This window comes from Paracoccus sp. MA, from assembly GCF_020990385.1.
Taxonomy (GTDB): domain Bacteria; phylum Pseudomonadota; class Alphaproteobacteria; order Rhodobacterales; family Rhodobacteraceae; genus Paracoccus.
In genome coordinates this window covers 113300-168336 of sequence record NZ_CP087599.1, presented here as the reverse complement: position 1 = coordinate 168336, position 55037 = coordinate 113300, and the positions used below count along the sequence as shown (strand labels likewise).

Below are 55037 nucleotides of genomic sequence, written 5' to 3'. Positions count from 1 at the left end.
CCGCTGCCGGACCCGGGACTGGTCGCGGGCGGTGATGCCGCCCAGCTCCAGATTGTGGAACACCGATAGCTGCGGCACCACGTTGCGGCCCTGCGGCACATAGGTGACGCCGCGGGCGATCATCTCGGCCGGGCGCTTGCGGGTCACGTCCTCGCTCTCCAGCAGGATCTGGCCGGCATGGATGTTCAGCAGCCCGAAGATCGCCTTGAACACGGTGGATTTCCCGGCGCCGTTCGGCCCGATCACCGTGGTGATCGAGGCCTTGGGAATGCTGAACGAGGTGCCGTTCAGGATGGTGATGCGGCCATAGCCGCCGGTGACGTCCTTGAGTTCCAGCATGTCAGCCCCCCAGATAGGCGTCGATGACCATCTGGTTCGCCCGGATCTCCTCGGGCGAGCCTTCGGCGATGATCTCGCCCTGCGCCAGCACGATGATGCGGGTGCAAAGCGACATGACGAATTCCATGTTGTGCTCGATCACCACGAAGGTGGTGCCGTGCTCGCGGTTATAGGTCATCAGCCGCTCTTTCAGATGCGCCAGCATGGTCAGGTTCACCCCGCCCGCCGGCTCGTCCAGCAGCACGATGCCGGGCCCGGCCATGAAGGCCATCGCGGCATCGACCAGCTTCTGCTGGCCGTAGGAAAGCGAGCCCGCCTCGGTGTCGCGATAGGGGGTCAGGTTGAAGAACTCGATCAGCTGTTCGGCCTTTTCGGTCAGGCCGGCGTCGGACTTGCCGAAAAGCCGGCTCAGCATCGAGCCCTCGTGCTCCTGCCCGGCCAGGATGACGTTGTCGAGCACCTTCATGCGCGGAAAGACCGACAGCTGCTGGAAGGTGCGTCCGACGCCCATCAGCGACAGGTCGGCCGGCCGCACGCCGTCGGTCGAGCGGCCGTTGATCTCGCAATGGCCGGCGCTGGGGCGCAACTGGCCCAGGATGCAGTTGAACAGCGTCGACTTGCCCGAGCCGTTCGGGCCGATCAGGCCCAGGATCTCGCCCTTCTGCACGTCGAAGCTGACGTCGTTCACGGCGCGGATGCCGCCGAACTGCTTCGAGATGTTGCGGACGGAAAGGACGGGGGCGGTCATAGCTGGAATCCCTTCTTCATATCGCGGCGCGTCTCGTGCCGGGGGCGGAACTGGTTCCAGATCTTCTGGCCCAGCCCGATCAGCCCCTGGGGCGAGAACACCATCAGCACGATCACCAGCGCCGAATAGATGATGAGGTAATAGCCCTCGGTGAAGCGCAGGAGTTCCGGCAGCAGGATCACCACCGCCGCGCCCAGCATCGGGCCGAAGAAGAAGCCCGCGCCGCCCACCACCACCATCAGAAGCAGCTTCAGCGAATGGATCAGCGCGAAGCTGCCCGGCTCGATGAACTGCACCAGCGGCGATTGCAGCGCCCCGGCCAGCCCCCCGAAGGCCGAGCCGATGGCGAAGGCCAGAAGCGTCTGGCGGCGGATCTTCAGCCCCAGGCTCTCGGCGCGGATCGGGTTCTCGCGCAGCGCCTTGAAGGCCCGGCCCCAAGGCGAGCGCAGGATCCACCACATCACGAAGGCCGAGACCAGGAAGCAGGCCAGCGCGAAATAGTAGAAATTCAGGTTGCTGTCGGTCGCGATGCCAAGGACCGAGGGCCGCGGCATGCCGACCAGCCCGAAGGAACCGCCGGTGATCTCTTCCTCGTTGCGCAGCACCAGGAACAGCAGCGTGTTGAAGGCCAGCGTCACGAAGGCCAGGAAATGGTGCTGCACGCGCAGCGCCGGCCAGCCAAGCAGCAGTCCGACCGCGAAGCAGGAGGTGATCGAGATCAGCGCCGCCGCGATCCAGGGCACGCCCGCCAGGGTCAAGAGCGCGGTGACATAGGCGCCGATGCCCATGAAGCCCGCCTGCGCCAGGCTGACCTGCCCGGCATAGCCCAGCGTCAGGTTCAGCCCCATGGCCGAGATCGAGAACAGCAGCCAGGAGGTCAGCGTATAGATGATGTAATTGCCCTGGCCGATGGGCGCGGCGACCAGCGCCGCGATGCCCAGGGCGATCAGGATGATGCGGGTGCGGGTCATACGGCGCGTCCCTCCTTGGTGCCAAGCAGCCCCTGCGGGCGCAGCAGGATGATGGCGATGAGCAGGATCAGCGGCATGGCCGAGCGGTATTCGGCCGAGACATAGACCGCCGAGAGGTTGTCGATGACGCCGATCAGCAGCCCGCCGACCAGCGCGCCGCGGATCTGGTTGAAGCCGCCGACGATGGCGGCGATGAAGGCCACCAGGCCCAGCGTCTCGCCATTCGAGAACTTGGCCAGGTAGATCGGCGAGATCAGCACCGAGGCGATGGTGGCCAGCGCCGCGTTGATCAGGAAGGTATACATCACCATCCGCTTCACATCGACGCCCAGGATCTCGGCCACGGCGGGGTTCTGGGCGCTGGCCTGCATGCAGCGCCCGGTGCGGGTGCGGTTCAAGAACAGCTGCAACCCGCCGATGGCCAGCATCGAGACGATCAGGTTGCCGATATCCTGCGCCGAGACGCTGGCGCCGGCGAAGTGATAGACCTTCTGCGGGAAGATCGCCGGGAAGGGCTGGGCGGTGGCGCCATAGAATTCCTTGACGCTTTCCTTCATCAGCAGGCCAAGCGCGATGGTGGCGATGACCAGCGGCAGGGTGCCATGCGGCAGCATCGGTTCGACCACCAGCTTCTTGAAGGCGACGCCCAGGATGAGAAGCGACAGCAGCAGCGAAAAGCCGATGGCGGGCCACATCGGCAGGCCCACCCCCATGCCGACCAGCACGAAGAAGGCCGGCAGCATGACGAATTCGCCCTGCGCGAAGTTGATGGTCTGCGATGCCTGCCACAGCAGGGTGAAACCCACCGCGGCAAGGGCGTAGATGGAACCGGCGGCAAGGCCGGAGATCAGGATCTGGATTAACTCGGCCATGAGAGCCTCACGTCAGGTTGACGGATACGGGGGCAGGCCGGCGGAATGCCGGTGCCAGCCTGCCTCGCGCGCTGTGTGGGCCGATCAGTTCGGCGGCAGGATGGCCTTGACCACCTGCTTGCCGTCCTGGACCTCGACGAAGAAGCTTTCGCGCGACATCTCGCCGGTCTCGTCCCAGCTGACGTCCATCAGCACGCCGGGGCATTCGGCCACCGTCAGCGTCAGGCCGTGCATCTTGTCGGCAATGGCCTGGCTGTCCGCCTCGCCCACCATCTCGGCCACGCATTTGAGGGTATAGGCGGCCGTGTAGCCCTTGATGGCGTTGTGGTCGGGCGTGTAGTTGAACTTGGCCTTGAACTTCTCGACCATCTCGGTCATCGCCGGGATATTGGCGTCGGGGGTCAGGCCGACATGGCCCATGGCGCCGTTGGCGGCGTCGCCGGCCAGCTCGATGACCTTGTGGCCGATCAGCGTCGTCTCGCCCACCAGCGGCAGGGTCACGCCCTGCTTGCGGGCCTCGCGCAGGAAGCGGGCGCTTTCCTCCTCGGTCAGGTAGACGAAGGCGGCGTCGGCCTGGATGCCCTTCAGCTTGACGACATCGGCCGAGAAATCGGTCTGCGCCTGTTCGGTGGGCAGGTCGGCGACGATCTCGAAGCCATGGGCCTCGGCCTCCTTCAGGAAGGATTCGTGCCCGCCCTTGCCGAATTCGGTATTGGCCCAGACCACGGCGACCTTCTTCACCCCCATTTCCTCGGCCATGTATTTGGCCATCTTGGGCACGCCCTTCTGCGAGCCGAAGGCGGTGCGGAAGATGTAGGGGTTGCCCATCCCGGTGATCGAGGGCGCCTCGGAGCCGGTGAATTGCGGGATGCCGGCCTGTTTCGCCACCAGCATGTTCACCACCGTCGAGGACGAGAACACCGTGCCGGTGATCGCCACCACCCCGTCGTCGATGGCCTTCTGCACCATGGCGCGGCTGACCTGCGGGTCGGTCTGGCTGTCATATTCGGTGATGGCGACCGGTTCGCCCAGCACGCCCCCGGCCGCGTTGATCTCCTCGAAGCCCATCCGCACGCCGTCGCGGAAATTAGTGCCGGCGGCGGCGCCGGGGCCCGAGAGCTCGACGATCGAGCCGATCTTCAGCTCGGCCAGCGCCGGCACGGCGGCCAGCACCAGCGCGGCGGCGGCGGTCAGTGTCCTGATCATTGCGTTTCCTTCCTCCCTGGTTCGGATCCTGTTTTGCATGGGATCTCCTCTTCCTCTCCATAATCTGCCATGTCGCGTTCCACGCGAACATTGCAAAACGCGCAAAGATACATAATCGGGCGGTTATGCAGCGCCCCTGTGCCGTTTAGTCCAGCGCGATCTGCCTGACCCCCATCAGCAGTTCGGCCAGCAGCACCGCCTGCGCCTCGAACATGCCCGAGCCCGGCATCGTGCCGCAGCCTCTGGCGCGCGCGGCGGCGATCAGCGGCGGGATGGCCGGGCGGGTGACCACGTCGGCGACGAATTGCGCGGCGGTCAGCAGCCCGGCCTCGACCGGCAGCGGGTCGCCTTCGCGCATGCCCAGCGGCGTCGCATTCGCCACCAGCGCAAAGCCGCGCGGATCGGTGCCGCCGATGCGGACCCGGCCGGGAAAGGCGGCGTCCAGCCGCGCAATCAGCGCGTCGCGCCGCGCCGCGTCGATGTCGTGCAGCGCCAGTTCCGAGGCGCCGCGCGCCAGGATCTCGTAGGCGATGGCCGAGCCGGCGCCGCCGGTCCCGACCAGCAGCGCCGGCTTGCCGGCGACGTCGAAGCCCTGCGCGGCGATGCCGTCCATGTAGCCCTGCCCGTCGGTCGCGTCGCCGATCCAGCCCTCGTCCCGGCGCAGCATGATGTTCACCGCGCCCGCGGCCCGCGCCCGCGCGGTAACGCGGCTGCAGAAGGCCAGGCAGGGCGCCTTGTGCGGCACCGTCACCACGATGCCCGGACAGTTCTGGACCGCCGCGGCCTGCGCCAGCCAGCCGGGCAGGTCCTCGGGCAGGACGTGGATCGGCACCACCATGCCGTTATGGCCGCGATCCGCCATGATCTGGCTGAGCGATGCCGGCGATTTCACCTGCCCGATCGGATGGCCGATGATCGGGAAGAATGCCGTCTCTCCGTCGATGCGCAGCGGTTGGGCCATGCTGGTTCCTCTTTCCCTCTTGCGGACAGCGCCCCCGGGCTGGCCGCGCCTTGAAACAATCACGCGCCCCGCCGTCAGGAAATGGACGATAGGGGCGGAACATTGGATTTTCGCGCCTCTGCGCCGCGGGGGGCGATTCCGGCGCCTCATCCGGTTCGAAGCGGAAGATCGCAGAAAGTGGAATATCATTCAATAATAAAATTGACTTCCGATATTCCTTCTGGCTTGATGCCCAAGAAGGTCGGAAGGAGGGATGTCCATGGATCGGATCGCGGTCGCCGTCATTGGTGCGGGAGTCATCGGGCGCACGCATATCGACACGCTGGCGCGCCTATCGGGGCTGCGGCTGTCGGCGCTGGTCGATCCCGCCCCCTCGGGCCGGGCGCTGGCCGAATCGCTGGGCGTGCCCTGCCTGCCGGACGTGGCGGCGGTGATCGATTCGGGGCTGGCGCAGGCCGCCATCGTGGCGACGCCGAACGAAACGCATCTGCCGGTCTCGGCCGCGTTGCTGCGCGCCGGCATCCCGGTGCTGCTGGAAAAGCCGGTGGCCGAAAGCCTCGATTCGGCGCGGCAGCTGATCGCGGTGGCGGATGAGACCGGGGTGCCGCTGCTGGTCGGCCATCACCGCCGGCACAATCCGATCATCCGCGCCGCGCATGAGGCGATCCGCGGCGGCCTGCTGGGCGATCTGGTCATGGCGACCGTGACCTGTTCGCTGGCCAAGCCCGACGATTATTTCCAGGCGCCCTGGCGGCGCAGCAAGGGTGCGGGCGGGCCGCTGCTGATCAACCTGGTGCATGAGATCGACCTGCTGCGGCATTTCTTCGGCGAGATCGCCGAGGTGCAGGCCATCGCCAGCCATGCCCGCCGCGGCTTCCCGGTCGAGGACACGGCGGCGGTCTGCCTGCGCTTTGCGGGGGGCGGGCTGGCGACGCTGTGCATCTCGGACGCGGCGGTCGGGCCCTGGGCCTGGGACCTGACGGCGGGCGAGAACATGGCGCGGTTTCCGGCGCATCGCGTCCCGGCGCATCATTATGCCGGCAGCCGGGCGGGGCTGTCGCTGCCGGACCTGCTGCTGTGGCAACCGCCCGGCGCGCCGGACTGGACGCAGGAACTGCAACCCCGGCCGCTGCCCGTCAGCCACGGCGATCCCTATGAGGCGCAGCTGGCGCATTTCGCCGATCTGGCGCGCCATGGCGGGACGCCGCGCGTCTCGGCCCGCGACGCCACCGCCAACCTGATCGTGCTGGACGCCATCCGCGCGGCGGCCGAGACGGGGCAACGCGTCGCGGTTGACCTTTCGGCGCTGAACCGCGAACCTGAAACCGCCTTCAACAGCGGAAGCGGATCATGAGCAGCGTTCTGGAAAAAGCCCTCGCCATCGTCGAACTTCTGGTCGATCACCCGATGGGCCTGCCGGTCACCACCATCGCGGCGGTGACCGAACAGCCGGCTAGCGGCGTGCACCGCACCCTGCAGGAACTGGCGCGGCTGGGCTATGTCCGGCAGTTGCAGGCAGGCGGCGATTACGCGCTGACCATCAAGCTGCCGGCCCTGGGCCTGGGCTTCATGGGCCGCGCCGGCATCACCGATGTCGCCCAGCCGGTGCTGGACCAGCTGGCCGCCGACAGCGGCGAGCTGATCCGGCTGTCGGTGATCGACGGCGAGCGGCTGATCTGGGTGGCGGTGGCGCAGGGCGCGACGCGCGGCTTGCGCTATGACCCGGGGCAGGAGCAGGGCGTGGTCGTGCACCTTGCCAGCTCGGCCGGCGGCAAGGCCTGGCTGGCCAGCATGAGCGACGACGAGGCGCTGGCCCGCGTCGGCGCGCAGGGCCTGCTGCGCCAGGCCGAGGGCATGGGGCCGAACGCGCCGACCAGCATCACCCTGCTGCTGCAGCAGCTGGCCGAGGCGCGGGCGCGCGGCTATGCCACGGCGGTGGACAGCTATATCGCCGGCATGGCAGCCATGGCGGTGCCGGTGCGCTATCACGGCGACGGGCCCGTGCTGGGCTGCCTGTCCATCGCCGGTCCGGCGGTGCGCATGACGCCCGAGCGGATGGCGGAACTGGCGCCGCGCCTTCAGGCCGCGGCCGGGGAACTGGGCGCCGCCGCCGCGGGAACCAAGTATTTTCAGGCAAATGTCAGGGCGATCGACGCCGATGCCGAGGACGGGCGGAAAAGCGCATAGGCTTTTTCCCGGCTCGCGCCCCTGACGGGCAGGAGTGAATGGACGTTTCATCCGAACGCAGGCTGGCCTGCGATGTGCTGGTCATTGGCTCGGGGGCCTCGGGGCTGGCGGCGGCGGTCACGGCGGCGCATTTCGGCCTGCGCGTGGTGCTGGCCGAGAAGGCGCCGGTCTTTGGCGGCACCTCGGCCTGGTCCGGGGGCTGGCTGTGGATCCCGCGCAATCCCTTGGCCCGCGCCGCCGGCATCGACGAGCCGCCGGAAACGCCCCGCGAATACCTGCGCAGCGAACTCGGCCACCGCGCCAGCGACCCGCGGCTGGAGGCGTTTCTGGAGAACGGCCCCGAGATGGTGGCCTTCTTTCAGGACCATACGGCGCTGCGCTGGATCGACGGCAATGCGGTCCCGGATTTCCACGAGACTCCGGGCGCCGCGAAAGGCGGGCGTTCGGTCACGGCCCTGCCCTATGACGGGCGCGAGCTGGGCGACTGGATCGGCAAGCTGCGCCCGCCGCTGGACGTGGCGAGCCTTTGGGGCATGGGCATCGCCAGCGGCGCCGACATGCGGCATTTCTTCCGCGCCAGCCGCAGCCCGCGCTCGGCGCTATATGCGGCGGGGCGAATCGCGCGGCATCTGCGCGACCTGGCGCTGCACCGGCGCGGCATGCAGCTGGTCAACGGCAATGCGCTGGTGGCGCGGCTGCTGCGCTCGGCGCTGGACAAGGGCGTGGTGCTGCTCGACAGCGCGCCGGTCTTGGCGCTGGAACGGCAGGGCGGCCGCGTCGCGGGCGCGCGGCTTTCGACGCCGCAGGGCGAATTGCTGGTCGAGGCGGCGCGCGGCGTGGTGCTGGCGACCGGCGGCTTCCCGCATGATCCGGCGCGGCTGGAGGCGTTGGCCCCGCGGGCAGGCGGCGGGGCGGGGCATTTCTCGGCCGCGCCGCGCGCCAATACCGGCGACGGGCTGCGGCTGGCCGAGGGGGTGGGGGCTGCCGTCGATGGCGAGCTGGCCTCGAACGTCGCGCTGGCGCCGGTGTCGCTGGTGCCGCGCCGGGACGGCCCGCCCGCGCATTTCCCGCATCTGGTCGAGCGCGCCAAGCCCGGCATCATCGCCGTGACGCCGCAAGGCCGGCGCTTCGTCAGCGAGGCCGACAGCTATCACGATTTCATGCGGGCGCTGATCGCCGCCACGCCGCCGGGCAAGCCGCCGCATTGCTGGCTGATCGCCGATCACAAGTCGCAGCGCCGCTGGGGGCTGGGCTGGTCCAAGCCCTTCCCCTTCCCCCTGGGGCCGGCGCTGCGCAGCGGCTATCTGAAGCGCGGCCGCACGCTGGAGGAACTGGCCCGCGCCTGCGCCATCCCCGGCGTGGCGCTGGCCGAGACCGTGGCCCGCTTCAATGCCCATGCCCAACGCGGCGAGGATCCCGACTTCCAGCGCGGCGAAAGCCTCTACAACCGCGTGCAGGGCGATGCGGAACAGGGGCCGAACCCCTCGCTGGGGCCGCTGCTGCAAGGACCGTTCTATGCGGTCAGGATCGTGCCCGGCTCGCTCGGCACCTTTGCCGGGGTCAGGACCGATGCGGCGGCGCGGGTGCTGGACCGGGACGGCCAGCCGATCCCCGGCCTTTACGCCGTGGGCAACGACATGGCCTCGGTCATGGGCGGGCATTACCCGTCGGGCGGCATCACGCTGGGGCCCGGCATGACATTCGGCTATATCGCCGGCCGCGTTCTGGCCGGCCTGCCCGTGATCGGGCTTTCACAGGAGGAAACGCCATGAGCTATTACGAACTCGCCACCCTCGACACGGTGATCTTCGGCGCCGGCAAGGCCGCGCCGGGCATCGAGGCCTGGGCGGCGCAAGGGCAGGGCCGGCTGTGCGGCGCCTGGGGCACCGATATCGGCACGCTGAACCGGGTCTTTGTGCTGCGCGCCTTCGACAGCCTCGCGCTGCTTCATGAGGAGCGCGAGCGCGCGCTGCGCTCGGACAACCCCTTCGGCTGCGCCGATGAGCTGGTGCGGTTGTCGATGGAGAGCTATCGGGCGCTGGATTTCCTGCCGCCGGTCCAGCCCGGCAGCTTCGGCCCGGTCTACGAGTTCCGGACCTACAGGACCAGGGTGAACGGCATCCTGCCCACCATGGAGAAATGGCGCGCGGCGGTGCCGGAGCGCGAGGCCTATTCGAAGCTGACCGTCGCCATGTACGGGCTGGACGGCGAACCGCGCCTGACCCAGATCTGGCCCTATGAAAGCCTGGCCGCGCGCAGCGAGGCGCGGGCGAAATCGGTCGCGGACGGCAAATGGCCGCCCAAGGGCGGGCCGGACTGGCTGTCGCCCGACATGACCAGCCAGATCGCGCTGCCGCTCGGCTTCTCCCCGCTCAAGTGAGGCTGTGATGACGCATCCGCTTTCGCTGGCCTTTCTGACCACTTTCGAGGTCGGCCCCGCCGAGGCCGTCCGCATCGCCGCCGCCACCGGCTACCAGATGGTCGGGCTGCGCATCCTGCCCGCCGCGCCGGGGGCCGAGCCGGACTATCCGCTGCTGACCGACGACCGGCTGCTGGCCGAGGTGCGCGCGGCGCTGGCCGATACCGGCATCCGGGTCGGCGATGTCGAGATCGTGCGCCTGAAGCCGGAAAACGACTGGGATCTTTTCGCCCGGTTCTGCGCCCGCTGCGAGGCGCTGGAGGCGCGCCACGTGCTTGTCGCCGGCGATGACGCGGACCTTGGCCGGCTGACCGACAGCTTCGCGCGCTTCTGCGCGCTGGCCGCGCTGCACGGGCTGACGGCGGACCTGGAATTCATGCCCTGGACCGCCGTGCCCGACCTGACCGCCGCGTTGCGGATCGTCGAGGCGGCCGGCCGGCCGAACGGCGGCGTGCTGGTCGATGCGCTGCATTACGACCGCTCGGCCACCACGCCGGCGCAGATCGCGGCGCTGCCGCGCCATCGGGTGAACTATGTGCAGTTCTGCGACGGCGCCGTGCCCTATGACCCCAGCAACGAGGGCCTGATCCGGGTGGCGCGGGGCGAGCGGCTGTTTCCGGGGCAGGGCGGCATCGACCTGATCGGTCTGGCGCGGGCGATCCCGGAGGGCGTCACCGTCAGCGTCGAGGTGCCGCATCGCGCCTTGGCCGCCAAGGTCGATGCGCTTGGCCGCGCCGCCATGGCCCATGCCGCGACCATGGCGATCCTGCGTGCGGCGGGCCGGGCCTGAACCGCATCGGCGCGGCGAATTTCCGCAAGAAATCCGCCGCGTTCCCGGCTAGGATCGGCGCATGAAGGAACTGACTCTCCGCCAGGTCGAGGTGATCCGCGCCGTGATGATGGCCGGCACCATCCAGGGCGCGGCCAAGCTGTTGAACGTCTCGGCCCCCGGCATTTCCCGGCTGGTCAAGCATACCGAGGAATCGCTGGGCATCCGGCTGTTCGAGCGCAAGGCGGGGCTGTTCGTGCCCTCGACCGAGGCGGCGGCGATCTTCGAGATGGTGCATCAGGTCCACCGCCAGATGGAGAACCTGAACACCGCCGTCGCATCATTGCGCAAGGGCGAGGACGTGCGGCTGTCCTTCGCCTCGGCGCCCTCGATCGCGCAATTCATCGCGGCGCGGGCGATCCGCGGCATCCGCACGCGCTTTCCCGACCTGTTCATCGACCTGAACATCCTGAAGATCGAGGAGACCTCGGACTACCTGCTGCTGGAACGCGGCGAATTCGTGCTGATGAGCTCGGCCATCGACAATTCGGCGCTGTCGAGCGCGCCGCTGGCGCATGGCCGGCTGGTCGCCATCGTCCCCGAGGGGCATCCGCTGGCGGAAAAGCCGGCGATCTCGGTGCATGATCTGGCGCGCGAGCCCTTTGTCGGCGTCGATCCCGCCGATCCCTATGGCGAGATCCTGGCCCAGCCGTTCCGCGACGCGGGGATCGAGCCGCGCTATTCCATGCGCGGCCGCTTCGCGCAGACCGTGGTCAGCCTGGTGCGCCACCGGCTGGGGGTGGCGATCATCGATGAATTCTCGGTGGCCGAGGTCTATATGCCCGGGGTGGTGCGCCGCCCGCTGGCCGAAAGCGCCGGCATCACCGCCTGGGTGGTGACGAAAAAGGACCGGCAGCTGTCAAGCTTTGCCGAATATGCCATCGGCCGGTTCCGCCGCGAGCTGGCGGTTGCCGTGGCGCGGGAAAGCTGGGACGCGCCCGCGCCCTGAAGGCGCGGCGGGGCGGGCAGGGCGGCCGGGTCGGGTCATCCGTCCGGCGGCCGGTGAACGGCCCCGCTTGCGCCATCCCGTAGCCGGATGAGCCTTGACCGGGCGGCCGGAATGGGCGCGCTCGTCATTGAGCCGCGCCGATAGCCCGGATCTCGATCCGCTGCCTTGGGCAGGTTGGCTGCGGGCGTCGATGCGCCCTCGGATTGGGCGATCCGGGGGGATCAGCCGTGAAGGAGGCGATTGGCGGCCTCGCGAAGCACGCTCGCCACCTCGGGATGAGAATCGGCGGCCTTGTCCTGATAGGACCGGGCCGTCTCGTGCTCGCGTCCGGGCCGCAGCAGCGGCGAACTCAGAAGCAAGTCCATCAAGAATGCCCGGAGCGCCTCGCCGCGCTTGTCATCGCCTTTCATCGTCGGATTCCTCTTCCTGTCCGCTTTGCCCGATCCTGCCGCGTGGGCGCGGCGATGTGCAGGCACCGCGACGATGAGACAATTTCAAGGGATCGGAGGAAATCCCGGGCCGGGCGCGGAATGGCGTGTCATGCCGAAGCCCCGCCCGCACCGGCCGCAGGCTGAAAGCGCAGGCCGGCCGGCTTCCGGCGCTTGCGGGTCCAGGACGGGGCGGCGGGCCGGGCCATGGCTCCCGGCGCCGAAAGCGCCCGGCCGCTGCCTTCCGCCGCTCAGGTCAGGGCTTCGCAGGCCCGGGCGATGGCGGCACAGGCCTCTTCGATGACCTCCATCGAGGTCGCGGTCGAGATGCGGAAATAGGGTTCGAGCCCATATGCGCCGCCATGGACCGAGGCGACGCCTGCCGCTTCCAGAAGATACAGGCTGAAATCCAGGTCGTTCCTGATCGTCCTGCCGTCCGGCGTCTTCTTGCCGATCAGCCCCGCGCAGCTGGGATAGAGGTAGAAGGCGCCGTCCGGCAGGCGGCAGGAAAGGCCGGGGATGGCATTGATCAGCGCGTGGGCGCGGTCGCGCCGCTGGCGATAGACCGCCACGGCCTCCTCGACCGAATGCTGGTCCGAGGTCAGGGCCGCGGCGGCGGCTGCCTGGCTGATCGAGGAGGGGCAGGACGACATCTGCGACTGCAGCTTGTTGATCGCATCGATCAGCGCCACCGGCCCGACGCCGTAGCCGATCCGCCAGCCGGTCATGGCGTAGGACTTGGAGACGCCGTTTACGACCAGGGCCTGCGGCTTCAGTTCGGGCAGGACGGTCAGGATGCTGCAGGGTTCGAAATCGGCGAACCAGATCCGGTCGTAGATCTCGTCGCAGAGCACCATCACATGCGGATGGCGCAGCAGCACCTGCCCCAGCGCCCGCAACTCGTCGGCGCTGTAGGCGGCGCCGGTGGGGTTCGAGGGCGAGTTCAGGATCACCCAGCGGGTGTTGGCGGTGATCGCGGCCTCCAGCACCTCGGGGGTCAGCTTGAAGCCGACCTCCTCGCCGCAGGGAACGACGACCGGGGTGCCGCCATTGGCGATGACCATGTCGGGATAGGACACCCAATAGGGCGCCGGGACGATGACCTCGTCCCCGGGCTCGACGGTGGCCATCAGCGCCACGAACAGCACCTGCTTGGCGCCGCCGCCGACGCAGATCTCGTTCAGTTCGCAGTCGATGCCCAGCCGCGTCGCGAAGTCGTGCTGGATGGCCTTGCGCAGCGCGACCGTGCCGTTGACCGAGGTGTATTTCGTCTCGCCCCCTTCCATCGCCCGGATGGCGGCGGCCTTGATGTGGTCGGGCGTGTCGAAATCGGGCTCGCCCACGGTGAGGTTGAGGATCCTGCGTCCCTCGGCCTGCAGGTCGCGGACCTTCTGCGCGGCGGCGGTGCTGGGCGAGACGCGGATGCTGGTGACGCGCGAGGCCAGTTTGATGTTGCTCAAGGCAAACTCCATCGGTGCGGATTGTTCGGATGCCGGCGGGGCGGCGCGTTACTTGTTGCCGGTCAGGATCACGTCGTCGCCCACGCGCTTTGCGGTGCGCAGGCCGCCGGGGACCTGCAGCGTCGGCAGCAGCTCGATCAGGTTGATGTTGACATATTGCGGCGTCCCGACCGCATATTCCACGGCATCGGCGATGTCCGAGACCTGCGGCATCTCGAAGCCTTCGTAATATTTGCGTTTCGCCTCGGCGGGGTCGATCTTCTCGACCTTGGCGAAGATGTCGGTCTCGACCCGGCCGGGGCTGATCTCGGTCACCCGGACGCGGCGGCCGAAGGCATCGACCCGCAACTGGCGCGAGACGGTATGCATCGCCGCCTTGGTGGCGTGATAGGCGATATGGCCGCCGAACTCGTAATGCCCGGCCATCGAGGTGATGTTGACGATATGGCCGCGGTCGCGTTCCATCATGCCGGGCAGCAGCAGCCGGGCCAGATGCAGGGCGGCGCGCAGGTTGACGTCGATCTGCTCGTCGATGTCGAAGGCGCTGGAGGTAAGGATGCTGCCCGGCCGCGACACGCCGGCATTGTTCACCAGCACGTCGATTTCCAGATCCTTGACCAGCGCGGTCACGGCCTCGGTGTCGGAAACGTCCACCGCATGCGGGATGACGCCGCATCGATCCGCCAGTTCCTGCAGCTTTTCGGCGTTGCGGGCCAGGGCGTGGACGGTCAGCCCCTTGGCGCGCAGCCGCTCGGCGATCGCCCAGCCCATTCCGCCCGAGGCGCCCGTCACCAATGCCGTCTTGTAATCCGAAAATGCCATGGTTCTGTCTTTCTTCTTAATGAATGCCCGGGGGTCAGATGTGGCGGGTCAGCGGCGCGATGGTCGCGCCGCCCGCCGTGATGCCTTCGCGCAGCCGCCGCGCCAGTTCGACCGCGCCCGCGGTGTCGGAATGGACCAGGATGGACTGCACCGGCATCGGGATGATCTGGCCGTCCACCGTGTCGACCTGCCGGTCGCGGATGACCCGCATGACGCGGGCCACGACCTGCTCGGCGTCGTGGATGACCGCCCCCGGCTGGCTGCGGGGGGCAAGCTGGCCGTTGGCCAGATAGCCGCGGTCGGCCAGGAACAGGCGGACGACGTTGCCGCCCATCTCCAGCGCGGCCTTTTCCAGGGCGCTGCCCGGCAGGACCAGGAAGGCGATCTCGGGGTCGAAGGCCATGGTCGCGCGCGCCACCGCCGCCGCGATGGCGGGATCGGAGCTGGCGAGATTGCCAAGCGCGCCATGCGGATTCATGTGGGTGATGCGATGCCCGGCGCGGCCCGCCAGCCCGGCCAGCGCGCCCAGCTGATAAAGCACATGGCATTCCAGCTCGGGCAGGTCCATGTCCATCCGGCGGCGTCCGAAACCCATGCGGTCGGGAAAGCTGACATGCGCGCCCAGATCGACGCCATGCTCCCTAGCCAGCCGGATGGTGCGGTCCATGATGACCGGATCGCCGGCGTGATAGCCGCAGGCCACGTTGGCCGAGCTGATCTGCGTCATCAGCGCCTCGTCATCGGCGATGCGATAGGGGCCGAAGCCCTCTCCCATGTCCGAGTTGATGTCGATGATCATGGCTTGGTCTCCAGTGTCAGGACGGTGTCGCCGTGGCCGAACAGGGTGCCGGGTTCCGGGATCTGCGACGCGATGGTGCCATCCGCCGGGGCGGTGAGGGCGGCGCGGACGGCGCCTTGCGCGACATAGCCCAGAAGCTCGCCGGTGCGGACGGCGTCGCCGGGCGCAAGGACGGGCAGGCCGTCGTCGCTGCCGCGCGGCAGGAAGCGGCCGATGTCGGGGCTGCGCGCGGCGGCGGTCGCCGTCGCGGGTTGCGCCTGGGCCGCGGCGGCCGGTGCGGGTCCGGCTGGCAGGACCAGGCGCAGGAACATGTCCCCGCCCTCGATCTCCAGCGTGCCGACGCCATGCGCGCGCATCGCGTCCAGAAGCCGGGTAAGGTCTTGCTTGTCGAACATCACTGCCATCTCCCCTGCCGGACGCGGAACGCTTCCAGCTCGGCGCGGAGTCCGGCCAGGTTTTCCTGCTGCGCCCTTTCGGCCTCGGCCGCCTCGGCCAGCGTCACCCGGCGAAAGCGCAGGCGGTCGCCCGGCCGGGCCTGCGCGATGCGCCACAGGTCGGGCTCGATGACCGCCGCGATCTTGGGATAGCCGCCCATGGTCGCGGAATCGGCCAGCTGGATGATCGGCTGCCCGCCGCCCGGCACCTGAACGATCCCCGGCGCGATCCCGTGCGAGCGCAATTCGCCCGACGCGGCATAGGCCAGCGGCTCGCCCTCCAGCCGATAGCCCTGGCGGTTGCTTTGCTGGCTGACCGCGTAGGGCGTGGTCCAGAACGCCTCGCGCGAGGCCGGGGCGAAATCCTCGTATTCGGCCGAGGGCAGGGCGCGCAATTCGATCTCTGCGACCCCCGGGGCACGCAGCGCGGGCATGGTCAGGCTGAACCCCGCAAGCGGCAGCGGCGCGGCATCCGCCGCGGCGCGCAGCAGGTCGCCGGCGGCAAGGACGCGGCCTTCCAGCCCGCCGAAGCCTTCGCGCAGCTGCGTGCTGCGCGAGCCCAGCACCGCCGGCACGTCGATCCCGCCGGGCAGGGCCAGATAGGTGCGGGCGCCCGAGGCCATCGGGCCAAGCTCCAGCACCTCGCCCTCGTCCGCCATGCCCGCCCAGACCCGGGGCAGGGGGCGGCCGGCCAGCGTCGCGCCGCAGGCCGCGCCCGCCAGCGCAAAGGCGCCGGCCTGCCGGAACCGGAACCGTGCCGGGGTCAGCGGGATTTCCAGCGTCGCGGCATCCTCGCCATTGCCCAGCAGCATGTTGGCGATGCCATGCGACAGGGCGTCCATGACCCCGGCGCGGCCAAGGCCCTGCGACCAGTAGCCGTCGCGTCCCAGGTCCTGCACCGTCGCGCCCGGCGGAATGAAAAGAACCTCGATCATGCCTTGACCTCGGCGGGGTTGAAGCGGATCCGGTCGCCGGGCCGCAGCAGCGCGGCGGGGCTGCGGCCGGGGTCGAAGAAGGACAGGCCGGTGCTGCCGATGGTGTTCCAGCCGCTGGGGCCCGCCGAGGCCGAGACCCCGGTCTGCAACCCCGCCAGCGACAGCGACCCGCCCGGCAGCCGGGGCAGCGGCACTTTGCGGCGCGGCGTTTCCAGCCGGGGATCCAGGCCGCCCAGATAGCAATAGCCGGCATGGCTGCCGACCGCATAGACCGTGTATTCCGGCGCGGCATGCAGGCGCACCACCTTGTCCACCGGCAGGCCGGTCATCTCGGCCACCTCGGCCAGATGCGGGCCGTCATAGGCCATGTCGATGGCCAGAAGCCGGCCCTCGACCTGCTTGCGGATGCCGCTTTCCCACAGCGCGGTCAGGTCCTTCTCGATCCGGTCGAGTTCGGTCGGGACATGGTCCAGAAGCAGGGTGACATTGGTCATGCCGGGCACGGCTTCGCGCACGCCCTTCCAGGTGGCGGCCTCGTCGGCGACTGCCCAGATACGCTGCTGGTTGGCAAGGTCGAAGGGGCAGGAGGGCTGGAACAGCACCGCCCGGCTGCCGATCATGGAAAGCTTCGCGTCAGGCATGGCGGGATTTCCGGGTTTCGAGCCAATGTTCGAGATGGTGGATGCTGACCCCCCCGGCCGAGAAACCGGGCTCTGCCAGCATCTGCCGGTGCAGGGGGATATTGGTCGAGACGCCTTCCACCCGCGCCTCGGCCAGCGCGGTGCGGGCGCGGGCCAGCGCCTCGTCGCGGTCGCCGCCATGGGCGATGATCTTGCCGATCATCGAATCGTAGCTCGCCGGGATCTCCGAACCGGCGCCGACATGGGTATCCACGCGGATGCCCGGCCCGCCGGGCATATGCATCGCCGTGATCCGGCCGGGGCTGGGGGCGAAGCTGTCCGGGTCCTCGGCATTGATCCGGCATTCGATGGCATGGCCCAGGCTGCGCACCTGATCCTGGGTGATCGGCAGCGGCTTGCCGCGCGCCACGTCGATCTGCATGGCCAGGATGTCTAGCCCGGTGACCATTTCCGTCACCGGGTGCTCGACCTGGATGCGGGTGTTCATCTCGATGAAATAGAACTGCCCGTCCTCGTAGAGGAATTCGAAGGTGCCCGCACCCACATAGCCGATCCGGCGGCAGGAGGCGGCGCAGCGTTCGCCGATTTCCGCGATCAGCGCCCGGTCGATGCCCGGCGCCGGCGCCTCTTCGATCAGCTTCTGGTGGCGGCGCTGCATCGAGCAGTCGCGGTCGCCCAGCCACAGCGCGTTGCCATGCGCATCGGCCAGCACCTGGATTTCCACATGGCGCGGCCTTTCGAGGAATTTCTCGATATAGATGTCGGCATTGCCGAAGAAGCGGCCGGCCTCTTGCCGGGTGACCATGAAGGCATCGGCCAGTTCGGATTCGGTCCGCACGACGCGCATGCCGCGCCCGCCGCCGCCGCCGGCCGCCTTCAGGATGACGGGATAGCCGATCCCGGCGGCGATCCGGCGGATGGCGTCGGGATCGTCCGGCAGCACGCTGTCCGGGCCGGGCACGCAGGGCACGCCGGCGGCGATCATGGCGCGCTTGGCCTCGACCTTGTCGCCCATCATCCGCATGACCGGGGCGCCGGGTCCGACCAGCCGCCGGCCCGCGGCCTCGACGGCCTCGGCGAATTCCGGGCGTTCGGAGAGGAAGCCATAGCCGGGATGGATCAGGCCCGCGCCGCTGGCCTCGGCCGCGGCCAGAAGGGCGGGGATGTTCAGATAGCTCTTGGTGGCGGGTGCGGGCCCGATGCAGATCGCCTGATCGGCCAGGTGCAGCCAGGCAGCGTCGCGATCCGCCTCGGAATGCGCGCAGACGACGCGCAGGCCAAGCCGGCGGCAGGCGCGGATGATGCGCAGGGCGATCTCGCCCCGGTTCGCCACCAGCAGGCAGTCCATGTCGATCGCGGCCATCAGCGGATCCTCATCAGCGGCGCGCCCGCCTCGACCGTCACGCCGTCTCCGACCATGATGGCCTCGACAGTGCCTGCTTGGGGCGCGGGGATGGCGGTCATCATCTTCATCGCCTCGATGACGCAGATCGTCTGGCCGGCCTCGACGCGGGCGCCGACCTCGACAAAGGCCGTCCCGCCGGATTCGGGGCGCAGGTGGCACAGGCCCGCCAGCGGGGCGGTGACGGCATCTGCCTCGGGCGCCGCCGGGGCGGCCTGCGCCGCCTCGATGGCGGGTTGCGCGGGCAGAGGGGCGTCGCCCGCGCCGCGGCGGATGGTGATCCGGTGCCCCTCGGCCGAAAAGGCGAACTCGGCCAGATGGTTTTCGGCGGCCCATTCCATCCCCGAGATGATGGAGTCGATGGTGATCGGCATGCGAAGGGCGTCGTCCCTGTGCGAAGTTGCGTTCTCTTGCGATTGGTAGCACCGCCGCTTCGCAATGATGTCAGAGCGGTTTCGCATGACCCGGGCAGGGGCATCGCGAAACCCGATCACATCAGATGCAGACGCTCTTATGCCTGGGACTGCGTCCTTCCTATGCTGCCGGCCGATCACCGCCGGCCCCGGCCGCGGCATTCCAGCAAGGAGGAGCACCACGTGCCCCATATCATCACCAGGATCGAACGTGCCGCGCCGGCGGATGTGGCCGCCCTGTCGAAATTCGGCAGCGCCACGATTCACGAGGCGCAGGGCCGGCTGGGCGCGCTGAGCTCGCGCCTGAAGCCCGTGGACCGCGCCATGTCGGTCTGCGGCCCCGCCTTCACCGTGCAAAGCGCGCCGCGCGACAACATCATGCTGCAGCTGGCGATCCATTACGCCCAGCCCGGCGATGTCGTCATCGTCTCGGCCGGGGAATACGAGGAGGCGGGCTGCTTCGGCGACGTTCTGGCCAATGCCTGCCTGGCCAAGGGCATCGCCGGCGTGGTCACCGATACCGGGGTGCGCGACACGCAGGAACTGATCTGGCTGGGCCTGCCGGTGTTCTCGCTGAGCGTCTGCATCAAGGGCACGGTCAAGGAAACCCTGGGCCAGATCAACGGCGACATCGTCATCGGCGGGCAGGTGGTGCGGCCGGGCGACGTGATCCGCGGCGATGCCGACGGTCTGGTCGTCGTGCGCCGCGAGGATGCCGCCGAGGTGGCGCGCAAATCCGCCGCGCGCGAAGCCGACGAGGCCGGCTATATCGAGGCCTACAAATCGGGCCGGACGGTGATCGACGTCTGCAATCTTGAGGCGGTGCTGAAGGCCAAGGGCCTGACCACCGATCTCTGACGAGGCCGTCCCGCGTCCCCGGGACGCGGGGGCCGTCAGGCCGATGATTCCCGCACGATCAGGTCGGTCTGGATTTCGATCCGGGCCGGCGCCGCGTCGGAATCCTGCCGCAGCAGGGCGACGATCAGATCCGCGGCCTTGCTGCCGATGCTGCCGGCATGGACATCGATCGTGGTCAGGCGGGGCACGCTGATCCTGCCGATCTCGTAATTGCCGAAGCCGGCCACCGCCAGGTCGCCGGGGATGCTGATGCCCCGCCTCTGGCATTCCGAGATCACCCCGAAAGCCACCAGATCCGAGACGCAGACGACCGCCCGGGTCCCTGGCTGGCTGTCCAGCAAGGCCCCGAGCGCCTGCGCCCCTTCGGCCATGCCGACCGGGGCGGTGCCGGCGGGAACCAGCCGCGTGTCGTCCAGCCCGTGGCGGCGCATCGCCTCGACAAAACCGCTGCGGCGCTGGCCGCCGCGCGGATCGCGCGGCGATTCACCACCGATGAAGGCGATGTCGCGATAGCCCGAGGCGACCAGGTGATCCACCAGCCGGCCGATGCAGGCGGTGTTGGAAAAGCCCACGACATGCCGGATCGGCTGGGCGGGCAGGTCCCAGATTTCGATCACCGGGATCCGTGTCGCGCGCAGCATCTGCCGCGTCCTGCGCGTGTAGTCGCCCACCGTCAGGACGAGCGCCTCGGGCTTGCGGCGCAGCAGCTGGCCGATCAGCCTTTCCTCTTCCTCGGGGTCGTATTCGGTATTGGCCAGCAGGATCTGCAGGCCGTTCTGCGACAGCCCGCGCGAGAGCTGCCGCACGGTTTCCGCGAAATTCGCGTTGTTGATCGAGGGGACGGTGACCGCCACGAAGCCGGAGCGGTTCTGCCGGAGGCTGGCGGCGGTCGCGTCGAAGACATAGCCCAGTTCCTCGGCCTTGGCCAGAATCCGGGCGCGTGTCTGCGGGTTGACGCCCTCGTCGCCGCGAAACGCGCGCGAGACGGTCATCGCGGAAACGCCGACCGCCTTGGCGATATCCGCCATCTTCACGGTTCCGCTGTGAAATCCGTCCCTGCTCATGCCGCCACATGCCCCTGCCGAAAGGCAGGCTAGACGCTGCGGGATGCGGCCACAACACCCCGGCGGCATGGGACAGGATGCCGCGGCAGGCCGTCCGCCGCCCGCCCGGCATGACGGGATGACGCAAGCCTAGAGCGAGACACTGATCGCCCCGTCCACATAGAGCGTGTGCCCGTTCACGAAGCTCGATGCGTCCGAGGACAGGAAGACGCAGGCCCCCACCAGTTCCTCGACCAGGCCCCAGCGCCCGGCGGGGGTGCGCTTTTCCAGCCAGGCCGAGAAATCGGGGTCCGCGACCAGCGCGGCGTTCAGCGGCGTGTCGAAATATCCCGGCGCGATGGCGTTGCATTGCAGCCCGTGGCGGGCCCAGTCCGTCGCCATGCCCTTGGTCAGGTTGCCGACTGCGCCCTTGGTGGCGGTATAGGGGGCGATGCCCGGCCGGGCCAATGCGGTCTGGACCGAGCAGATGTTGACGATCTTGCCGCGCCCGCGCCGGATCATGTGGCGGGCCACCGCCTGCCCGACATGGAAGACCGAGGCGATATTGGTCTGCAGCAGGGCCTCGAACCGGTCCGCCGGGAAATCCTCGAGCGGCGTGCGATATTGCATGCCGGCATTGTTGACCAGGATATCGATGGGCCCGGCCGAGGCTTCGAAACCGTCGATGGCGGCGCGGACCTCGTCATGGCGGGTCACGTCGAAGGGCAGGGCCCGGACCTCGGCCCCGGGCAGTTCCGCCTGCAATGCGGCGCGCGCCTCCTCCAGCCGTTTTGGATCCCGGCCGTTCAGCACCACCGCGGCGCCGCTTTTCGCCAGTCCCCGTGCCAGCGCATGGCCGATGCCCTGCGACGACCCCGTCACCAGCGCGCGGCGGCCCGTCAGCCCGAACAGGCTTTCAACAAATCCATTCGTCCCGGCCATCCCAGCTCCTCCGTTTGGGTCTCGACAAATCCGTTCGACTCGTGTTTTGTTATCGATAACTATCCGAGTCAAGAGCCCGCTGAAAGGGCGACCGGAAAATCCCGCACCATAATGGAGAACACGATGAGCAAGCCGGTGGTCCTGCAGATGGGGGCCTATCCCGAATGGGACGAAGTTCCGCTGAAGGCGGATTACGACCTGCGTCGCTATTTCGAGGCTGAGGACAAGGAGGCCTTCCTGGCCGAATGTGGCGCCGAGGTGCGGGCCATCGCCACCCGCGGCGAACTGGGCGCCAGTCGCAAGATCATCGAGGCCTGCCCGAATCTCGAACTGATCTCGGTCTATGGCGTGGGCTTCGACGCGGTCGATCTGGAAGCCTGCCGCGAGCGGGGGATTCGGGTGACGAACACGCCCGACGTGCTGACCGGGGACGTGGCCGATCTGGGTGTCGCGATGATGCTGGCCGTCGCGCGCGGCATCGTCGGCGCCGAAGCCTGGGTGCGCAGCGGCAACTGGGCGGCCAAAGGCAATTACCCGCTGCAGCGTCGTATCTGGGGCAAGAAGGCCGGTATCCTGGGGCTGGGCCGGATCGGCTTCGAGATCGCGCAGCGTTTGCGCGGCTTTGGCATGGATATCGCCTATTCCGACGTCGCGGCCAAGGACTATGCCGCCGATCTGACCTTCATCGCCGATCCGGTCGCGCTGGCGCGGCATTCGGAGTTCCTGTTCGTCGCCCTGGCGGCCTCGGGCCAGACCCGGCACATCGTCAATCGCGAGGTGATCGAGGCACTTGGTCCCGAGGGCGTGCTGATCAATGTCTCGCGTGCCTCCAACATAGACGAGGCGGCGCTGATCGCCGCGTTGCAAGACGGCCGGCTGGGCGCGGCGGCGCTGGATGTTTTCGATAACGAACCCCAGATCGACCCGCGCTTCCTGGAGCTGCCGAACGTGCTCCTGCAGCCGCATCAGGCCTCGGGCACCGTCGAGACGCGCAAGGCGATGGGCGAACTGGTCCGCAACAACCTGGCGGCGCATTTCGCCGGCCAGCCCCTGCTTACCCCGGTTGTCTGAGGTCGTCATGAAAGCGATTGTCATCCACGCCGCCAAAGATCTGCGCATCGAGGAACGCGAGCCCGAGGCGCTTGGCCCGGGACAGGTGCGCATCCGCCTTGCGGCCGGCGGGGTCTGCGGATCGGACCTGCATTACTACAACCATGGCGGTTTCGGAGCCGTGCGGCTGCGCGAGCCGATGATCCTGGGCCATGAGGTCTCCGGCCATGTGGTCGAATGCGCGCCGGACGTGGCGGGGCTGGTCCCGGGCGATCTGGTCGCCGTTTCGCCCTCGCGCCCCTGCGGCGATTGCGGCTATTGCCGCGAGGGGCTGCCCAACCATTGCGAGAACATGCGCTTCTATGGCTCGGCCATGCCGTTCCCGCATATCCAGGGCGCGTTCCGGCAGGAACTGGTGGCGGATGCCGCGCAATGCGTGCTGGCCAACGGCCTGACGCCGGGCGAGGCGGCGATGGCCGAGCCTCTGGCGGTCACGCTGCACGCCGCGCGCCGGGCGGGCGAGTTGCTGGGCAAGCGCGTGCTGGTCACCGGCTGCGGGCCCATCGGCCTGTTGTCGATCCTGTCGGCGCGGCTGGCGGGCGCGGGCGAGATCGTCGCCACGGACCTGTCGGATTTCACGCTGGCGATGGCGCGGGAATGCGGTGCGGACGCGGTCGTCAACACCGGCGCGGCGCCCGACGGTCTGTCGCCCTTTGCCGCCGGCAAGGGCAGTTTCGACGTGCTGTTCGAATGCACGGGTGTTGCCGCGGCCATCGCGCCGGCCATCGCGGCCATGCGGCCGCGCGGCGTGGTCGTCCAGCTTGGGCTGGGCGGTGACATGCCGCTGCCGATGACGGCGATCACCGCCAAGGAGCTGGACCTGCGCGGTTCCTTCCGGTTCCACCCGGAATTCGCGACCGGCGTCCAGGCCATGCTGGCGGGCCGGATCGACGTCAAGCCGCTGATCACCCACGAAATCGCCCTGGACGAGGCCGAAACGGCGTTCCGGCTGGCCTCGGACCGTTCGGCGGCGATCAAGGCGCAGATCCTCTTCGCCTGAGCCGAGACGTCAGCCTTGGCCTGAACCGGAGGCCGCCGAGGAACGCGCTGCCTCTGTTGCCAGCCGCACCAGATGATCGCGCACCACGGCGGCCGCTTCCGAAAGCGGCAGCTGGGCCGAGACGCAGATCGCCATCGCGACTTTCATGTTGGGGCGCCGGATGCGGTAGCTTCGGGCATCGGGGACGCGGCGCAGCACGGCCTGCGCCGCCGATGCGGGCAGGATGGTGCAGCCCAGCCCCTCGGCCAGCGCGTTCGACAGATAGGAAATCGACTCTGTCTCGGCGACCACTTGGGCGCTGCTCCCGACGCGCGACAGCGTCGTTTCGATCACCTGGCGGACGGTATGGATCGGGCTCGGCAGGATCAGCGGCTGGGACACGGCTTCTGCGAACGAGATCTCGCCATCCTCCGGCTCGGCGATCTGCGTTCCGACGAAATACAGCTCTTCCGTCGAGATCGGCTCGAAGCTGAGGCTGGGGATCTTGCCGGGATCGAAGATCAGCGCGATGTCCGTCTTACCGGTCATGATCTGTTCGCTGATCACGCCGCCGCCGACTGCCTCATTGGCATAAAGCAGGATGCCCGGATGCTTTTCGCGGATGGTCCGCATCAGCTGCGTCGCCACCAGCGAGCCGAGGCCCAGCGGCGCGAACACGACGCTGACCGCGCCGGTAATCTGCTCGGAGGAGGTGGCGATGTCCTGCTCGGCCTGGTTCATCTGCCGGATGATCATCTGGCAATGGCGATACAGGACCTTGCCCGCCTCGGTCGGGATGACGCCGCGCTTCGAGCGCAGCAGCAGCGGCTTGCCGAAATGGGTTTCCAGCGCGGCGATCTGCTGGCTCAGCGCCGGCTGGGCGATGTGCAGGATCGCCGAGGCGCGGGTGATGCTACCGATGTCCACGATCTTCATGAAGGCGTAAAGCCTGCGTATGTCCATGATAGCACGTCCTTAAAGCACGATTCTGCCGGTTCCCGCCGGTCATTCTATTTGGTCCATGCCCTTTGCGCACCGATGTATAAGCATTCGCGATCATGTCAGACCGAACTGTTCTTTTCGCGACGACCGGCCTGTCGGCTAGGGTAGCAGGTGCAACGGTCACAAAACTGCAAAACAGCCGCTCCGCAGCGATATGCCGTTGGTCCGGCTCGCTTGCGGTAAGTGCCAAGATAGGGAGAGATTGATGTTCCTCAAGCCGATCGCGTTGGGGGCTGCGGCTGCGCTTGCCCTGGCAAGCGCCGCTGTGGCGCAAACCCGGCTCAGCTTGTCCGAAGTGCTGCCGGACGGTAATTTCATGGCGGAAAACGCCAAGAGCTTCGCCGAGGCCGTCAAGGAGGCGACCGATGGCGAGGTCGTCATCAATGTCGCCACCTCCGGGTCGTTGGGCTTCAAGGGGCCCGACCAGTTGGGCGCGGTGCGCGACGGGCTTGCCGACATGGCCGATATCAACATCAGCCAGCAGGTCGGGATGAACCCGCTGTTCGGCGCCGAAGGCGTGCCCTTCCTTGTCGAATCGATGGAGGAGCTGAAGGAATATCACACCTTCCTGCGCCCCGAGTTCGAGAAGCTGGCCGAGCAATACAACCAGAAGATCCTCTACATGGTGCCGTCGCCGGCCCAGTATGTCTATCTGAAGACCCAGGTCGACGATATCGGCGATTTTCGCGGCATCACGGTGCGCGGTGCCGACAAGAACACCGTCGATATCGTCAGCAGCCTTGGCATGGACGGCATCGCCATGCCCTGGGGCGAGCTGCTGCCGGCGCTGGCCTCGGGCCGGGTCAGCGGCGTTGCGACTTCCGCCACCTCGGGCGTGGACGGCAAGTTCTGGGAATTCCTCAGCCATATCTATCCGACCAACCATACCTGGGGGTCGAACGCGGTGACGATCAACCTCGATTCCTGGAACAGGCTCACGCCGGAGCAGCAGGCCGCCATCGAGAAGGTCGCCGCCGAGCTTGAGCCGCAATTCTGGGAAAGCTCGCGCGAGAGCGACGGGAAAAGCCTTGAGATCATGACCGGCCACGGCATGCAGCTGGTCGAGCTGTCGGACGAGCTGAAGGCCCAGATCGCCGAGAAGGCCAAGCAGGTTCAGGCGGAATTCTTCGACCGCGTTCCTGCGGCCAAGCCGATTGCCGATGCCTATCTCGCGTCGAAAGGCGGCAACTGAGATGGCCGGAGAGCAGCATGTCGCCTCCAAGGCCGTCGCTGAACGCGGTGCTGCCGCTGCCCTGCAAAGGGCGGCGGACTTCGCCTCGCTGGTCGCGGCCTGGCTTGCCGGTCTCTGCGTCCTCGGCCTGACCCTGCTCGTGCTGATCGACACCACGATGGCCTTGATCAGCCGTTATGTCCCGTCCTTTCCGACGGGTACCGGAATCGGCTGGGAATACAGTGCCTATCTGATGGGCGCGGCCTTCCTGCTCGGCTCGGGCATGACGTTGCGCGCGGGCCTGCAACTGCGGGTGGAGCTGCTGCTTTCGATGGGCAAAGGCCGCTACGCCCGGATGTTCGAGATATTCGCCGCCATCCTGGGCTCCGGTGTCACGCTTCCTCTGGCGGTCTGGCTTGCGCAGTTCACGCATCGCACCTGGAGCTATGGCGAGGTTTCCCAGGACAGTTTCACGCCCCTGTGGATCCCGCAGCTGGTGCTGACCATCGGCGCGGCCGTGCTGGCCTTCCAGATGGTCGCCCGACTCGTCACCGCCATCAGCGGCAACATTGTCGACAAACCCAGCCTCGGTGCCGCGAGCGCCATCGAGTAAGCCACAGCGCCCCTGCGCGCGAAACCAGGAATATCGGGGAGAAACATGGGCGCTATCGTCGCAAGCCTGTTCGGGCTTCTTTTCGGCACATTGGCCATCGGGGCCTGGATCGGAATCGCCTTGCTGGCCACGGCCATCGGCCTGGCAATGATGTTCACCGGCCTGCCCGTCGACAGGCTGTTTCCGCAATACCTGTTCAACATCCTGACCACGCCCGACCTGGTCGCGTTGCCGCTTTTCATCCTGATGGGCGAGTTCCTGTTCCGCACGCGCCTGTCGGAGACCCTGTTCAGCGGCCTGGCGCCCTGGGCGGGCCTGCTTCCGGGCCGGCTGCTGCATGTCAATGTCGTGGGCTGCTCGATCTTTGCGGCGATCTCGGGGTCTTCGGCCGCGACGACGCAGGTCGTCGGCCGCATGACCCTGAAGGAACTGCTGGCCCGGGGCTATTCGCCCGATCTGGCCATCGGCAGCCTTGCGGGCGCCGGCACGCTGGGATTCCTGATCCCGCCCTCGACGGTGATGATCATGTACGGCGTGCTGGCCAATGAATCGATCCTGCGGCTTTTCACCGCCGGCTTCATTCCGGGCGTCCTGCTTGCCCTGGTCTTTGCCGTCTACATCATGATCCGCGCCAGCGCCAAGCCTGACCTGGTGCCCGAAAATGAACGCGCCTTGCGCCACATGCCCTTCCGCCAGCGTCTTGCCGCCCTGCGGGATCTCGGCCCGGTCATGTTCCTGATCCTCTGCGTCCTGGGCTCGATGTATGGCGGGTTGGCGACCCCTTCCGAGGCCGCGGCGCTGGGTGTGGTCGGGGCCTTCCTCGTGTCGCTGTCGCAGGGCGCGCTGAACCTGCGGGCGCTGCGCGACATCATCCTGGGGACGGTGCAGACCTGCTCGGTCATGGGCATCATCATCCTTGGCGCATCGGTGCTGGGCAACATCACCTCGACCCTTGGCATCCCTGCGGCGGTTGCAAATGTGGTGACGGACTGGAACCTGTCGCCGATGCTGCTGATCGTGGCGCTGATCGTGCTCTATCTCGTGCTCGGGACCGCGCTCGAGGGCTTTTCGATGATCGCGACCACGCTGCCGGTGGTGCTGCCGCTGGTCGAGGCCGCGGGTTTCGACAAGATCTGGTTCGGCATCTTCATGGTCCTGGTGGTCGAGATGGCGCAGATCACGCCGCCGGTGGCCTTCAACTTCGCCGTGATCCAGAACATCACCGCCCGAAGCACGGCCTATATCGCAAGGGTCACCTTCCCCTTCCTGATGATCATGATCGGCTTTGCGATCATGCTGGCGCTGTTCCCGGGGATCGTCACCTTCCTGCCCGACCTGCTGCTGGGCTGATCCCGCCCGCAGGCGGCGTCCCGGCCCCTTCACGCCGGGGCGCCTTGCGGGACAGGTTTGACTGCCTGTCCCGTTAGCGTTATCAGATGCCTCCGTGCCACGGGTCCGTCGCGCAGCTGCATTTCGATCATCATTCGGCGTCCCTCGCGGGGACGCGTTGTCCAGAGCAAAGAAGAATAATGAACACTGACACTAGGATCGGCCTGATCGGCCTGGGGACGATGGGTGCGGCGCTGGCGCTGAACATCGCCGAGAAGGGCTTTCCCATCGCGGTCTGGAACCGCACGGCCGAAGTCACCCGCCGCTTCCATGCCGAGGCCGGGGCGCTGGTGGAGCGCGTGGTCCCGACCGAAAGCCTGGCCGATCTGGTCGCCGCCATCGCGCCCCCTCGCGCCATCATCCTGATGGTCCCCGCCGGTCAGGCCGTCGACGACCAGATCGCGGCGCTGGCGCCGCTGCTCGGCCCCGAGGATCTGGTGATCGACGCCGGCAATGCCAATTTCCACGACACCAACCGCCGCGCGAGTGCCGGCCTGCCGATGCGCTTCCTGGGCATGGGCGTCTCGGGCGGCGAAGAGGGCGCGCGCCACGGCCCCGCCATCATGGGCGGCGGCGCCCGCGCCGACTGGGACCGCGTCGCCCCGGTCATGCAGGCCATCGCCGCCCGGGCCGAGGACGGCACCCCCTGCGCCACCTGGATGGGCGAGGCCGGCGCCGGCCATTTCGTCAAGACCGTGCATAACGGCATCGAATATGCCGACATGCAGATGATCGCCGAGGTCTACGGGCTGATGCGCGACGGGCTCGGTCTGCCCGCCGCCGCCATCGGCGAGACCTTCGCCGGCTGGAACGGGGGCGCGCTGAAATCCTATCTGGTCGAGATCTCGGCCGCCGTCGCCGGGGCCGCCGATCCGCTGACCGGCCAGCCAATGCTGGACGTGATCCTGGACGCCGCCGGGCAGAAGGGCACCGGGCGCTGGACAGCGATCGAGGCGCAGCACCTCGCCGCGCCGATTCCGGTGATCGAGGCGGCGGTGGCGGCGCGCAACGTCTCGGCCCGGCTTGCCGAGCGCAAGGCGGGCGAGGCGCGCTTCGGCGCCGCTCCGCAGGCGCTGGACCTGGCGCTCGGCCAGCTGGAGCAGGCGCTGATCGCCGGCAAGATCCTGTGCTATGCGCAGGGTTTCGCGATGATCGAGGCTGCCGGCCGCGCCTTCGGCTGGCAGCTCGACCTGCCGGGGATCGCGCGGGTCTGGCGGGCGGGCTGCATCATCCGCTCGGCCATGCTGAACGACATGGCCACGGCGCTGGCCGAGGATCCGTCGCGCAACCTGGCGCTGGCGCCCTTCTTCGCCGAAAGGCTCGAGGCCGCGATGCCGGCGCTGCGGGCGGTGGTGGCGCAGGGGATCATGGCCGGTCATGCGCTGCCGGCGCTGGCCTCGGGGCTGGGCTGGTTCGACATGATGCGCACCGGTCGCGGCACCGCCAATATGATCCAGGCACAGCGCGACTTCTTCGGCGCGCATGGTTTCGACCGCCTGGACGGACAGGACCGTCATCACGGGCCATGGGGCAAGCCGGGCTAAGGCCGGCCTTCAGCCTCGGGCGGTGACCGCGCCGGGCTGCCGGAAGCTCGCCCGGTCCGGCACAAAACCATGCGCCGCGACCTGCCGATGCCGGCGGTGCACATGCGGGCTTGTCCCGAGGGCGATGGGCGGCGCCCGCCGACAATCGCCCGGAGCTGACGCCTCGGGCGCGGAACAGGCATTTCCGTCACCGCCTCCTGTCGACTGGCAAGCCAGGCGCAGACCGGCCCCGGACGCCTGGGGGGCGGAGTCTGCCCATCGAGTCCGGCCCTGCCCCGCCGGCTGACCCGCCGCTTCCCGGCAGGAGCGGCAAAGCCTCCCTTCCGCCCCCTTTCCGCAGTTCTTGCCGTGCAAAACAGCAGCCGGATCGCCGCCCGATGTGCGAAAGCCGTTGCGGCCCGGCGGCGCATCATCAAAACATGCGCAGGAACGATTGCGCCTCAAACAGGGAGTTTGCCATGAACCCGAAAAGCCTGCTGATTGCCGGCACCGCCAGCCTTGCCCTTGCCGCGGCCGCGCAGGCCGAAGGCGTCAAGGTCGGGATGATCACCACGCTGTCGGGCGGCGGGGCCGGGCTGGGCGTCGATACCCGCGACGGCTTCCTGCTGGCGCTGAAGAACGCGGGCGAGGCGGGCCAGGCGGTCGAGCTGGTGATCGAGGACGACCAGCAGAAACCGGACGTGGCGGTGCAGATCGCCGACAAGATGATCCAGTCCGACAAGGTCGACGTGCTGACCGGCATCGTCTGGTCGAACCTCGCCATGGCGGTGGTGCCGGCGGCGGTGGCGCAGGACAAGTTCTACCTGTCCACCAATGCCGCGCCCTCGCAGCTGGCCGGGGCCGGCTGCAATCCGAAATATTTCTCGGTTTCCTACCAGAACGACAACCTGCACGAGGCGGCGGGCGCCCATGCCACCGAGGCCGGCATCGGCAAGGTCTTCATCATGGCGCCGAACTATCCCGCCGGGCAGGATTCGCTGGCGGGCTTCAAGCGTTACTACAAGGGCGAGGTGGTCGGCGAGATCTATACCCAGGTCGGCCAGACCGATTACGCCGGCGAGATCGCCCAGATCCGCGCCAGCGATGCGGATGCGGTGTTCTTCTTCCTGCCGGGCGGCATGGGCATCGCCTTCATGAAGCAATATGCCGAATCCGGCGTCGGCAAGCCGGTGATCGGCCCGGCCTTCAGCTTCAGCCAGGACATCCTGCCTGCCGTGGGCGATGCCGCGCTGGGGGTCAGGAACACCGCGCAATGGTCCAAGGATCTTAAGAACGATGCGAACGCCGCCTTCGTCGAAACCTTTCAGGCCGAATACGGCCGGCTGCCCTCGCTTTACGCGGCGCAGGCCTATGACACGGCGAATCTGCTCCTCTCGGCCATCGCCAAGGCCGAGGTGGGCGATGCCGACGCCTTCCGCGCGGCGCTGGCCGAGGCGGATTTCCCCAGCGTGCGCGGCAAGTTCCGCTTTGGTCCGAACCAGCACCCGATCCAGGACTATTACGTGCGCGAGGTGGTCAAGGAAGGCGACGTGCTGACCAACAGGATCGTCGGCCCGGCCCTGGCCGACCATGGCGACGCCTATGCCGAGCAGTGCGGCATGTAAGCCGCGCTGATGCGGGCCGGCTGCGGCCGGCCCGCAGCGGGGCAAACCGGGAGAGAGAACGGTGATGCTTCTGGCCGAGCAGGCGCTGAACGGCCTGCAATACGGGATGATGCTGTTCCTGATGGCGGCCGGGCTGACCCTGGTCTTCGGCGTCATGGGGCTGATCAACCTTGCGCATGGCTCGCTCTACATGACCGGGGCCTTCGCCTGCGCGGCGGTGGCGGCGGCCACCGGCTCGTTCTGGCTGGGGCTGGCGGCCAGCCTCGCGGCCGCCGCCGCGGCCGGCGCGCTGGTCGAGATCGCGGTGATCCGCCGGCTTTACGCCCGCGATCACCTGGACCAGGTGCTGGCGACCTTCGCGCTGATCCTGGTGTTCTCCGAGGGCACGCGCTGGCTCTTCGGCTCGTTCCCGCTTTACCTCAAGCTGCCGCCCTCGCTTTCCGGTGCGGTGGTGCTGCCGGGCGGGCTGCATTATCCGCTGTTCCGGCTGGTGATCATCGGCTTCGGCGCGGCGGTGGCCCTGGGTCTGTGGTGGCTGATCACCCGCACCCGGCTGGGCATCCGCATCCGCGCCGGCGAGGCGGATCGCGAGATGATCGGCGCGCTGGGGGTGGACATCGCGCGGCTCTACACCATCGTCTTCGCGCTTGGCGCGGCGCTCGCCGGGCTGGCGGGCGCGCTGGTCGGCACCATCCAGTCGGTGCAGGTCGGCATGGGCGAGCCGGTGCTGATCCTGGCCTTCGTGGTGGTGGTGATCGGCGGCATCGGCTCGATCAAGGGCGCCTTTGTCGGCGCGCTGCTGGTCGGCATGACCGACACGCTAGGCAAGGCGCTGCTTCCGGGGCTGTTCGCGCGGGTATGGGACGCCTCCAGCGCCAATACTGTCGGCGCCTCGCTGGCCTCGGTGCTGATCTATGTGCTGATGGCCGTGGTGCTGATCCTGCGGCCGCAGGGGCTGTTCGGGGCGAGGGGCTGAACCATGCGCGAGATGCTGAACCGCGACACCGCGATCAACTTGGCGATCCTGGCCCTGCTGGTCGCTGCCGCCGTCGCCGCGCATCTGCTGGGCGAGGGCTTTGCCGTCACGCTGGCGACCAAGGCGGCGATCTTCGGCCTGGCCGGGGTGGGGTTGAACCTGGCGCTTGGCTATGGCGGGCTGATCTCGTTCGGCCATGCCGCCTTCTTCGGCATCGGCGGCTACGTGACCGCGATCCTGGCCAGCCATGCCGCGGCGGGCACGCCGGTCGCCACGCTGCCCTTCACCGTCATGGGCAGCAACGAGATGCTGGGCATCTGGCCCATGGCGATGCTGGCGGCGGGGCTGGCGGCGCTGGCCATCGGGGCGCTGTCCTTGCGCACCTCGGGCGTCTATTTCATCATGGTGACGCTGGCCTTTGCGCAGATGCTTTATTACTTCGCCATCAGCTGGCCGCGCTATGGCGGCGAGGACGGGCTGAGCTTCTATGTCCGCAACAGCTTTCCCGGCCTGAACACCTTTGCCCCGATCCAGTATTTCGCCGTCTGCGCCGTGCTGCTGGCCGTGGCGCTGGCCTTTACCGCCGTGGTCACGCAGTCGCGCTTTGGCCTGGCGCTGCAGGCGGCGCGGCAGAACAGCCAGCGCACCGTCGCCGTCGGCATCCGCCCCTATGCCATCCGGCTGACGGCTTTCGTGCTATCGGGGATGATCGTCGGGCTGGCGGGGTCGCTCTACGCCGATCTGAACCGTTTCGTCAGCCCGGCCATGCTGTCCTGGCACATGTCGGGCGAGATCATGGTCTTCGTCATCCTGGGCGGCGTGGGGCGGCTTTGCGGCCCGGTCGCGGGTGCGGCGATTTTCATCCTGCTGGAACATGTGCTGGGCGGCATCAGCGATTACTGGCAGGCGCTGCTGGGTCTGCTGCTGCTGGCCATCGTTCTGTTCGCGCCGGGCGGGCTGATCGGCATCGTCACGCGAAGGGGCCGCCATGCCTGAGCCGAAACTCAACGAACCCATCCTGGAGATCCGCGGCCTGCGCAAGTCCTTCGGCGCCTTGCTGGCAACCGACGATGTCAGTCTGGACCTGCGCCCGGGCGAGATCCACGCCCTGATCGGCCCGAACGGCGCCGGCAAGTCCACGCTGATCAAGCAGATCGTCGGCGAGATCCGACCCGATGCCGGTTCCATCCGCTTCGAGGGGCAGGTGATCGACGGGCTGGACGCGGCGGCGCGGGCGCGGCTGGGGCTGGCGCGCAGCTTCCAGGTCTCGTCGGTGATCCCGGATTTCACGGTGCTGCAGAACGTCATGCTGGCGGTGGCCGGGGCCAGCGGCGCGGTGTTCCGCTTTCACCTTCCGGCGCTGGCCGACCGCAAGCTGACCGAACCCGCCCTGTTCCATATCGAGCAGGCCGGTCTGGCCGGGCGGCATCTCGTCCCCGCTGCGACGCTGTCGCATGGCGAGCGCCGCAAGCTGGAAATCGCCATGGCACTGGCCCTGCGCCCGCGCGCCTTCCTGCTGGACGAGCCGATGGCCGGCATGGGGCTGGAGGGCGGGCGGCAGCTGACCGCGATCCTCTCGGAGCTGCGCGCCGAGGCGCCGATCCTGCTGGTCGAACACGACATGGACGCGGTCTTTGCGCTGGCCGACCGCATCTCGGTGCTGGTCTATGGCCGGATCATCGCCACCGGCAGCGTGGCCGAGATCCGCGCCAATCCCGAGGTGCGGCGCTCCTATCTGGGAGAGGAGGCATGACCCGGCTGCTGGAACTGCGCGACGTGACCGCCTCTTACGGCCCGGTGCAGGCGCTGTTCGGCATCACCCTCGACCTCGATGAGGGCGAGGTGGTGGCGCTGATGGGCCGCAACGGCATGGGCAAGACCACGACGATCCGCTGCATCAGCCGCCTGATGCCGCATTCCGGCGGCAGCCTGCGCCTTGCCGGCCGGGATGTCGCCGGGCTTTCGGCGCCCAAGGTAGCGCGGCTGGGCGTCGGGCTGGTGCCCGAGGGGCGGCGCTGCTTCGCGCCGCTGACCGTGGCCGAGAACCTGACCGTCGCCGCCCGCCCCGGTCCCTGGGACATGGCCCGCGTCTGCGCGCTGTTTCCCCGCCTGCAGGAACGCATGGGCCAGGTCGCGCGCACCCTGTCGGGGGGCGAGCAGCAGATGCTGGCCATCGGCCGGGCGCTGATGACCAATCCGCGCCTGCTGGTGCTGGACGAGGCGACCGAGGGTCTGGCCCCGGTCGTGCGGCAGGAGATCTGGGCCGGCGTGCGGCGGCTGAAATCCGAGGGGCTGTCGATCCTGCTGGTGGACAAGTCGCTCAGCGAGATCGCCTCGGTCGCCGACCGCGCCGTGATCGTGGAACGCGGCGCGACGGTCTGGCAGGGCGGCATCGCCGACCTGACCGCCGACCTGACCGACCGCTATCTGGGGGTGTGAATGGCGGTGGCGATTTACCGGGGGATGACCCGGCAGGAACTGGACACGGCCTACAGCAACACCGGCAGGCTTGCGGATTTCCCGGGGCTGATGCGGGATTTCCGTGCCCGCAGCGATGCCTTCTACGCCGCGCGGCAGGTCCGGCGCGACCTGCGATACGGCCCCGGCGCGCGCCAGACCTATGACTGGTTCGTTTGCGGCCGGTCGGATGCTCCGGTCTTCGTCTTCATCCACGGCGGCTATTGGCAAAGCTGCGTCAAGGAGGATTTCGCCTTCTGCGCCCAGGGTCCCATGGCGCACGGCCATGACGTGATCCTGGCCGAATACACCTTGGCGCCCGAGGCCTCGATGACGCAGATCGTGGCCGAGATCGGGCGCCTGCTTGACCATCTGGCGGCGGAACTGGCGGGGCGGCCGCTCTGCCTGGCCGGGCATTCCGCCGGCGGGCATCTGGCGGCCATGCATCGCGGCCACCCGGCCGTGGCCTCGGTGCTGGCGATCAGCGGGCTGTTCGACCTGCTGCCGATCAGCCTCGGGCAGCTGAACGACAAGCTGCAGCTGACCGCGGCCGAGATCGCCGCCCTGAGTCCGATGCGCAACATCGGTCGGGGCGCGCCCATGCTCGTCTCGGTCGGGGTGGAGGAGCTGCCCGAGCTTGTCCGGCAATCGGACGACTATGCCGCGGCCTGCCGGCGGGCGGGCGAGCCCGCGGCGCTGCTGCACGTCCCTGGCTGCGACCATTTCCGGGTGCTGGACGATCTGGCCGATCCCGAGGGGGCGCAGCTGGCCGCACTCGCGGGGCCGGTCCTCGGGGCCGGGCCGGGATGAGGCCGGGACAGGCGCATCGACGGCGCCGCGCCGCCGTCCTATACCAGCGGCGCTGGCGGTTGCCGCTGCGCGCCTGGGCGGCAGGACCCGGCGGGGAAGGCGGGTAGGGGATGATGCAGGACAGGGGTTCGCAACCGGGAAAGCCCGGTGCCGCAGCGGGGGCGCTGGCCGATCTGGCCTCGATCCATCTGGATCCTTGCGTTGCGCCGCCCGGGCCGCTGTCCGGGCTGACGGCGCGCGGGGCCTGGCGGGCGGCGCTTGCCGAATGCGCCCTTGCCGGCGGCGCGCCGGGGCGGATGACCGCCGAGGGGCTGGAGATGCGCGGCTATATCCTGCGCTGGACCGGCCGCCGCGGCCCCGCGGCCCGCGTCACCCTGCTGGCCGACGCGACGCGCCACGGCGTTCTGGGGACCGGGCGGGCGACGCTGCTTGCGATCAACCCGCACCTGCCGGCCTGTGCGCTGCTCTTGCAATATGACCGCAGAGGCTTGCGGGTGATCGGACCGGGCGGGCTGCAGATGCTGCTGGCGCCGATCGGCGGCTTCGGCGACCGCCAGACCGTCGGCTGCGAGCTGGACCTGGCCGAGGGCCGGCTGAGCGTCGTCGAGGCGGATGGCGAAACCCGGCAATCGCCGCTGCAGGTCCCGGCCTTCGCGGTGGAGCGCGTCGAGATCGGCCGGGCCTGCCTTGGCGTGCTGCATGCCGCCGCCGTCATCGTGGAGTAGCGGATGCGCCTGCAATCGCTCTGGAGCCAGATGAGCGGCCTTGCCCCCGCCCGGCTTGCGGCCGGAGCGCAGATCGTCATCATCGACGGGCAGTCGCTGGCGCTGGGTCGCAGCGCCTCGCCCGAGGAACGCCGCGCGCATTCCCATCACGCCCGGGCGGCGGTGCGGCAGCTGGACGGGCTTTGCCGCCCGGACGGGGTGGCGGTGCGGCTGCACGGCCCCGGCTCGCTGGGCTATGACGCGCGCCATGCGACCGGCCATTCCGCCGCCGTTCCGCTGGCGAACGTTCCGGCCGCCTTCAGCTTCAGCCAGGCGCTGGATCTGTGGCGCAGGCGGCTGGGAATCGCGCGGCACCGCATGTTCGTCGGCTGCCACAGCATCGCCGGCACCTCGATCCACGAATTCGACCGCGACCCGGCCCATGGCCGGCTGGGCACGACGATCCGCGACAACCATGCCCGCTGGCTGCAAGAGGCGCTGCGTGTCGCGCCCGGCGCCCGGCCCCTGGTCTATGGCATGATCCAGGGCGAGGCGAATATCGCCATGTCCGCGCCGGCCTATCGCGCCGCGGCTGCCCGGGCCTATGGCGACGCGCTGGACGATATCGAGGCGCTGACCGGCATCCGCCCGCCGCTGATGCTGTGGCAAACCGGCGGCTATGTGAACGCCGCCGCGGCGCGGCCCTATGGGCCGGTGCTGGCGCAGCTGGATCTGGTGCGGGATTTCGACGCCATCTTTGCCGGGCCGCTTTACCCCGTGCTGACCTTCGACAACGCGGTGCATCCCGATCTGCCGTCGCAGCTGATCCATTGCGAGATCGCCGCCTATGTCTTTGCCCGGCGCGAGCAGGGCCGGAACGTCAACCTGCTGCCCGGCAGGCCGGTCTGGCAGGGCAACACCCTGCGCATTCCCTTCTCGACCGAGGACGGCAAGCCGCTGATCTTCGATCCCGACAGCGAATATCCGGCCTATGGCGGGCTGGCCGATCACGGCGTCGAGGCGGCAGGCGCCCGCGTCACCGATGTCGCGCTGGACGGCAATGCGGTGGTGGTGACCTGCGACGGCCCGATGACCCGGGTGCAGATCGCCCTGCAGGCGGCCGACATGTCCGCCCATGCGGACGCCCGGGGCAGGAACCACGGTGCGCATCGCTGCGACATCATCGAGGCGGATCCGCCCGACAGCCTGCTGCTGCCCGGCCGCAAGCTCAAGCGGTTCATCCCCAGTTGCCGGTTCCAGCGTCCCTGACCCCCGCCCGTCCACGGCCGGGAGGGGCGGCCTTTGCGGCACGGCCCCTGCGGCGGGCCGGGCGGCTCAGGCCCCGGACAGCGAGGATCGCCGGGCGATCAGATCGGGCAGGGCGGCGACCGCGCTTCCCGACCTGCCCTCGATCAGCGCCAGCAGCAGATCGACCGCCGTCTCGGCGATCTGGGGCAGGTGCAGGTCCACCGCCGTCATCGGCGGTTGGGACAGCTTCGCCCGCAAGCCGTCGTAGCGGGTGGCGATGCGCAGCCGGTCGGGAACGGCGCGGCCAAGCGCGCGCGCCGCCCGGACCGCACCGCTGGCGAAGGCGTCGACCGAGGCATAGAGCCCGTCGATCGAGGGGTTTTCCGCCAGCAGGCGCAGGGCCTCCTGATAGCCCAGCTCTTCCCCCCCGGCCTCGTCCAGATGCAGCAGCACCGGCGCCATGCCGTGCCGCGCCGCGAAATCCAGATAGGCCTGTCCGGTCTCGGCATGGCTGGTGCGCGGGCTGGCGCCGGTCAGCACCGCGATATGCCGGCTGCCCTGCGCGGCCAGATGGTCCAGCAGCAGAAAGGCCGTCTCGCGCGAGCGCAGGTCGACCGCGGCGATGTCCGGGCGGCCCGGGACGGTCCCGATCGAGACGATGGGCGTCTTGCGCGATTCGAAATGCGCGACCAGCGGATCGTCGCGCGTCGGCTCGACCAGGATCACGCCGTCGAATCCCGCCCGGCCATGGCCCTGTCCCGAGGGATGCGGCGGAATCAGGCACAGGGCGATGTCGCGGGTCAGCGCCGACATGGCGGCCGAGGCGGCGATTTCCATCAGGAAGCCCAGCCGCGAGGGACCGGCCGCGACCGCGAAGGGCATCGAGGAGGCCAGCGCGATGATCCCGGTCCGGCCGCTGCGCAGCCCCTGGGCCAGGCTGCTGGGATGATAGCCGATCTCGCGCGCCAGCCGGTGGATGCGCTCGCGCGTTTCGGGGTCCACGTGCCGCCGGCCGCTGAAGGCATGCGACACCGTCGTCGGGGAAACCCCGGCGGCTTTGGCCAGGTCTGAAATCGTCGGTCTGCCCAAGGTCTTGCTCGTCCATGCAGGATGCCCCGGCAGCTTAGCGCGTTCCGGCCACCGTTACAAAACGATTTGCAAGAATCGGAATCGGTGCTATTCAGGAAGCTGGCAAAACGATTTGCATAAAAGCAAACACCCCTTTCACCAACAGGGAACACGAGGATGAACCATCAAGAATCAAGGATAGATCCGGTCGACGAGGTGCTGCCGCTGAAAAGCCTGGTGCTTTACGGGATGCAGCACGTGCTGGTGATGGCGGCCTCGCCGATCACCGCGGTGTTTCTGGTCGCCCAGACGCTGGGCTTCGACATGGCGCTGACCGTGGCGATCATCAGCGCGACCTTTCTGGTCTGCGGGCTCGGCTCGATCCTGCAAAGCTTTGGGCCGGGCGGATTCGGGGCGCGGCTGCCCTTCATCATGGTCCCGGGCGGTGCGCCCATCGCCATCTTCCTGGCCATCGCCGTCCAGACCGATGTGCAGACCGCGGTCGGCGCCGTGCTGCTGACCTCGGTGTTCTATTTCCTGGCGTTGCCGGTGTTCAGCCGGCTGCTGCGCTTTTTCCCGCCCATCGTCGTCGGCACCATGCTGCTTCTGGTGGCGGTCAACCTGGTCAAGATCTATGGCGGCACCATCACCGGCAAGCCGGGGTCCGAGCATTTCGCCGATCCGGTCAATGTCGGGCTGGCGCTGGCGACCATCGCGCTGACGGTGCTGTTCTCGCGCATCTTCACCGGCACCTTGCAGCGCATCTCGGTGATGCTGGGTCTGATCGCTGGCACGGCGCTGGCGGCGGCGCTGGGGCGGCTTGACCTGACCGGGGTGATGACCGGGCCGCTGATCGCGGTGCCGCAGCCCTTTCCCTTCGGCATGCCGAAATTCGACCTCATCGCCTCGCTGCCGCTGATCGTCTTCTCGGTGATCTCGATGGCCGAGGCCACCGGCCAGACCATCGCCACCGCCGAGATCGTCGGCCGCAAGGGCGATGCCCATCCCATCGTGCCGCGCACCATCCGCGGCGACGCGGTGGCCTCGCTGCTCGGCGGCATGCTGGGCACCTCGCTGATCATCACCTCGGGCGAGAATGTCGGCATCGTGCGCGCCACCGGCGTCCGCTCGCGCCATGTCACCGCCATGGCCGGGGTGATCCTGGTGCTGATCGCGCTGATCGCCCCGGTGTCGCGGCTGGCCAGCGTCCTGCCCGGCCCGGTCGTGGGCGGCACCGCGGTCATCGTCTTTTCCATCATCGGCGTCATCGGCATCCATGTGCTTTCCCGCGTCGATCTGCGCCAGCACAGCGCCATGTTCACCCTGGCCTCGGGGCTGGCGATGGGGCTGATGCCGATCCTGGTGCCGGGGGTCTACAGCCAGTTCCCGCAATGGTCGCAGATGATCCTGGGCAACGGGCTGGCCATGGGCACGATCACCGCCGCGCTGGTCAACGCCCTGTTCCAGGTCCGCGCCGCACCCGCCGACCCCGCCGCCAAACCCACCCCGCAAGAGGAACATGCCTGATGACCGACCTGCGCCAGACCTTCGCCGATGCCGAGCGGCTGATCGTCGCCCCCGGGCGCCTGCTGCTGGGCAACGGCCCGCAACCGGGCAAGGCCGTGCTGCTGCAGGGCGGCCGCTTTGCCGAGATCGACGAGGTGGGCGCGCTATGCGCCCGCCATCCCGGCCTGCGGCGGGTCGACCTGCCGCATCACCTGATGATGCCCGGCTTCATCGACACCCATACGCATCTGACCCAGTCGCTGGGCAAGTCGCTGGTCTTTGGCGAACCCTCCGAGATCTTCCGGCGCATCTGGGTGCCGCTCGAGGGCAGCCTGGACGAGCATATGGTCTATCTGTCCGCGAAGCTGGCGGCGCTGGAATGCCTGCGCGGCGGCTTCACCGCGGCGGTGGATGCCGGCACGCGCTCTGCCGGGCATATCGGCCGGCTGGTCGATGCGGCCCGCGAAACCGGACTGCGGCTGGTGGTGGCGCAGATCTGCAACGATCTGGGCGGCGCGGCCCAGGTCCCCGAGGCCGACGAGATCCTGCGCCGCGCCGCCGCGCATCTCGCGGCCTATCAGGGCGACGCGCTGATCCATCCCTCGCTTGCCATCTCGATCCCCGAGGCGGCGACGGACGGGATGCTGCAGCGCATCTCGGCCCTGGCGGCCGAGGCGGGGGCGGTGTTCCAGACCCATGTCAACGAGCATCTGGTCGCGGTCGAGCGTTCGCTGGTCGCGCATGGCCGGCGCCCGCTGCAGCACCTGGCCCATATCGGGGCGCTGGGGCCGCAGGCGCTGATCGCCCATTCCACGCTGATCACCCCCGAAGAGCTGATGATCCTGCGCGATACCGGCACGGCGGTGGCCTATAATCCCGTCGCCTCGGTCTGGAAGGGGAACGCCATCGTGCCCGCCCTGCAGATGCAGGCCCTGGGCATCCGCTTCGGCCTTGGCACCGACGGCACCCGCTCGGACGGGTTCCGCCTGATGGACGCGGCGGAATCGCTGCAGCGCGCCGGCTACGGGCTGGCCTCGGGCGACAGTTCCTGCGGCGGCGGCTGGCTGTGGCTGGAGGCGGCGACCGGCATGGCGGCCGAGGCCAGCGGGCTGGGCCGGCTGACCGGGCGGATCGCGCCCGGGCTGGCCGCCGACTTCCTGCTGGTCGATCTGGACCGGCCCGAATTCACCCCCTCGCACGATCTCAGCTGGGAGCTGGTGCGCTATGGCAACCGCGACCAGATCGACGCGGTCTTCACCGACGGCCGGCTGCGGCTGGTGCAGGGCTGGCCGGTCGACTGGGACGCCCGCGCCCTGCTGGCCGAGATCCGCGAGCTGACCGCCCCGGCCATCGCGGCGGCGCCGATCCAGCGCATCCATGCCACCGCGGACAGCGCCCTTGCCATGAGGCCGGCGTGAGTCTCGCCGCCTTTCTTCTGCTGTCGCTGGCGGTGCTGGGCTCGGCCTTCGTGCAGGGAGCGGTCGGCATCGGCTTTGCGCTGATCATGGCGCCGATCTTCGGGCTGGTGGACGCGGCCTATCTGCCGGTGACCCTGCTGATCCTGATGCTGCCGCTGAACTTCCACGTCGCCTGGCGCGAGCGCCAGACCATCGACCGCCGCGGCGCCAGCTGGATCACGCTGGGGCGGTTCTTCGGCACCTTCCTGGGCATGGCGGTGCTGATCGCGCTGTCCGTCCGCCAGCTTGAGATCGCGGTCGGCCTGTTCACGGTGCTGGCGGCGGGAATCGCGCTGCTGGCGCCGCCCTTTTCGCCGGGCCGCTCGGCCTCGCTGGGGGTGGGGCTGTTCACCGGCGTCACCGAGACGGCGACCGGGATCGGCGGCCCGCCGCTGGCGCTGCTTTACCAGCATGCGCCGGGCCCGGTGCTGCGCGCGACCGTCGCCACCTGCTTCCTGGTCGGAGAGGTGATCTCGCTGATCCTGCTGGCGGTGGCGGGGCGGCTGCATGTCGAGCAGATGCTGGCGGCGCTGTATCTGGCGCCGGCGGTGGTGATCGGCACGGGCCTGTCGCGCCTTGCCCATGCCCATGTCAACGGGCCGGCGCTGCGCCTGGCGGTGCTGGGCTTCTCGATCGCCAGCGGGCTGTTCCTGATGCTGCGGGGCTGAGTTCGCCGCGCCGTCCCCCGCCGGCGGCTCTGGACTTTGCCCGAGGATGCGGCACTCTGCCCCGGACGAGGACCGCAGGGACGACAAGGGAAGGGGGCCGCATGAACGATCCGACCGCGATGACGGCGCAGGGGCTGGCGCAGGCCATGGCCGCGGGACGGCTCAGCGCCGAGGCGGTGATGGCCGCGCATCTCGACCGGATCGAGGCGCTGAACCCGGCGATCAACGCCATCGTCAGCCTGCGCCCGCGCGACGCCCTGCTGGCCGAGGCGCGCGCCGCCGACCGCGCCCCGCGCAAGGGCTGGCTGCACGGCCTGCCGGTGGCGGTCAAGGATCTGGCGGCGGTGCGCGGGCTGCGCACCACCTGGGGCTCGCCCCTGTTTCGCGACCATGTGCCCCCGGCCGACGACCTCGTGGTGGCGCGGATGCGCGCGGCGGGCGCGATCTTCATCGGCAAGACCAACACGCCGGAATGGGGCCTGGGCTCGCACAGCTTCAACGAGGTTTTCGGCGTCACCCGCAATCCCTATGACCGCAGCCGCAGCGCCGGCGGCTCGTCGGGCGGGGCGGCGGCGGCCCTGGCGGCGCGGCTGGTGCCGGTCGCGGACGGCTCGGACATGATGGGCAGCCTGCGCAACCCGGCGGCCTTCTGCAATGTCTACGGCTTTCGCCCCAGCTGGGGACTGGTGCCGGGCGATCCGGTCGGCGACGGCTTCATGGCGACCCTGTCCACGCTGGGACCGATGGCGCGCTGCCCCGAGGATCTGGCGCATCTGCTGGCCGTCATGGCCGGTCCGGACCCGGCCGTGCCCTTCGGCCGCCCTGCCGAGGATTTCGCCGCCGGCCTTGCCGGTCCGGTGGCGGGCACGCGCATCGGCTGGCTGGGCGATTGGGGCGGCGCCTATCCCTGCGAGCCGGGCATCCTGCCGCTGGCCGAGGCGGCGCTGGCGCAGCTGGCCGATCTGGGCTGCGAGATCGTGCCCCTGCCGCCGCCCTTCCCGGCCGGGCGGCTCTGGCGGGCCTGGACGGTGCTGCGGGCCTTTCTGAACGCGGGCGCGCGGCGCGGGCTTTACGACGACCCCGCCGCCCGTGCGCAGCTGAAGCCCGAGGCGGTCTGGGAGATCGAGCAGGGCCTGGGCCTGCCGGCGCAGGAGGTCTACGAGGCCAGCGTGATCCGCAGCGAATGGTATCGCCGGCTGGCGCGGCTGTTCCGGCAGGTCGATGCCATCGCGCTGCCCTCGGCGCAGGTCTGGCCCTTTCCGGCGGAATGGCGCTGGCCCCGGCAGGTCGGCGGGCGCGAGGCGGACAGCTATCACCGCTGGATGGAGATCGTGGTGCCGGTCAGCCTGGCCGGGCTGCCCTGCCTGTCGGTCCCGATCGGCTTCGGCGCGCAGGGCCTGCCGATGGGCCTGCAGTTGGCCGGCCCGGTCGGCGGCGATGCGGCGATCCTGCGGCTGGGGCAGGCATGGCACGAGGCGACGGATTGGCCGGGCCGGCGACCGCCGCCGCCGGCCTGAGGGCGACGGCGGGAAGGACCGGCGGAAGGGGCTGCATGACCGGGACGGGAGACGGCCGGACATGGCGGCGGCGGTCGCCCCCGCCGGCCCCAAGCTCTCGCAGCGCACAGGGCGGGGCCGCTTGGGGGCGATGCCCGGCACCGCCGGCCCATGCGCCTTGCGCCGGGGTCCGGCGGCTGCGGAATCGCGGGTCCTTTCCGAAAGCCGCCGAACCCCGGGCCAGGGACGGTTGCCCTATCCCGGCCCGGTGCGCGTTCAGGCGGCGAGGCGCTGCCGGCTCGCGGCGGTCTCGGCCAGGTCCAGCAGCAAGGTGCGGGTGTCCTCCCAGCCGAGGCAGCCGTCGGTGATGCTCTGGCCATAGGTCGGCAGCCGACCGGGAACCAGATCCTGCCGGCCGGCGACCAGGTTGCTTTCCAGCATGACGCCGCGGATGCGCGCCTCGCCCGCGCGGATGCGCGCCGCGATATCGGCGATGACCGCCGGCTGGCGGGCCGGGTCCTTGCCGCAATTGGCATGGCTCGCGTCGATGACGATGCCGGGATCGATGCCGGCCCGCGCCGCCGCCTCGGCCAGCGCATCGACATGGCGGGGGCTGTAGTTCGGCCCGCCATGGCCGCCGCGCAGCACCACGTGACAGGCGTCGTTGCCGGTCGTGGTGGCGATGGCCGCACGCCCGTCGGCGGTGATCGCCGGGAAGCTGTGCGACCCGGCGGCCGAGCGGATGGCGTCCAGCGCCACCTGCACCCCGCCATCGGTGCCGTTCTTGAACCCGACCGGGCAGGACAGGCCCGAAGCCAGCTGCCGGTGGATCTGGCTTTCCGTGGTGCGCGCCCCGATGGCGCCCCAGGCGATCAGGTCGGCGAAATATTGCGGCAGGATCGGGTCGAGGAACTCGGTCGCCGCCGGCAGGCCCATGCGGTTGATTTCCAGAAGCAGGCGGCGGGCCAGCGGCAGCCCGTCCTCGATCCGGTCCGAGCCGTCCAGATGCGGGTCGTTGATCAGCCCCTTCCAGCCCACGGTGGTGCGGGGCTTTTCGAAATAGACCCGCATGACGATCTCCAGCCGGTCGGCAAGGCTCCGGCGCAGTTCGGCCAGCCGCGCGGCGTAATCCAGCGCCGCCTGCGCGTCGTGGATCGAGCAGGGGCCGGCGATCACCAGCAGCCGGTCGTCGCGGCCGGCAAGGATGGCGCGGATGGCGGTGCGGCTGTCCGCCACGATGCACGAGATGGCCTCGTCGCGCGGCAGGCTGGCGGCCAGCGCGGCGGGGGCGGGCAGGGGGCGGAGCGTGTCGATATGCAGGTTCTCGGTCTGGGTCAGCATGGCTTTTTCTTTCTGGAAGAGGCCGGACCGGACGCGCATCGCAAGAAAAAAGCCGCCGGTCTGGCCAGCGGCTTCGGGGATCGCTATCGCGCCTATGCGCTACACGGCAACCCGGCCCCGCTGGATGCAGCGGAACCAATAAAACGAGGCGGTGTAGAACATCTGTTGCGACATGCGCCCTGCATAGCGGCTGCGGCGGCGCTTGTCACCCGGATTCTTGCGCCGGCGGCGAATGGGTGCGCGATTGGCCAGAGTGCTGCGGACTTGCCGCCCTGGCCCTGCGCCTCCGTAAGCGCCGGCGAGCGGGCTTGCGCGGTGCGTCCGGCTGTCCGACGCCGGGGGCATGGACGTTTGCGCGCTGCAATCGGTGGACGGCTCGCGGCGGATTGGCATGGCTCGCCGGGCGGTCTAGGCTGTCAGGCAGGCCCGACGCCGGCGCCGTTCGGACCTGCGGCGGGGGCGGGGGACGAGGCAAGGAAAGGCCAGAAAGATGAGCGAAACGCAGCTTGCCGGGGCGCCCCCGGCGCGGATCGGACGGCACCGGGCCTGGGCGCCCGGGCGGTTGCCGGACGTCGGGGCCGCGCGGCGGATCGCCATGGCGTCCCCGGCACGATGCCCTCGGCGCATCGGCAGCGATGCCGCGGGCGCCTTCGCGCAGATCATGGCGGCGGTTCTGATTGCGGTCTGGCCTGGCGCTTCCCCGGCGCAGGGCGGGGGGTGCGGCGTATGAGCGGCAAGGACAGCCCGGCCTCTCCGCCCTGCCTGGCGGCCGAGATCGCGCCGGATTATTTCGACCCGCTCGCCGTCGAGCCGCAGCAGGCCCGCGACGTGGCGCGCTGGCGCAAGGTGCGGCGCGAGGAGCTGCTGGGCCGCCGCGCGGCGCTGAGCGTCGCCCAGCGGCAGGCAGTGGCCGAGGCCATCGGCGGCGCGCTGGACGCGCTGCTGGCCGCGCGGCTGCCGGAGCTGCGCGGCCGCGTGGTCGCCGGCTATTGGCCGATCCGGTCCGAGCCGGATCTGCGCCCCTGGCTGGCCCGCCTGCACGACCGCGGCGCCGTGCTGGCCCTGCCGGTGGTCGAGCGCCCCGCCAGCCCGCTGGCCTTTCATCGCTGGAGCCCCGGGGCGCCGATGCGCCGCGGCCATTGGAACATTCCGGTCCCCGCCTCGGCCGAAGCGGTGGAGCCGGATGTGGTGCTGGCCCCGCTGGTGGGCTGGGACGGCCGGGGCTATCGGCTGGGCTATGGCGGCGGCTATTTCGACCGGACGCTGGCGGCGCGGCGGCCGCTGGCGGTCGGCACCGGCCTGCAATCCGCCCGGCTGGCGACGATCTATCCGCAGCCCCATGACATCCCGCTGGCGGCCATCGTCACCGAAACCGGCCTGCAATACGACGGCGCTGTCCCGGCGGGCCGCTGACCGCCAAATCGCAAAAGGTCTTGTTCAGGATATTGAGCAAGGCCGATTGAAAACCCCGCTGCCTTCCCCTATGGCTTTCCGGGCCGGCCGCAACAGCGGCGCAGCACCGGCGCAACTCCAGCAGGTGGGACAAGATGAGCTATCCGGATACGCAGCTTTTGATCGACGGAACCTGGCGCCCGGCGCGGGACGGGCGCAGCCTGCCGGTGCTGAACCCGGCCACCGGGGCCGAGATCGGCCGTGTCGCCCATGCCGGTATCGCCGATCTGGACGAGGCGCTGGCCGCCGCCGGCCGCGCCTTCGCGGATTGGAAGCGCAGCTCTCCGCTGCATCGCTCGGACCTGATGCGCAAGGCCGCGGCGCTGCTGCGCGAGCGGGCCGAGCCCATCGCCGCGCTGATGGTGGCCGAACAGGGCAAGCCGCTGGCGCAGGCGCGGATCGAGACCCTGGCCGGGGCCGAGATCATCGAGTGGTTCGCCGAAGAGGCGCGCCGCACCTATGGCCAGGTCATCCCGCCCCGCGTGCCGGGCGTCACCCAGCTGACCGTCAAGGAACCGCTGGGCCCGGTCGCCGCCTTCACCCCGTGGAATTTCCCGATCAATCAGGCGGTTCGCAAGGTTTCCGCCGCGCTGGCGGCAGGCTGCACCATCATCGTCAAGGCGCCCGAGGAAACCCCGGCCTCGCCGGCCGAACTGATCCGCTGCTTTGCCGATGCCGGCCTGCCGGCGGGGGTGGTGAACCTGGTCTATGGCGATCCGGCCGAAATCTCGGGCTACCTGATTCCGCATCCGGTGATCCGCAAGGTGTCCTTCACCGGCTCGACGGCGGTGGGCAAGCAGCTGGCGGCGCTGGCCGGGCTGCACATGAAGCCGGCGACCATGGAGCTGGGCGGCCATGCGCCGGTGCTGGTCTTCGACGATGCCGATGTCGATGCGGCGGTGGCGGCCATGGCGGCCGCGAAACTGCGCAATGCCGGGCAGGTCTGCATCTCGCCCACCCGCTTCCTGGTGCAAGAGGCGGTGGCGGACCGCTTCACCGAAGGTTTCACCGCCGCACTGGCAGCCGCCAAGGTAGGGCCGGGCATGGACCCGGACAGCGCCATGGGGCCGCTGGCCAACGAGCGCCGAATCCCCGCCATCGAGCGGCTGATCCGCGACGCGCTGGACCGCGGCGCGCGACTGGCGACCGGCGGGACGCGGATCGGCAACGAGGGCTGGTTCTTTGCCCCGACCGTGCTGACCGACGTGCCGGCGGATGCGGCGGTGATGAACGAGGAACCCTTCGGCCCCATCGCCGTGGTCAACCGGTTCCGCAGCGACGACGAAGCCTTTGCCGAGGCGAACCGGCTGCCCTATGGCCTGGCCGCCTATGCCTGGACCGGCAGCTCGGCCCGGGTGCAGCGATTGCAGGATGAAATCCAGGCCGGGATGCTGACCATCAACCATATCGGCCTGTCGCTGCCGGAATTGCCCTTCGGCGGCATCGGCGATTCCGGCATGGGGACCGAGGGCGGCTCCGAGGCGATCGGCGCCTATCTGCAGACCCGCTTCGTCACCCGCAGGGGTTAGAAATCAGGGGCTAGAGATAGGGCGGCGTGCAGGCCGAGACCACCACCGCCTCGCGGTCCGAGATGTTGCGGAAGCGATGCGGCTGGGTCGAGGCGAAAAGATAGCTGTCGCCGGCCTTCAGCACCCGGCTCTGATCGCCCACGGTCAGCTCGATCTCGCCGGCGATGACGATGCCGCCCTCGCTGCCGTGATGGGCCAGCATGGTCTCGCCGGTATCGGCGCCCGGCTCATAGCGTTCGTGCAGGATCTGCAGGTTGTGCAGCCGCGCGTCGCCGACCTGGCGCAGGGTCATGCGCCCGACCGGCCCCTGCGCGGCGGAATAAAGCCGCGAGGTCAGGTCGCGCAGCTCGGCCGGGGTGAAGAAGGGTTGCGGGCTTTGCGGCAGGTCCGGCTCGAAGAACTCGGACATGGTGACGCCCAGCCCGCCAAGGATCTTGCGCAGCGAGGCGACAGAGGGGCTGGAGCGCCCGGTCTCGATCATCGAGATCTGGCCATGCGGCACGCCCGAAGCCTCGGCCAGCTGCCGCTGCGACATGTTTGCCGCGCTGCGCAGCTCTTTCAGCCGCGCGCCCACGTCGAAATCGCTCATCCTTGCCCCGATGCCGTTTCGCGACAGGTTATCAGGGCCGGGGGTTGCGCACCAGTTCCGCATCCTGCCGCAAATGGAAGAAAGTCATTGCTCAATATATTGAGCATCGTGTAAGCCGATTCCATCAGCATGGAGGTCTGCACATGGAATCGAAACAGTTGATCGAGCGGCGCAAGGCGGCGGTGGCGCGGGGTGTCGGCACGCGGGACATCTATGCCGTCCGGGCCGGGAATGCCGAGCTCTGGACCGCCGAGGGCCGGCGGATGCTGGATTTCGCCGCCGGCATCGCGGTGAACAATACCGGCCATCGCCATCCCCGGGTGATCGAGGCGGTCCAGCGCCAGATGCAGGACTTCACCCATACCTGCTTCCATGTCGCGCCCTATGAATCCTATGTCGCCCTGGCCGAGCGGCTGAACGCGCTGACCCCGGGCGATTTCGCGAAAAAGACCATGTTCGCCACCACCGGCGCCGAGGCGGTGGAAAATGCGGTGAAGATGGCGCGGGCCTTTACCGGGCGCTCGGGCGTGATCGCCTTCAACGGCGCTTTCCATGGCCGCACGCTTCTGGGCATGGCGCTGACCGGCAAGGTGGCGCCCTACAAGGCCGGTTTCGGCGCCATGCCGCCCGAGATCCACCATGCGATCTTCCCCAACGCCATGGCCGGCGTGTCGGTCGCGCAGGCGATTGCGCATCTGGAGACGCTGCTGGCCTCGTCCATCGACCCCCGGCGGGTGGCGGCGATCGTCGTCGAGCCGGTGCAGGGCGAGGGCGGCTTCAACGTCGCCCCGCCCGAATTCCTGGCCGCGCTGCGCCGCATCTGCGACAGCCACGGCATCGTGCTGATCGGCGACGAGATCCAGGCCGGCATGGCCCGCACCGGCCGCATGTTCGGTTTCCAGCATTCCGGCGTCGCGCCCGACCTGGTGACCATGGCCAAGGGGCTGGCCGGGGGCTTTCCGCTGTCCGCCGTCACCGGCCGGGCCGAGATCGTGGACGCGCCCGCGCCGGGCGGGCTGGGCGGCACCTATGCCGGCAACCCGCTGGCCATCGCCGCCGCGCTGGCGGTGCTGGAGGTGATCGAGGACGAAGACCTTTGCGCCCGCGCCGAGGAAATCGGCTCGGCCATCCGCTCGCGCCTGCAAAAGCTGGCCGAACGCTTCCCGGCCATCGGCGATGTGCGCGGCCTTGGCGCGATGAACGCCTTCGAGCTGGTGCAGGCCGGCGACCGCAGCCAGCCCGACGCGCAACTGACCGCCGCCATCGTGGCCGAGGCCGAGGCGCGCGGGCTGATCCTGCTGTCCTGCGGCACGCGCTACAACGTCATCCGCCTGCTGCCGCCGCTGACCATTCCCGACGCGCAGCTGTCCGAGGCGCTGGAGATTCTGGAAGCGGCCATCGAGGCGGCGCTGGTCCCGGCCTGAAGGCGGGCGGCCCCTAACCCATGCCGTCCCGCGCCATGCGGGCGGCGAGCCAGTCGCGAAAGGCGGCCAGCGGCTTCAGCCCGGCCTTGCGCGCCGGCCAGGCCAGCCAATAGGCGCCGCTGCCCGGCACGCCCTGCCGCAGCACCGGCGCCAGCCGGCCCTCGGCGATCTCGACCCGGGCCAGGTAATCGGGCAGCAGCGCGATCCCCAGCCCCGAGATCGCCGCCTGGATCATCATCGAAAACTGGTCCATCATCATCCCGTCCAGCGGCGCCGGCGGCTCGGCCCCCTGTCCCCGGAACCATGCCTGCCAGGCGTCCGGGCGGGTCGGCAATTGCAGCAGCACCATTCCCGCCAGATCGGCGGGCGCCGTTACAGACCGCCGGGCCAGAAGATCGGGCGAAGCGCAGGCGGTGAGGCGTTCATCGAACAGCTTCAGGTGCTCGGCCCCCGGCCAGTCGTCCCGGCCGTAAAAGATCATCGCGTCAAAGGGTTCCTCGTCGAAGCTGAAGCGGCGGAAGCGGGTGGTCAGGTTGATCGACACCCCCGGATGGGCCGACAGGAAATCCGGCAGCCGCGGCGCCAGCCAGCGCGTGGCAAAGGTCGGCAGCACGGCCAGGTCCAGGCTGCCGCCGTCGGGATTGGCGATCAGCGACATGCTGCCGCGCTGGATCAGGTCGAGCGCGGCGGAAATGTCGCGGAAATACCGCTCGGCCGCCTCGGTCGGGGTCAGGCGCTTCTTGTGGCGGATGAACAGCTCCTGCCCCAGCTGCGCCTCCAGGCTTTGCAGCAGCCGGCTGACCGTGCTTTGCGTCAGCCCCAGGTCCTGCGCCGCGCCGGTGACCGAACCCGTGCGCATCACCGCGTCGAAGGCCAGCAGCAGGCTGAGGTTCGGAAGAAAGCGCCTTTGCCGCAAGAACATTCACCCCGTGCATGAAGTAATGAGGATTATCCATTTTCCGGCCCGGTTTGAAAGCGGTAATGAATGAACCGACAGCATCAGCGCATGAGGCATGACGTGACGACGAAATCGCACAAGGGCAGCCCTTTCTCGTGGTCCGACCCGTTCCTGCTTGAGGATCAGCTGACCGAGGAAGAGCGGATGATCCGCGACACCGCCGCGGCCTTCGCCGCCGACCGGCTGGCGCCGCGCGTCGAGGCCGCCTATCTGAACGAGGAAACCGATCCCGAGATATTCCGCGAAATGGGCGCCTCGGGCCTGCTGGGCGTCACCGTGGACGAGGCCTATGGTGGCGTCGGTGCCTCTTACGTCGCCTATGGGCTGGTCGCGCGCGAGATCGAGCGCATCGATTCGGGCTATCGCTCGATGGCCTCGGTGCAAAGCTCGCTGGTGATGTTCCCGATCGAGGCTTATGGCAGCGAAGAGCAGAAGCAGAAATACCTGCCGAAACTGGCCTCGGGTGAGTTCATCGGCTGCTTCGGCCTGACCGAGCCCGACGCGGGCTCCGACCCCGGCGGCATGCGCACCGTGGCCCGCAAGACCGGGGGCGGCTATGTGCTGAACGGGTCCAAGATGTGGATCTCGAACGCGCCCATCGCCGATGTCTTCGTGGTCTGGGCCAAGTCCGAGGCGCATGGCGGCAAGGTGCACGGCTTCGTGCTGGACAAGGGCACACCCGGCCTTTCGGCGCCCAAGATCGAGGGCAAGCTGAGCCTGCGCGCCTCGATCACCGGCGAGATCGTGATGGAGAATGTCGAGGTCGGCGAGGATGCGCTGCTTCCGAACATCGAGGGCATGGGCGGTCCCTTCGGCTGCCTGAACCGCGCGCGCTACGGCATCAGCTGGGGCGCCATGGGCGCGGCCGAGGATTGCTGGTTCCGCGCCCGGCAATACGGGCTGGATCGCCACCAGTTCAACCGCCCGCTGGCCGCGACGCAGCTTTACCAGAAGAAGCTCGCCGACATGCAGACCGAGATCGCCCTGGGCCTGCAAGCCAGCCTGCGCGTCGGGCGGCTGTTCGACGAGGGCAAGTTCGCGCCCGAGATGATCTCCATCGTCAAGCGCAACAATTGCGGTAAGGCGCTGGACATCGCCCGCCAGGCCCGCGACATGCATGGCGGCAACGGCATCCAGATCGGCTATCACGTCATGCGGCACGCGCAGAACCTGGAGACGGTGAACACCTATGAGGGCACGCATGACGTGCATGCGCTGATCCTCGGCCGGGCGCAGACCGGCATCCAGGCGTTCGCGTGATGGATCAGCCGGCGCTGAAGGGGCTGCGCGTCGTCGAACTGGCGCGCATCCTTGCCGGGCCGTGGATCGGCCAGACGCTGGCCGATCTGGGCGCCGAGGTGATCAAGGTCGAGGCGCCCGAGGGCGACGACACCCGCCGCTGGGGCCCGCCCTTCATCGAGCGGCCGCGTGCAGACGGCACCACCGAACGGGTCGCGGCCTATTTCCACGCCGCCAATCGCGGCAAGCGTTCGGTGACTTGCGACTTCAACGACCCCGCCGACCTGGAGCGGCTGCGGGCGCTGATCGACCAGGCCGATGTGGTGATCGAGAATTTCAAGCTGGGGGGGCTGCGCAAGTTCGGGCTGGACTACCAGACGCTTTCGGCGCGCAATCCGCGGCTGGTCTATGCCTCGATCACCGGCTTCGGGCAGGACGGGCCGCGCGCGGCGCAGCCGGGCTATGATTTCCTGATTCAGGGCATGTCGGGCATCATGGACCTGACCGGCGATCCGCAGGGCGAGCCGCAAAAGGTCGGCGTGGCCTGGATCGACATCTTCACCGGGCTTTACGGGGTGATCGCCGTGCAGGCCGCGCTGGCCGAGCGGGCGCGGTCGGGTCTGGGCCAGCATCTGGACCTGTCGCTTCTGGATTGCGGGGTGGCGGTGCTGGCCAATCAGGCGACGAATTACCTGCTGGGCGGGCAGGTGCCGCATCGGCTGGGCAATGCGCATCCGAATATCGTGCCCTATCAGCTTTTCCCGGCCTCGGACGGGCATCTGATCGTCGCCTGCGGCAATGACCGGCAATTCGCGGCGCTGTGCCGGGTGCTGGAAATGCCCGAGCTGGCGGCAGAGCCGGATTTTGCCACCAACCCCGCCCGGGTGGCGAACCGCGCGCGGCTGGTGCCGCTGCTGGCGCAGGCCACGCGCCGCTTTACCCGCGCCGCGCTGATCGCTGCGCTGGAAGGGGCGGGGGTGCCCGCGGGCCCGGTCAATGACGTGGCCGAGGCCCTGGCCGAACCGCAGGTGCAGGCGCGCGGCCTGCGCATCGCGCCCGAGGGCATCGCCGGGCTGCGCAGCCCGCTGCGCTTCTCGCGCAGCCCGCTGGTGACTGAACGCGCCGCCCCGGCGCTTGGCGAGGGCGACTGGCGCTTTCAGGGCTGAACCCTAGCCCTGCCGCCCCGCGCGGCAGGCGGCGCGATAGCCGCTGGGGGTCTGGCCGAACATGGCCCGGAACAGCCGCGAGAATTGCGCCTGGTCGCTGAAGCCGAAGCGATAGGCGACGGCGGCCAGCGACAGGTCGCCTGGCATCTGCAGCATGTCCCGCGCCGCCTTCAGCCGCGCCTCGCGGATGAATTGCGCCACCGTGGTCCCGGTATCGCCGAACAGGTCGTGCAGATAGCGTTTCGAGATGCCGCAGGCCGCCGCCACCGTCTCGGGCGACAGGGCCGGATCGGTCAGGCTGCGCAGGATCGCGTCCTGCGCGCGCTTCAGATGCGCGGCGCGGACCGCCGTGGCGGCGCCGCCGTCGGTTTCCGCCTGCCGGTCCAGCGCCAGCGCCAGCAACTCGATCAGGTGCCGGCCCAGCACGTCTGCCGCCGCGGAATCGGCGGGCATGGCATGGGCGCGGCGCACCGTCTCGGCGAACAGACCGCCCAAGCCCTCGCGCCCGTCGAAGACCGTGGCGCAAAGCCGGTCCGGCTGGCGCAGCCTTTCGGCCAGCGCGCTGCGGGCGATCTTCATCACCAGCAGGTCGTTGCGCGCCTGATAGGCGAAGCGATAGGGCTCGTCGCCGCGCTCGATGAGGAAGCCGCCGGGGGCGCAGGTGATGTCGCGGCCCAGCTGGCGGAACAGCACCGGCGCGAGGCTGGGGATGGTGACCAGGTATTCCTCGGCCTCGCCCTGCCGGATCAGCCCGGGCACCCGTTCATAGCGCGCCGGTTCGGTACGCAGCCGCGACAGCGACACCGGCCCGGCGCTGCGCCGCTCCAGCCGGCCCTGAAAGGTGGCGGGATCGCGATAGCTCAGCTGCAGCGGGAAATAGGTATCCGCGATGATGGCCGACCAATGCGCCGCGCGTTCGGGCGGCGCGGTCGCGGCGGTGCTGTAGCTTTCCAGGGTCATGATGCGCCTCCCCGCATCGCTTGGGCGATTCGTAGCCTGCCGCGAGCAATCGGGCAAAAGAAAACTGGCGCGAAGGCCGGCGGGCGCCAATTCTGCCGCGCGGATCGGCAAGCCTGCACGGAACGACAAGTTTCTCCGCACCCAGCGCCAAGACCGGGCGCCGTCGCCGCCGCACCATGCTCCGACCGAAAAGATGCCGCGCCAGGCGGCACGCCGCAGGGAGAAGACCATGACCAGCCGATTCCCGGCTGCCCTGCTGCGCGCGCCCATGCGGCCCAGACAGGGAAAGAGCCATGACCAGACCCAAACCCGACCCCATTACGCTTTCGGTGGTGCGCGGCGTGCTCGAGACCACGCAGCGCGAGATGACGCTGACGCTGGAACAGACCGCCCGCAGCTCGGTCTTCAACCTCGCGCATGATTATTCGACCGCGCTCTTCAACCACACGCCCGAGATGATCCTGCAGGGCCAGGACATCCCCATCCACCTCGGCAGCCTGATCCCGGCGATGAAATCGGTCGCGAGCTTCTTTCAGGGCGACATCCACGAGGGCGACCTGATCCTGCACAACGACCCGGCCTATGGCGGCAGCCATATCATCGACACCTGCATGTATTACCCGGTCTTCTACCAGGGCGAGCTGGTGTTCTGGACCGTCTGCAAGGGCCACCTGACCGATGTCGGCGGCCCGGTCCCCGCCGGCTACAATCCCAACGCGACCGAGATCTATGCCGAGGGGCTGCGCATCCCGCCGGTCAAGCTCTGGGACCGCGGCAAGCCGCGCCACGACGTGATGAACCTGCTGCTGACCAACATGCGCGCGCGCCGCGATCAGGAGGGCGACTTCAACGCCCTGATCGGCGCCTGCCAGGTCGGCGCCCGCAACCTGGTCCGGCTGATGGACAAATACGGCAAGCA

The 55037-nt window shown here is 69.2% G+C and carries 54 protein-coding genes (2 of these 54 running past the window's edge); 31 read left to right on the top strand and 23 right to left on the bottom strand.

Going from position 1 to position 55037, the window contains the following annotated elements; translation table 11 throughout:
• The 6 genes from LOS78_RS19770 to LOS78_RS19745 all read right to left on the bottom strand — a co-directional run.
• Nucleotides 1–339, bottom strand: the 5' portion of a protein-coding gene (locus LOS78_RS19770) for an ABC transporter ATP-binding protein (protein ID WP_230378862.1). Its footprint begins 384 nt before the window's first position; 339 of the gene's 723 nt are visible here — the first part of the coding sequence; the start codon lies at nt 337–339; the stop codon falls past the left edge of the window.
• Nucleotide 340: 1 nt separating this feature from the next.
• The gene (locus LOS78_RS19765; RefSeq protein ID WP_230378861.1) at nt 341–1087 is read right to left on the bottom strand and encodes an ABC transporter ATP-binding protein; all 747 of its coding nucleotides are present in this window, start codon (nt 1085–1087) and stop codon (nt 341–343) included.
• Nucleotides 1084–2058 (bottom strand): branched-chain amino acid ABC transporter permease, encoded by a 975-nt coding sequence (locus tag LOS78_RS19760; protein WP_230378860.1) that lies wholly within the window; start codon nt 2056–2058, stop codon nt 1084–1086. The genes LOS78_RS19765 and LOS78_RS19760 overlap by 4 nt, the downstream gene beginning before the upstream one ends.
• Complete coding sequence (locus LOS78_RS19755; protein WP_230378859.1) at nt 2055–2930, bottom strand: branched-chain amino acid ABC transporter permease; 876 nt, start codon at nt 2928–2930, stop codon at nt 2055–2057. The genes LOS78_RS19760 and LOS78_RS19755 overlap by 4 nt, the downstream gene beginning before the upstream one ends.
• Before the next feature lie 84 nt (nt 2931–3014).
• Nucleotides 3015–4136 (bottom strand): ABC transporter substrate-binding protein, encoded by a 1122-nt coding sequence (locus LOS78_RS19750; RefSeq protein ID WP_230378858.1) that lies wholly within the window; start codon nt 4134–4136, stop codon nt 3015–3017.
• A 145-nt stretch (nt 4137–4281) separates the two neighbouring features.
• Nucleotides 4282–5097 carry a shikimate dehydrogenase gene (locus LOS78_RS19745; protein ID WP_230378857.1) on the bottom strand — a complete coding sequence of 272 codons (816 nt, stop codon included), beginning with the start codon at nt 5095–5097 and terminating at the stop codon, nt 4282–4284.
• A gap of 259 nt (nt 5098–5356) precedes the next feature.
• Between LOS78_RS19745 and LOS78_RS19740 the strand changes: the two genes are divergently transcribed.
• From LOS78_RS19740 to LOS78_RS19715, 6 genes are all read left to right on the top strand, one after another.
• Nucleotides 5357–6451, top strand: coding sequence for a Gfo/Idh/MocA family protein (locus tag LOS78_RS19740; protein ID WP_230378856.1), 1095 nt, complete (start codon nt 5357–5359; stop codon nt 6449–6451).
• A complete protein-coding gene (locus LOS78_RS19735) occupies nt 6448–7284 on the top strand; it encodes an IclR family transcriptional regulator (RefSeq protein WP_028716561.1) in 837 nt (278 codons plus the stop codon). The genes LOS78_RS19740 and LOS78_RS19735 overlap by 4 nt, the downstream gene beginning before the upstream one ends.
• Nucleotides 7285–7322: 38 nt before the next feature.
• Nucleotides 7323–9056, top strand: a complete 1734-nt coding sequence (locus tag LOS78_RS19730) for an FAD-dependent oxidoreductase (RefSeq protein WP_230378855.1) — start codon at nt 7323–7325, stop codon at nt 9054–9056.
• Nucleotides 9053–9664: an NIPSNAP family protein gene (locus LOS78_RS19725; RefSeq protein WP_230378854.1), complete on the top strand. Its 612-nt coding sequence runs from the start codon at nt 9053–9055 to the stop codon at nt 9662–9664. Before LOS78_RS19730 ends, LOS78_RS19725 begins: the two co-directional genes overlap by 4 nt.
• A 7-nt stretch (nt 9665–9671) precedes the next feature.
• A complete protein-coding gene (locus LOS78_RS19720) occupies nt 9672–10493 on the top strand; it encodes a sugar phosphate isomerase/epimerase (RefSeq protein WP_230378853.1) in 822 nt (273 codons plus the stop codon).
• Nucleotides 10494–10554: 61 nt separating this feature from the next.
• Nucleotides 10555–11481: a LysR family transcriptional regulator gene (locus LOS78_RS19715; RefSeq protein ID WP_230378852.1), complete on the top strand. Its 927-nt coding sequence runs from the start codon at nt 10555–10557 to the stop codon at nt 11479–11481.
• A gap of 221 nt (nt 11482–11702) precedes the next feature.
• Here LOS78_RS19715 and LOS78_RS19710 read toward each other — a convergent pair whose 3' ends face one another.
• From LOS78_RS19710 to LOS78_RS19670, 9 genes are all read right to left on the bottom strand, one after another.
• Nucleotides 11703–11891: a hypothetical protein gene (locus LOS78_RS19710; RefSeq protein ID WP_028713056.1), complete on the bottom strand. Its 189-nt coding sequence runs from the start codon at nt 11889–11891 to the stop codon at nt 11703–11705.
• A gap of 269 nt (nt 11892–12160) precedes the next feature.
• The gene (locus tag LOS78_RS19705; protein WP_230378851.1) at nt 12161–13381 is read right to left on the bottom strand and encodes an aspartate transaminase; all 1221 of its coding nucleotides are present in this window, start codon (nt 13379–13381) and stop codon (nt 12161–12163) included.
• A gap of 36 nt (nt 13382–13417) precedes the next feature.
• Complete coding sequence (locus LOS78_RS19700; protein ID WP_230378850.1) at nt 13418–14191, bottom strand: SDR family oxidoreductase; 774 nt, start codon at nt 14189–14191, stop codon at nt 13418–13420.
• A 34-nt stretch (nt 14192–14225) separates the two neighbouring features.
• Nucleotides 14226–14990 (bottom strand): LamB/YcsF family protein, encoded by a 765-nt coding sequence (locus LOS78_RS19695; RefSeq protein WP_230378849.1) that lies wholly within the window; start codon nt 14988–14990, stop codon nt 14226–14228.
• The gene (locus LOS78_RS19690; RefSeq protein ID WP_230378848.1) at nt 14987–15385 is read right to left on the bottom strand and encodes a hypothetical protein; all 399 of its coding nucleotides are present in this window, start codon (nt 15383–15385) and stop codon (nt 14987–14989) included. Before LOS78_RS19690 ends, LOS78_RS19695 begins: the two co-directional genes overlap by 4 nt.
• Nucleotides 15385–16359: a biotin-dependent carboxyltransferase family protein gene (locus LOS78_RS19685; protein WP_230378847.1), complete on the bottom strand. Its 975-nt coding sequence runs from the start codon at nt 16357–16359 to the stop codon at nt 15385–15387. The genes LOS78_RS19690 and LOS78_RS19685 overlap by 1 nt, the downstream gene beginning before the upstream one ends.
• The gene (gene pxpB / locus LOS78_RS19680) at nt 16356–17000 is read right to left on the bottom strand and encodes a 5-oxoprolinase subunit PxpB (RefSeq protein ID WP_230378846.1); all 645 of its coding nucleotides are present in this window, start codon (nt 16998–17000) and stop codon (nt 16356–16358) included. Before pxpB ends, LOS78_RS19685 begins: the two co-directional genes overlap by 4 nt.
• The gene (gene accC, locus LOS78_RS19675) at nt 16993–18363 is read right to left on the bottom strand and encodes an acetyl-CoA carboxylase biotin carboxylase subunit (protein WP_230378845.1); all 1371 of its coding nucleotides are present in this window, start codon (nt 18361–18363) and stop codon (nt 16993–16995) included. Before accC ends, pxpB begins: the two co-directional genes overlap by 8 nt.
• Nucleotides 18363–18776, bottom strand: a complete 414-nt coding sequence (locus tag LOS78_RS19670) for an acetyl-CoA carboxylase biotin carboxyl carrier protein subunit (protein ID WP_230378844.1) — start codon at nt 18774–18776, stop codon at nt 18363–18365. Before LOS78_RS19670 ends, accC begins: the two co-directional genes overlap by 1 nt.
• Before the next feature lie 222 nt (nt 18777–18998).
• Here LOS78_RS19670 and LOS78_RS19665 point away from each other — a divergent pair, with 222 nt between their 5' ends.
• Nucleotides 18999–19673: a 4-carboxy-4-hydroxy-2-oxoadipate aldolase/oxaloacetate decarboxylase gene (locus tag LOS78_RS19665; protein ID WP_230378843.1), complete on the top strand. Its 675-nt coding sequence runs from the start codon at nt 18999–19001 to the stop codon at nt 19671–19673.
• 35 nt (nt 19674–19708) lie between these two features.
• On the opposite strand, the gene LOS78_RS19660 is transcribed toward LOS78_RS19665, so the two are convergent.
• Nucleotides 19709–20701 carry a LacI family DNA-binding transcriptional regulator gene (locus LOS78_RS19660; protein WP_230378986.1) on the bottom strand — a complete coding sequence of 331 codons (993 nt, stop codon included), beginning with the start codon at nt 20699–20701 and terminating at the stop codon, nt 19709–19711.
• Between the two features lie 165 nt (nt 20702–20866).
• Nucleotides 20867–21658, bottom strand: a complete 792-nt coding sequence (locus LOS78_RS19655) for an SDR family oxidoreductase (RefSeq protein WP_230378842.1) — start codon at nt 21656–21658, stop codon at nt 20867–20869.
• A gap of 123 nt (nt 21659–21781) precedes the next feature.
• On the opposite strand from LOS78_RS19655, the gene LOS78_RS19650 reads away from it, so the two are divergent.
• Both LOS78_RS19650 and LOS78_RS19645 read left to right on the top strand, forming a co-directional pair.
• The gene (locus LOS78_RS19650; protein WP_230378841.1) at nt 21782–22729 is read left to right on the top strand and encodes a 2-hydroxyacid dehydrogenase; all 948 of its coding nucleotides are present in this window, start codon (nt 21782–21784) and stop codon (nt 22727–22729) included.
• Between the two features lie 7 nt (nt 22730–22736).
• Nucleotides 22737–23768 (top strand): L-idonate 5-dehydrogenase, encoded by a 1032-nt coding sequence (locus LOS78_RS19645; protein ID WP_028713043.1) that lies wholly within the window; start codon nt 22737–22739, stop codon nt 23766–23768.
• 9 nt (nt 23769–23777) lie between these two features.
• Here the strand turns inward: LOS78_RS19645 and LOS78_RS19640 are convergent, their stop codons facing one another.
• Entirely contained in the window at nt 23778–24710 is a 933-nt protein-coding gene (locus LOS78_RS19640) for a LysR substrate-binding domain-containing protein (RefSeq protein ID WP_230378840.1), read from the bottom strand.
• A gap of 244 nt (nt 24711–24954) precedes the next feature.
• Between LOS78_RS19640 and LOS78_RS19635 the strand changes: the two genes are divergently transcribed.
• The 12 genes from LOS78_RS19635 (at nt 24955) to LOS78_RS19580 (ending at nt 37286) form a co-directional block, all read left to right on the top strand.
• Nucleotides 24955–25941 carry a TRAP transporter substrate-binding protein gene (locus LOS78_RS19635; protein WP_036697604.1) on the top strand — a complete coding sequence of 329 codons (987 nt, stop codon included), beginning with the start codon at nt 24955–24957 and terminating at the stop codon, nt 25939–25941.
• Nucleotide 25942: 1 nt separating this feature from the next.
• Complete coding sequence (locus LOS78_RS19630; RefSeq protein ID WP_028713041.1) at nt 25943–26533, top strand: TRAP transporter small permease subunit; 591 nt, start codon at nt 25943–25945, stop codon at nt 26531–26533.
• Nucleotides 26534–26578: 45 nt separating this feature from the next.
• Entirely contained in the window at nt 26579–27883 is a 1305-nt protein-coding gene (locus LOS78_RS19625; protein WP_028716574.1) for a TRAP transporter large permease, read from the top strand.
• Nucleotides 27884–28062: 179 nt separating this feature from the next.
• A complete protein-coding gene (gene gndA / locus LOS78_RS19620; protein WP_230378839.1) occupies nt 28063–29466 on the top strand; it encodes an NADP-dependent phosphogluconate dehydrogenase in 1404 nt (467 codons plus the stop codon).
• A 458-nt stretch (nt 29467–29924) separates the two neighbouring features.
• Nucleotides 29925–31070: an ABC transporter substrate-binding protein gene (locus tag LOS78_RS19615; RefSeq protein WP_230378838.1), complete on the top strand. Its 1146-nt coding sequence runs from the start codon at nt 29925–29927 to the stop codon at nt 31068–31070.
• A gap of 64 nt (nt 31071–31134) precedes the next feature.
• A complete protein-coding gene (locus tag LOS78_RS19610; protein WP_230378837.1) occupies nt 31135–32046 on the top strand; it encodes a branched-chain amino acid ABC transporter permease in 912 nt (303 codons plus the stop codon).
• A gap of 3 nt (nt 32047–32049) precedes the next feature.
• Nucleotides 32050–33042, top strand: coding sequence for a branched-chain amino acid ABC transporter permease (locus LOS78_RS19605; RefSeq protein WP_084637827.1), 993 nt, complete (start codon nt 32050–32052; stop codon nt 33040–33042).
• Nucleotides 33035–33799: an ABC transporter ATP-binding protein gene (locus LOS78_RS19600; RefSeq protein WP_028716579.1), complete on the top strand. Its 765-nt coding sequence runs from the start codon at nt 33035–33037 to the stop codon at nt 33797–33799. The genes LOS78_RS19605 and LOS78_RS19600 overlap by 8 nt, the downstream gene beginning before the upstream one ends.
• The gene (locus tag LOS78_RS19595) at nt 33796–34485 is read left to right on the top strand and encodes an ABC transporter ATP-binding protein (protein WP_230378836.1); all 690 of its coding nucleotides are present in this window, start codon (nt 33796–33798) and stop codon (nt 34483–34485) included. The genes LOS78_RS19600 and LOS78_RS19595 overlap by 4 nt, the downstream gene beginning before the upstream one ends.
• Complete coding sequence (locus LOS78_RS19590) at nt 34486–35313, top strand: alpha/beta hydrolase (protein WP_230378835.1); 828 nt, start codon at nt 34486–34488, stop codon at nt 35311–35313.
• 110 nt (nt 35314–35423) lie between these two features.
• Nucleotides 35424–36038, top strand: a complete 615-nt coding sequence (locus LOS78_RS19585; RefSeq protein WP_230378834.1) for a hypothetical protein — start codon at nt 35424–35426, stop codon at nt 36036–36038.
• A gap of 3 nt (nt 36039–36041) precedes the next feature.
• Nucleotides 36042–37286: a hypothetical protein gene (locus tag LOS78_RS19580; protein ID WP_230378833.1), complete on the top strand. Its 1245-nt coding sequence runs from the start codon at nt 36042–36044 to the stop codon at nt 37284–37286.
• A 66-nt stretch (nt 37287–37352) separates the two neighbouring features.
• Here the strand turns inward: LOS78_RS19580 and LOS78_RS19575 are convergent, their stop codons facing one another.
• Nucleotides 37353–38354 (bottom strand): substrate-binding domain-containing protein, encoded by a 1002-nt coding sequence (locus LOS78_RS19575; protein WP_028713030.1) that lies wholly within the window; start codon nt 38352–38354, stop codon nt 37353–37355.
• A gap of 156 nt (nt 38355–38510) precedes the next feature.
• On the opposite strand from LOS78_RS19575, the gene LOS78_RS19570 reads away from it, so the two are divergent.
• The 4 genes from LOS78_RS19570 (at nt 38511) to LOS78_RS19555 (ending at nt 43481) form a co-directional block, all read left to right on the top strand.
• Nucleotides 38511–39860: a uracil-xanthine permease family protein gene (locus tag LOS78_RS19570; protein ID WP_028713029.1), complete on the top strand. Its 1350-nt coding sequence runs from the start codon at nt 38511–38513 to the stop codon at nt 39858–39860.
• Complete coding sequence (locus tag LOS78_RS19565; RefSeq protein ID WP_230378832.1) at nt 39860–41257, top strand: amidohydrolase family protein; 1398 nt, start codon at nt 39860–39862, stop codon at nt 41255–41257. The genes LOS78_RS19570 and LOS78_RS19565 overlap by 1 nt, the downstream gene beginning before the upstream one ends.
• Complete coding sequence (locus LOS78_RS19560; protein ID WP_230378831.1) at nt 41254–41964, top strand: sulfite exporter TauE/SafE family protein; 711 nt, start codon at nt 41254–41256, stop codon at nt 41962–41964. Before LOS78_RS19565 ends, LOS78_RS19560 begins: the two co-directional genes overlap by 4 nt.
• A gap of 101 nt (nt 41965–42065) precedes the next feature.
• Nucleotides 42066–43481, top strand: coding sequence for an amidase (locus tag LOS78_RS19555; protein WP_230378830.1), 1416 nt, complete (start codon nt 42066–42068; stop codon nt 43479–43481).
• A 255-nt stretch (nt 43482–43736) separates the two neighbouring features.
• Here the strand turns inward: LOS78_RS19555 and LOS78_RS19550 are convergent, their stop codons facing one another.
• On the bottom strand, nt 43737–44801 hold the full coding sequence (locus tag LOS78_RS19550; protein ID WP_230378829.1) for a 3-deoxy-7-phosphoheptulonate synthase: 1065 nt from the start codon (nt 44799–44801) through the stop codon (nt 43737–43739).
• Nucleotides 44802–45527: 726 nt separating this feature from the next.
• Between LOS78_RS19550 and LOS78_RS19545 the strand changes: the two genes are divergently transcribed.
• The gene (locus LOS78_RS19545) at nt 45528–46214 is read left to right on the top strand and encodes a 5-formyltetrahydrofolate cyclo-ligase (protein WP_230378828.1); all 687 of its coding nucleotides are present in this window, start codon (nt 45528–45530) and stop codon (nt 46212–46214) included.
• Between the two features lie 134 nt (nt 46215–46348).
• Complete coding sequence (locus LOS78_RS19540) at nt 46349–47782, top strand: NAD-dependent succinate-semialdehyde dehydrogenase (protein WP_230378827.1); 1434 nt, start codon at nt 46349–46351, stop codon at nt 47780–47782.
• Between the two features lie 10 nt (nt 47783–47792).
• On the opposite strand, the gene LOS78_RS19535 is transcribed toward LOS78_RS19540, so the two are convergent.
• Nucleotides 47793–48371, bottom strand: coding sequence for a cupin domain-containing protein (locus LOS78_RS19535; RefSeq protein ID WP_230378826.1), 579 nt, complete (start codon nt 48369–48371; stop codon nt 47793–47795).
• A 143-nt stretch (nt 48372–48514) separates the two neighbouring features.
• Between LOS78_RS19535 and gabT the strand changes: the two genes are divergently transcribed.
• Nucleotides 48515–49795 (top strand): 4-aminobutyrate--2-oxoglutarate transaminase, encoded by a 1281-nt coding sequence (gene gabT, locus LOS78_RS19530; protein ID WP_230378825.1) that lies wholly within the window; start codon nt 48515–48517, stop codon nt 49793–49795.
• A 13-nt stretch (nt 49796–49808) separates the two neighbouring features.
• Here the strand turns inward: gabT and LOS78_RS19525 are convergent, their stop codons facing one another.
• Nucleotides 49809–50711: a LysR family transcriptional regulator gene (locus LOS78_RS19525; protein WP_230378985.1), complete on the bottom strand. Its 903-nt coding sequence runs from the start codon at nt 50709–50711 to the stop codon at nt 49809–49811.
• Nucleotides 50712–50801: 90 nt separating this feature from the next.
• Between LOS78_RS19525 and LOS78_RS19520 the strand changes: the two genes are divergently transcribed.
• Both LOS78_RS19520 and LOS78_RS19515 read left to right on the top strand, forming a co-directional pair.
• Complete coding sequence (locus LOS78_RS19520) at nt 50802–52013, top strand: acyl-CoA dehydrogenase (protein ID WP_230378984.1); 1212 nt, start codon at nt 50802–50804, stop codon at nt 52011–52013.
• On the top strand, nt 52013–53158 hold the full coding sequence (locus LOS78_RS19515; RefSeq protein ID WP_230378983.1) for a CaiB/BaiF CoA-transferase family protein: 1146 nt from the start codon (nt 52013–52015) through the stop codon (nt 53156–53158). Before LOS78_RS19520 ends, LOS78_RS19515 begins: the two co-directional genes overlap by 1 nt.
• Before the next feature lie 3 nt (nt 53159–53161).
• On the opposite strand, the gene LOS78_RS19510 is transcribed toward LOS78_RS19515, so the two are convergent.
• Nucleotides 53162–54118, bottom strand: coding sequence for a helix-turn-helix domain-containing protein (locus LOS78_RS19510; RefSeq protein WP_028713017.1), 957 nt, complete (start codon nt 54116–54118; stop codon nt 53162–53164).
• Between the two features lie 293 nt (nt 54119–54411).
• Here LOS78_RS19510 and LOS78_RS19505 point away from each other — a divergent pair, with 293 nt between their 5' ends.
• Nucleotides 54412–55037: the beginning of a hydantoinase B/oxoprolinase family protein gene (locus LOS78_RS19505; RefSeq protein ID WP_028716592.1), read on the top strand. The gene runs 1123 nt beyond the window's last position; the window shows 626 of its 1749 coding nt (coding positions 1–626); the start codon lies at nt 54412–54414; its stop codon lies beyond the right edge, outside the window.

Coding starts and splice junctions, on each gene's coding strand:
- LOS78_RS19765 (WP_230378861.1), bottom strand. CDS start 1,087: ATGACCGCCCCCGTCCTTTCCGTCCGCAACATCTCGAAGCAGTTCGGC.
- LOS78_RS19760 (WP_230378860.1), bottom strand. CDS start 2,058: ATGACCCGCACCCGCATCATCCTGATCGCCCTGGGCATCGCGGCGCTG.
- LOS78_RS19755 (WP_230378859.1), bottom strand. CDS start 2,930: ATGGCCGAGTTAATCCAGATCCTGATCTCCGGCCTTGCCGCCGGTTCC.
- LOS78_RS19750 (WP_230378858.1), bottom strand. CDS start 4,136: ATGATCAGGACACTGACCGCCGCCGCCGCGCTGGTGCTGGCCGCCGTG.
- LOS78_RS19745 (WP_230378857.1), bottom strand. CDS start 5,097: ATGGCCCAACCGCTGCGCATCGACGGAGAGACGGCATTCTTCCCGATC.
- LOS78_RS19740 (WP_230378856.1), top strand. CDS start 5,357: ATGGATCGGATCGCGGTCGCCGTCATTGGTGCGGGAGTCATCGGGCGC.
- LOS78_RS19735 (WP_028716561.1), top strand. CDS start 6,448: ATGAGCAGCGTTCTGGAAAAAGCCCTCGCCATCGTCGAACTTCTGGTC.
- LOS78_RS19730 (WP_230378855.1), top strand. CDS start 7,323: ATGGACGTTTCATCCGAACGCAGGCTGGCCTGCGATGTGCTGGTCATT.
- LOS78_RS19725 (WP_230378854.1), top strand. CDS start 9,053: ATGAGCTATTACGAACTCGCCACCCTCGACACGGTGATCTTCGGCGCC.
- LOS78_RS19720 (WP_230378853.1), top strand. CDS start 9,672: ATGACGCATCCGCTTTCGCTGGCCTTTCTGACCACTTTCGAGGTCGGC.
- LOS78_RS19715 (WP_230378852.1), top strand. CDS start 10,555: ATGAAGGAACTGACTCTCCGCCAGGTCGAGGTGATCCGCGCCGTGATG.
- LOS78_RS19710 (WP_028713056.1), bottom strand. CDS start 11,891: ATGAAAGGCGATGACAAGCGCGGCGAGGCGCTCCGGGCATTCTTGATG.
- LOS78_RS19705 (WP_230378851.1), bottom strand. CDS start 13,381: ATGGAGTTTGCCTTGAGCAACATCAAACTGGCCTCGCGCGTCACCAGC.
- LOS78_RS19700 (WP_230378850.1), bottom strand. CDS start 14,191: ATGGCATTTTCGGATTACAAGACGGCATTGGTGACGGGCGCCTCGGGC.
- LOS78_RS19695 (WP_230378849.1), bottom strand. CDS start 14,990: ATGATCATCGACATCAACTCGGACATGGGAGAGGGCTTCGGCCCCTAT.
- LOS78_RS19690 (WP_230378848.1), bottom strand. CDS start 15,385: ATGTTCGACAAGCAAGACCTTACCCGGCTTCTGGACGCGATGCGCGCG.
- LOS78_RS19685 (WP_230378847.1), bottom strand. CDS start 16,359: ATGATCGAGGTTCTTTTCATTCCGCCGGGCGCGACGGTGCAGGACCTG.
- pxpB (WP_230378846.1), bottom strand. CDS start 17,000: ATGCCTGACGCGAAGCTTTCCATGATCGGCAGCCGGGCGGTGCTGTTC.
- accC (WP_230378845.1), bottom strand. CDS start 18,363: ATGGCCGCGATCGACATGGACTGCCTGCTGGTGGCGAACCGGGGCGAG.
- LOS78_RS19670 (WP_230378844.1), bottom strand. CDS start 18,776: ATGCCGATCACCATCGACTCCATCATCTCGGGGATGGAATGGGCCGCC.
- LOS78_RS19660 (WP_230378986.1), bottom strand. CDS start 20,701: ATGGCGGATATCGCCAAGGCGGTCGGCGTTTCCGCGATGACCGTCTCG.
- LOS78_RS19655 (WP_230378842.1), bottom strand. CDS start 21,658: ATGGCCGGGACGAATGGATTTGTTGAAAGCCTGTTCGGGCTGACGGGC.
- LOS78_RS19650 (WP_230378841.1), top strand. CDS start 21,782: ATGAGCAAGCCGGTGGTCCTGCAGATGGGGGCCTATCCCGAATGGGAC.
- LOS78_RS19645 (WP_028713043.1), top strand. CDS start 22,737: ATGAAAGCGATTGTCATCCACGCCGCCAAAGATCTGCGCATCGAGGAA.
- LOS78_RS19640 (WP_230378840.1), bottom strand. CDS start 24,710: ATGGACATACGCAGGCTTTACGCCTTCATGAAGATCGTGGACATCGGT.
- LOS78_RS19635 (WP_036697604.1), top strand. CDS start 24,955: ATGTTCCTCAAGCCGATCGCGTTGGGGGCTGCGGCTGCGCTTGCCCTG.
- LOS78_RS19630 (WP_028713041.1), top strand. CDS start 25,943: ATGGCCGGAGAGCAGCATGTCGCCTCCAAGGCCGTCGCTGAACGCGGT.
- LOS78_RS19625 (WP_028716574.1), top strand. CDS start 26,579: ATGGGCGCTATCGTCGCAAGCCTGTTCGGGCTTCTTTTCGGCACATTG.
- gndA (WP_230378839.1), top strand. CDS start 28,063: ATGAACACTGACACTAGGATCGGCCTGATCGGCCTGGGGACGATGGGT.
- LOS78_RS19615 (WP_230378838.1), top strand. CDS start 29,925: ATGAACCCGAAAAGCCTGCTGATTGCCGGCACCGCCAGCCTTGCCCTT.
- LOS78_RS19610 (WP_230378837.1), top strand. CDS start 31,135: ATGCTTCTGGCCGAGCAGGCGCTGAACGGCCTGCAATACGGGATGATG.
- LOS78_RS19605 (WP_084637827.1), top strand. CDS start 32,050: ATGCGCGAGATGCTGAACCGCGACACCGCGATCAACTTGGCGATCCTG.
- LOS78_RS19600 (WP_028716579.1), top strand. CDS start 33,035: ATGCCTGAGCCGAAACTCAACGAACCCATCCTGGAGATCCGCGGCCTG.
- LOS78_RS19595 (WP_230378836.1), top strand. CDS start 33,796: ATGACCCGGCTGCTGGAACTGCGCGACGTGACCGCCTCTTACGGCCCG.
- LOS78_RS19590 (WP_230378835.1), top strand. CDS start 34,486: ATGGCGGTGGCGATTTACCGGGGGATGACCCGGCAGGAACTGGACACG.
- LOS78_RS19585 (WP_230378834.1), top strand. CDS start 35,424: ATGATGCAGGACAGGGGTTCGCAACCGGGAAAGCCCGGTGCCGCAGCG.
- LOS78_RS19580 (WP_230378833.1), top strand. CDS start 36,042: ATGCGCCTGCAATCGCTCTGGAGCCAGATGAGCGGCCTTGCCCCCGCC.
- LOS78_RS19570 (WP_028713029.1), top strand. CDS start 38,511: ATGAACCATCAAGAATCAAGGATAGATCCGGTCGACGAGGTGCTGCCG.
- LOS78_RS19565 (WP_230378832.1), top strand. CDS start 39,860: ATGACCGACCTGCGCCAGACCTTCGCCGATGCCGAGCGGCTGATCGTC.
- LOS78_RS19555 (WP_230378830.1), top strand. CDS start 42,066: ATGAACGATCCGACCGCGATGACGGCGCAGGGGCTGGCGCAGGCCATG.
- LOS78_RS19550 (WP_230378829.1), bottom strand. CDS start 44,801: ATGCTGACCCAGACCGAGAACCTGCATATCGACACGCTCCGCCCCCTG.
- LOS78_RS19545 (WP_230378828.1), top strand. CDS start 45,528: ATGAGCGGCAAGGACAGCCCGGCCTCTCCGCCCTGCCTGGCGGCCGAG.
- LOS78_RS19540 (WP_230378827.1), top strand. CDS start 46,349: ATGAGCTATCCGGATACGCAGCTTTTGATCGACGGAACCTGGCGCCCG.
- LOS78_RS19535 (WP_230378826.1), bottom strand. CDS start 48,371: ATGAGCGATTTCGACGTGGGCGCGCGGCTGAAAGAGCTGCGCAGCGCG.
- gabT (WP_230378825.1), top strand. CDS start 48,515: ATGGAATCGAAACAGTTGATCGAGCGGCGCAAGGCGGCGGTGGCGCGG.
- LOS78_RS19520 (WP_230378984.1), top strand. CDS start 50,802: ATGAGGCATGACGTGACGACGAAATCGCACAAGGGCAGCCCTTTCTCG.
- LOS78_RS19515 (WP_230378983.1), top strand. CDS start 52,013: ATGGATCAGCCGGCGCTGAAGGGGCTGCGCGTCGTCGAACTGGCGCGC.
- LOS78_RS19510 (WP_028713017.1), bottom strand. CDS start 54,118: ATGACCCTGGAAAGCTACAGCACCGCCGCGACCGCGCCGCCCGAACGC.